Origin of the sequence: Acidiferrimicrobium sp. IK (genome assembly GCF_025499425.1) — a bacterium.
Taxonomy (GTDB): Bacteria; Actinomycetota; Acidimicrobiia; order Acidimicrobiales; family Palsa-688; genus Acidiferrimicrobium.
In genome coordinates, this window is sequence record NZ_JAIMCB010000002.1 from 283,514 (window position 1) to 341,184 (window position 57,671).

53 protein-coding genes and 1 pseudogene (2 of these 54 running past the window's edge) are annotated in these 57,671 nt (G+C 71.9%); 8 read left to right on the top strand and 46 right to left on the bottom strand.

Annotated features, from left to right (window positions below; all coding sequences use genetic code 11):
- The 6 genes from K6U06_RS04780 to K6U06_RS04805 form a co-directional block, all read right to left on the bottom strand.
- Positions 1-831, bottom strand: partial view of a branched-chain amino acid ABC transporter permease gene (locus tag K6U06_RS04780; RefSeq protein ID WP_262320761.1) — the 5' portion only. It extends 279 nt beyond the left edge of the window; 831 of the gene's 1,110 nt are visible here — the first part of the coding sequence; it begins with the start codon at positions 829-831; its stop codon lies off the left edge, out of view.
- Positions 828-1,769 (bottom strand): branched-chain amino acid ABC transporter permease, encoded by a 942-nt coding sequence (locus K6U06_RS04785; protein WP_262320762.1) that lies wholly within the window; start codon positions 1,767-1,769, stop codon positions 828-830. The genes K6U06_RS04780 and K6U06_RS04785 overlap by 4 nt, the downstream gene beginning before the upstream one ends.
- 108 nt (positions 1,770-1,877) lie before the next feature.
- Entirely contained in the window at positions 1,878-3,068 is a 1,191-nt protein-coding gene (locus K6U06_RS04790; RefSeq protein WP_262320763.1) for a branched-chain amino acid ABC transporter substrate-binding protein, read from the bottom strand.
- Between the two features lie 83 nt (positions 3,069-3,151).
- On the bottom strand, positions 3,152-4,165 hold the full coding sequence (locus K6U06_RS04795) for an RluA family pseudouridine synthase (RefSeq protein WP_262320764.1): 1,014 nt from the start codon (positions 4,163-4,165) through the stop codon (positions 3,152-3,154).
- Positions 4,158-4,733 carry a signal peptidase II gene (gene lspA / locus K6U06_RS04800; RefSeq protein WP_262320765.1) on the bottom strand — a complete coding sequence of 192 codons (576 nt, stop codon included), beginning with the start codon at positions 4,731-4,733 and terminating at the stop codon, positions 4,158-4,160. Before lspA ends, K6U06_RS04795 begins: the two co-directional genes overlap by 8 nt.
- On the bottom strand, positions 4,691-5,167 hold the full coding sequence (locus K6U06_RS04805) for a TraR/DksA family transcriptional regulator (RefSeq protein WP_262320766.1): 477 nt from the start codon (positions 5,165-5,167) through the stop codon (positions 4,691-4,693). The genes lspA and K6U06_RS04805 overlap by 43 nt, the downstream gene beginning before the upstream one ends.
- A 118-nt stretch (positions 5,168-5,285) precedes the next feature.
- On the opposite strand from K6U06_RS04805, the gene ileS reads away from it, so the two are divergent.
- Positions 5,286-8,558 (top strand): isoleucine--tRNA ligase, encoded by a 3,273-nt coding sequence (gene ileS / locus K6U06_RS04810; protein ID WP_262320767.1) that lies wholly within the window; start codon positions 5,286-5,288, stop codon positions 8,556-8,558.
- Here the strand turns inward: ileS and K6U06_RS04815 are convergent.
- From K6U06_RS04815 to K6U06_RS04930, 24 genes are all read right to left on the bottom strand, one after another.
- On the bottom strand, positions 8,514-9,935 hold the full coding sequence (locus K6U06_RS04815; protein WP_262320768.1) for a YndM family protein: 1,422 nt from the start codon (positions 9,933-9,935) through the stop codon (positions 8,514-8,516). The genes ileS and K6U06_RS04815 overlap by 45 nt on opposite strands.
- Positions 9,936-10,184: 249 nt before the next feature.
- Positions 10,185-11,129 (bottom strand): DivIVA domain-containing protein, encoded by a 945-nt coding sequence (locus K6U06_RS04820; RefSeq protein WP_262320769.1) that lies wholly within the window; start codon positions 11,127-11,129, stop codon positions 10,185-10,187.
- Between the two features lie 146 nt (positions 11,130-11,275).
- Positions 11,276-11,548, bottom strand: coding sequence for a YggT family protein (locus K6U06_RS04825; protein ID WP_262320770.1), 273 nt, complete (start codon positions 11,546-11,548; stop codon positions 11,276-11,278).
- Positions 11,549-11,551: 3 nt separating this feature from the next.
- Positions 11,552-12,073 (bottom strand): cell division protein SepF, encoded by a 522-nt coding sequence (locus tag K6U06_RS04830; protein ID WP_262320771.1) that lies wholly within the window; start codon positions 12,071-12,073, stop codon positions 11,552-11,554.
- 25 nt (positions 12,074-12,098) lie between these two features.
- The gene (locus K6U06_RS04835) at positions 12,099-12,764 is read right to left on the bottom strand and encodes a YggS family pyridoxal phosphate-dependent enzyme (RefSeq protein WP_262320772.1); all 666 of its coding nucleotides are present in this window, start codon (positions 12,762-12,764) and stop codon (positions 12,099-12,101) included.
- Positions 12,765-12,787: 23 nt separating this feature from the next.
- Positions 12,788-13,513, bottom strand: a complete 726-nt coding sequence (locus tag K6U06_RS04840) for a polyphenol oxidase family protein (protein WP_262320773.1) — start codon at positions 13,511-13,513, stop codon at positions 12,788-12,790.
- Positions 13,514-13,516: 3 nt separating this feature from the next.
- Positions 13,517-14,608 (bottom strand): cell division protein FtsZ, encoded by a 1,092-nt coding sequence (gene ftsZ, locus K6U06_RS04845; RefSeq protein ID WP_262320774.1) that lies wholly within the window; start codon positions 14,606-14,608, stop codon positions 13,517-13,519.
- A gap of 362 nt (positions 14,609-14,970) precedes the next feature.
- On the bottom strand, positions 14,971-15,753 hold the full coding sequence (locus tag K6U06_RS04850; protein ID WP_262320775.1) for a cell division protein FtsQ/DivIB: 783 nt from the start codon (positions 15,751-15,753) through the stop codon (positions 14,971-14,973).
- A gap of 128 nt (positions 15,754-15,881) precedes the next feature.
- The gene (gene murB, locus K6U06_RS04855) at positions 15,882-16,946 is read right to left on the bottom strand and encodes a UDP-N-acetylmuramate dehydrogenase (protein WP_262320776.1); all 1,065 of its coding nucleotides are present in this window, start codon (positions 16,944-16,946) and stop codon (positions 15,882-15,884) included.
- A complete protein-coding gene (gene murC / locus K6U06_RS04860; RefSeq protein ID WP_262320777.1) occupies positions 16,943-18,370 on the bottom strand; it encodes a UDP-N-acetylmuramate--L-alanine ligase in 1,428 nt (475 codons plus the stop codon). Before murC ends, murB begins: the two co-directional genes overlap by 4 nt.
- The gene (murG, locus tag K6U06_RS04865; RefSeq protein ID WP_262320778.1) at positions 18,363-19,460 is read right to left on the bottom strand and encodes an undecaprenyldiphospho-muramoylpentapeptide beta-N-acetylglucosaminyltransferase; all 1,098 of its coding nucleotides are present in this window, start codon (positions 19,458-19,460) and stop codon (positions 18,363-18,365) included. Before murG ends, murC begins: the two co-directional genes overlap by 8 nt.
- Before the next feature lie 46 nt (positions 19,461-19,506).
- Complete coding sequence (gene ftsW, locus K6U06_RS04870; RefSeq protein ID WP_262320779.1) at positions 19,507-20,775, bottom strand: putative lipid II flippase FtsW; 1,269 nt, start codon at positions 20,773-20,775, stop codon at positions 19,507-19,509.
- A complete protein-coding gene (gene murD, locus K6U06_RS04875) occupies positions 20,772-22,238 on the bottom strand; it encodes a UDP-N-acetylmuramoyl-L-alanine--D-glutamate ligase (RefSeq protein WP_262320780.1) in 1,467 nt (488 codons plus the stop codon). Before murD ends, ftsW begins: the two co-directional genes overlap by 4 nt.
- A gap of 113 nt (positions 22,239-22,351) precedes the next feature.
- The gene (mraY, locus tag K6U06_RS04880; protein ID WP_262320781.1) at positions 22,352-23,383 is read right to left on the bottom strand and encodes a phospho-N-acetylmuramoyl-pentapeptide-transferase; all 1,032 of its coding nucleotides are present in this window, start codon (positions 23,381-23,383) and stop codon (positions 22,352-22,354) included.
- Positions 23,380-24,837: a UDP-N-acetylmuramoyl-L-alanyl-D-glutamate--2,6-diaminopimelate ligase gene (locus tag K6U06_RS04885; protein ID WP_262320782.1), complete on the bottom strand. Its 1,458-nt coding sequence runs from the start codon at positions 24,835-24,837 to the stop codon at positions 23,380-23,382. The genes mraY and K6U06_RS04885 overlap by 4 nt, the downstream gene beginning before the upstream one ends.
- Before the next feature lie 6 nt (positions 24,838-24,843).
- Complete coding sequence (locus K6U06_RS04890) at positions 24,844-26,751, bottom strand: peptidoglycan D,D-transpeptidase FtsI family protein (RefSeq protein ID WP_262320783.1); 1,908 nt, start codon at positions 26,749-26,751, stop codon at positions 24,844-24,846.
- 239 nt (positions 26,752-26,990) lie between these two features.
- Positions 26,991-27,596: a hypothetical protein gene (locus K6U06_RS04895; RefSeq protein ID WP_262320784.1), complete on the bottom strand. Its 606-nt coding sequence runs from the start codon at positions 27,594-27,596 to the stop codon at positions 26,991-26,993.
- Positions 27,593-28,549: a 16S rRNA (cytosine(1402)-N(4))-methyltransferase RsmH gene (gene rsmH, locus K6U06_RS04900; RefSeq protein ID WP_262320785.1), complete on the bottom strand. Its 957-nt coding sequence runs from the start codon at positions 28,547-28,549 to the stop codon at positions 27,593-27,595. Before rsmH ends, K6U06_RS04895 begins: the two co-directional genes overlap by 4 nt.
- A gap of 191 nt (positions 28,550-28,740) precedes the next feature.
- Complete coding sequence (gene mraZ, locus K6U06_RS04905; RefSeq protein WP_262320786.1) at positions 28,741-29,199, bottom strand: division/cell wall cluster transcriptional repressor MraZ; 459 nt, start codon at positions 29,197-29,199, stop codon at positions 28,741-28,743.
- Between the two features lie 528 nt (positions 29,200-29,727).
- Positions 29,728-30,606 (bottom strand): SDR family oxidoreductase, encoded by an 879-nt coding sequence (locus K6U06_RS04910; protein ID WP_262320787.1) that lies wholly within the window; start codon positions 30,604-30,606, stop codon positions 29,728-29,730.
- 133 nt (positions 30,607-30,739) lie between these two features.
- Positions 30,740-31,558, bottom strand: coding sequence for a lipoyl protein ligase domain-containing protein (locus tag K6U06_RS04915; RefSeq protein ID WP_262320788.1), 819 nt, complete (start codon positions 31,556-31,558; stop codon positions 30,740-30,742).
- Positions 31,555-32,067, bottom strand: coding sequence for an HNH endonuclease (locus K6U06_RS04920; RefSeq protein WP_262320789.1), 513 nt, complete (start codon positions 32,065-32,067; stop codon positions 31,555-31,557). The genes K6U06_RS04915 and K6U06_RS04920 overlap by 4 nt, the downstream gene beginning before the upstream one ends.
- Before the next feature lie 127 nt (positions 32,068-32,194).
- Entirely contained in the window at positions 32,195-32,455 is a 261-nt protein-coding gene (locus K6U06_RS04925) for a hypothetical protein (protein ID WP_262320790.1), read from the bottom strand.
- Positions 32,452-33,369: an ROK family protein gene (locus K6U06_RS04930; RefSeq protein WP_262320791.1), complete on the bottom strand. Its 918-nt coding sequence runs from the start codon at positions 33,367-33,369 to the stop codon at positions 32,452-32,454. The genes K6U06_RS04925 and K6U06_RS04930 overlap by 4 nt, the downstream gene beginning before the upstream one ends.
- 92 nt (positions 33,370-33,461) lie before the next feature.
- Here K6U06_RS04930 and K6U06_RS04935 point away from each other — a divergent pair, with 92 nt between their 5' ends.
- The 3 genes from K6U06_RS04935 to K6U06_RS04945 are packed head-to-tail and all read left to right on the top strand — an operon-like array spanning position 33,462 to position 38,101.
- Positions 33,462-34,439: an AAA family ATPase gene (locus tag K6U06_RS04935; protein ID WP_262320792.1), complete on the top strand. Its 978-nt coding sequence runs from the start codon at positions 33,462-33,464 to the stop codon at positions 34,437-34,439.
- Positions 34,426-35,652 (top strand): DUF58 domain-containing protein, encoded by a 1,227-nt coding sequence (locus K6U06_RS04940; RefSeq protein WP_262320793.1) that lies wholly within the window; start codon positions 34,426-34,428, stop codon positions 35,650-35,652. The genes K6U06_RS04935 and K6U06_RS04940 overlap by 14 nt, the downstream gene beginning before the upstream one ends.
- Positions 35,645-38,101: a DUF3488 and DUF4129 domain-containing transglutaminase family protein gene (locus K6U06_RS04945; RefSeq protein WP_262320794.1), complete on the top strand. Its 2,457-nt coding sequence runs from the start codon at positions 35,645-35,647 to the stop codon at positions 38,099-38,101. The genes K6U06_RS04940 and K6U06_RS04945 overlap by 8 nt, the downstream gene beginning before the upstream one ends.
- Before the next feature lie 93 nt (positions 38,102-38,194).
- Here K6U06_RS04945 and K6U06_RS04950 read toward each other — a convergent pair whose 3' ends face one another.
- From K6U06_RS04950 to K6U06_RS04960, 3 genes are all read right to left on the bottom strand, one after another.
- Entirely contained in the window at positions 38,195-38,650 is a 456-nt protein-coding gene (locus tag K6U06_RS04950; protein WP_316044687.1) for a DUF3040 domain-containing protein, read from the bottom strand.
- Positions 38,628-39,965 carry a DNA polymerase IV gene (locus tag K6U06_RS04955; protein WP_262320796.1) on the bottom strand — a complete coding sequence of 446 codons (1,338 nt, stop codon included), beginning with the start codon at positions 39,963-39,965 and terminating at the stop codon, positions 38,628-38,630. The genes K6U06_RS04950 and K6U06_RS04955 overlap by 23 nt, the downstream gene beginning before the upstream one ends.
- A 115-nt stretch (positions 39,966-40,080) precedes the next feature.
- Entirely contained in the window at positions 40,081-40,788 is a 708-nt protein-coding gene (locus K6U06_RS04960; RefSeq protein WP_262320797.1) for a PIG-L deacetylase family protein, read from the bottom strand.
- A gap of 131 nt (positions 40,789-40,919) precedes the next feature.
- Here K6U06_RS04960 and K6U06_RS04965 point away from each other — a divergent pair, with 131 nt between their 5' ends.
- Together K6U06_RS04965 and K6U06_RS04970 are read left to right on the top strand one after the other, a co-directional pair.
- A complete protein-coding gene (locus K6U06_RS04965) occupies positions 40,920-42,494 on the top strand; it encodes an adenylate/guanylate cyclase domain-containing protein (protein ID WP_262320798.1) in 1,575 nt (524 codons plus the stop codon).
- A gap of 188 nt (positions 42,495-42,682) precedes the next feature.
- Complete coding sequence (locus K6U06_RS04970) at positions 42,683-43,474, top strand: inositol monophosphatase family protein (protein ID WP_410050988.1); 792 nt, start codon at positions 42,683-42,685, stop codon at positions 43,472-43,474.
- Positions 43,475-43,579: 105 nt separating this feature from the next.
- Here K6U06_RS04970 and K6U06_RS04975 read toward each other — a convergent pair whose 3' ends face one another.
- From K6U06_RS04975 to K6U06_RS04985, 3 genes are all read right to left on the bottom strand, one after another.
- Positions 43,580-44,611 (bottom strand): ATP-dependent 6-phosphofructokinase, encoded by a 1,032-nt coding sequence (locus tag K6U06_RS04975; protein ID WP_262320800.1) that lies wholly within the window; start codon positions 44,609-44,611, stop codon positions 43,580-43,582.
- Positions 44,612-44,728: 117 nt separating this feature from the next.
- On the bottom strand, positions 44,729-45,208 hold the full coding sequence (nrdR, locus tag K6U06_RS04980) for a transcriptional regulator NrdR (RefSeq protein WP_262320801.1): 480 nt from the start codon (positions 45,206-45,208) through the stop codon (positions 44,729-44,731).
- Positions 45,209-45,292: 84 nt separating this feature from the next.
- Entirely contained in the window at positions 45,293-45,670 is a 378-nt protein-coding gene (locus K6U06_RS04985; RefSeq protein WP_262320802.1) for a LysM peptidoglycan-binding domain-containing protein, read from the bottom strand.
- A gap of 284 nt (positions 45,671-45,954) precedes the next feature.
- Here K6U06_RS04985 and lexA point away from each other — a divergent pair, with 284 nt between their 5' ends.
- Positions 45,955-46,587: a transcriptional repressor LexA gene (lexA, locus tag K6U06_RS04990; protein ID WP_262320803.1), complete on the top strand. Its 633-nt coding sequence runs from the start codon at positions 45,955-45,957 to the stop codon at positions 46,585-46,587.
- Positions 46,588-46,675: 88 nt separating this feature from the next.
- Here lexA and dapE read toward each other — a convergent pair whose 3' ends face one another.
- Together dapE and K6U06_RS05000 are read right to left on the bottom strand one after the other, a co-directional pair.
- Positions 46,676-47,743 (bottom strand): succinyl-diaminopimelate desuccinylase, encoded by a 1,068-nt coding sequence (dapE, locus tag K6U06_RS04995; RefSeq protein WP_262320804.1) that lies wholly within the window; start codon positions 47,741-47,743, stop codon positions 46,676-46,678.
- 61 nt (positions 47,744-47,804) lie between these two features.
- The gene (locus K6U06_RS05000) at positions 47,805-48,629 is read right to left on the bottom strand and encodes a 2,3,4,5-tetrahydropyridine-2,6-dicarboxylate N-succinyltransferase (protein WP_262320805.1); all 825 of its coding nucleotides are present in this window, start codon (positions 48,627-48,629) and stop codon (positions 47,805-47,807) included.
- 203 nt (positions 48,630-48,832) lie between these two features.
- On the opposite strand from K6U06_RS05000, the gene K6U06_RS05005 reads away from it, so the two are divergent.
- Positions 48,833-49,750 (top strand): LLM class flavin-dependent oxidoreductase, encoded by a 918-nt coding sequence (locus K6U06_RS05005; protein ID WP_262320806.1) that lies wholly within the window; start codon positions 48,833-48,835, stop codon positions 49,748-49,750.
- A gap of 32 nt (positions 49,751-49,782) precedes the next feature.
- Here K6U06_RS05005 and K6U06_RS05010 read toward each other — a convergent pair whose 3' ends face one another.
- The 8 genes and pseudogenes from K6U06_RS05010 to recA all read right to left on the bottom strand — a co-directional run.
- Complete coding sequence (locus tag K6U06_RS05010; RefSeq protein ID WP_262320807.1) at positions 49,783-50,931, bottom strand: pyridoxal phosphate-dependent aminotransferase; 1,149 nt, start codon at positions 50,929-50,931, stop codon at positions 49,783-49,785.
- Positions 50,928-52,331 (bottom strand): GTPase HflX, encoded by a 1,404-nt coding sequence (hflX, locus tag K6U06_RS05015; RefSeq protein WP_262320808.1) that lies wholly within the window; start codon positions 52,329-52,331, stop codon positions 50,928-50,930. Before hflX ends, K6U06_RS05010 begins: the two co-directional genes overlap by 4 nt.
- 31 nt (positions 52,332-52,362) lie before the next feature.
- Entirely contained in the window at positions 52,363-53,193 is an 831-nt protein-coding gene (dapF, locus tag K6U06_RS05020; RefSeq protein ID WP_262320809.1) for a diaminopimelate epimerase, read from the bottom strand.
- Positions 53,190-54,035 (bottom strand): tRNA (adenosine(37)-N6)-dimethylallyltransferase MiaA, encoded by an 846-nt coding sequence (gene miaA, locus K6U06_RS05025; protein WP_410050980.1) that lies wholly within the window; start codon positions 54,033-54,035, stop codon positions 53,190-53,192. Before miaA ends, dapF begins: the two co-directional genes overlap by 4 nt.
- Before the next feature lie 77 nt (positions 54,036-54,112).
- A complete protein-coding gene (gene miaB, locus K6U06_RS05030) occupies positions 54,113-55,582 on the bottom strand; it encodes a tRNA (N6-isopentenyl adenosine(37)-C2)-methylthiotransferase MiaB (protein WP_262320810.1) in 1,470 nt (489 codons plus the stop codon).
- 20 nt (positions 55,583-55,602) lie between these two features.
- Positions 55,603-56,157: a flagellar protein FlgN gene (locus K6U06_RS05035; protein ID WP_262320811.1), complete on the bottom strand. Its 555-nt coding sequence runs from the start codon at positions 56,155-56,157 to the stop codon at positions 55,603-55,605.
- A 355-nt stretch (positions 56,158-56,512) separates the two neighbouring features.
- Positions 56,513-56,767 (bottom strand): annotated as a pseudogene (locus K6U06_RS05040) (stage V sporulation protein S); the annotation flags it as partial.
- A gap of 244 nt (positions 56,768-57,011) precedes the next feature.
- Positions 57,012-57,671, bottom strand: the 3' portion of a protein-coding gene (recA, locus tag K6U06_RS05045; protein ID WP_262320812.1) for a recombinase RecA. The gene runs 423 nt beyond the window's last position; the window shows 660 of its 1,083 coding nt (coding positions 424-1,083); its start codon lies off the right edge, out of view; it ends in the stop codon at positions 57,012-57,014.

The following is a 57,671-nucleotide window of genomic DNA, read 5'->3' on the forward strand; positions in this document are numbered from 1 at the left end:
GGCGTAGGTGAACTGCCCCGGGTTGATGAAGATCTGCTGCGAGGCGAAGAACACGCCGGTGAAGCCGCCGACGGATGCGCCGATGGCGAATGCCCACAGCCGGAACCGGTAGGTCGGCACACCCATCAGCTCCGCCGCGTCCTCGTCCTCCCGGATCGCCACCCAGGCCCGTCCCACCCGGGAGTTCTTCAATCGGGAGATCAGGAACACCACGAGGAAGATGGCGGCGAGGATCAGGTAGTAGTAGGGCCGGTCGTGCCCGATTTGGTAGGTGAAAATCGACAGGTGACCGATGTCGGGCGGGTGGGGGATGCTGGAGATGCCCTGCGGTCCGCCGGTCCAGCCGACGTTGTTGACGGCCTGGTCGATGATCTGCCCGAAGCCGAGCGTGACGATGGCCAGGTAGTCACCCCGCAAGCGCAGTGTCGGGGCGCCGAGGATGAGCCCGGAGGCCGCCGCCAGGATGATGCCGCCGGGGACGATCACCCAGAAGTTCCAGTGCTGCTTGGTGGCGAGGAGAGCCATGGCATAGCCACCGACCGCGAAGAACGCGACGTATCCCAGGTCGAGCATGCCGGCCTCGCCGACGACCACGTTGAGCCCGAGGGCCAGGAGGACGTAGCAGCCGATCGGGTAAAAGAGGACCAGCGGCCAAGAGCTCTGCGGCGCCATCACCTTGGCCACCGCGGCGGACGGCAGCAGTATGGCCAGGGCGAAGAACAGGAGCAGGACGCCGAGCAGCTGCAGGAAGGGAGGCTGGGCCCGCCAGAACCGGCGAACGCGTCCGCCGAAACCGCCGAGAGGGGCCATGCCCCGCGAGATGGCGGTCATGCCCGGGCCCTCGCCAGCGACTCGCCGAGCAGGCCGCTCGGGCGGAACAGCAGCACGAGGACCAGAACCACGAAAACAGTGGTGTCTCGCCATTGCGATCCGAAGACGCTGGCGCCGTACAGCTCCAGCAGCCCGATGATCAAGCCGCCGAGCAGCGCGCCGCGGATGTTACCGATGCCGCCGAGCACCGCTGCGGTGAAAGCCTTGATGCCCGGCAGGAAGCCGATGTCGAAACGGGTCTGCTCGAAGCGAACGTTCCATAGGACCGCGGCCACGCCGGCCATGATGCCGCCGAGGAGGAACGTGTACATGATCGTCCGGTCGATGTTGACGCCCATCAGGGTGGCGGTCTCGGGGTCTTGGGCCACGGCCCGGATCCCACGTCCGAGCTTGGTCAGCGCGACGGTCCGCTCCAGCGCCACCATCATCACCACCGCCGCGACGACGATGAGCACCCGGTCGGTGGTGATCTGCGCCGAACCAATGTTGAACAGTGTGCTGTGCTTGAACAGCCTCGGGAAGTTGCTGTACTGGTTGGAGTAGTACACCTCGAACACCTGCTGCAGCACGAACGACGCGCCGATGGCCGAGATCAGCGCCGCCAGCCGGCTGGCCCCCCGCCGGCGCAGGGGCCGGTAGGCGACTCGCTCGAGGGCCAGCGCGGTCGCCGCCGATCCTCCCATCGAAAATAAGGCGGCGAGAAGCAGCGCGCCCACCAGCGCAAAGCCGCTCTGAATGGCCGAGATATTGAGGAAATGCATGATCCACATGGCCGACATGGTCCCGACCATGAACACTTCGCTGTGCGCGAAGTTGATCAGCTTGAGGACGCCGTAGACCAGCGTGTAGCCGAGAGCGAAGAGGGCGTAGATCGACCCGAGGGTGACCCCGTCGACCGTCGATGGCCAGAACTGTGTGACGAAGCTGTGCAGGTGCACCCGGCCTCCGGTGGCTGTGATGGGGTGGACGGACAGTGCCGATCAGAGGGACAGCGGGGCCGGCCCTCCGACGGGCCGGCCCCTGTCACAGCTCGGACTGCGTGGTGCTCAGGAAGGCGTGGTGCCGATCTGGGTGATCTTGCCGTTCTTGACCTGGTAGACGTACACGGTCCCGCCGACGAGGTCACCGTCGCTTTGGAACTTGAGTGTCTTGGTGATGCCGGTCCAACTGTTGGTCTTCAGGTAGTTGTTGATCGCCGAGGGGGTCGTGTTGCCGGCCTTGATCGCCGCCAGCAGGAAGTTGGTGACGTCGTAGCCCTCACCTGAGTAGATGGCCGGGGGCGTGCCGTACGCCGCCTGGTAGGCGGTGTTGAACGTGGCCGCGCTGGGAGCGGCCGACGTGTCCTCGCACGCGCAGCTCAAGTAGGCACCTTCGGCGGCGGTGGCGCCGGCGTCGGTGATGAAGTGCGGGTCCTCCGAGCCGTCACCGGACATGAACGCCCCGGTGTACCCCTTGTCCTTCAGCTGCTTGATCAGCCGGCCGGCGGCGTCGTAGTACCCGCCGTAGAAGACCGCGGCCGGCTTGGCCGCCACGATCTTGTTGACCGTGGAGGAGTAGTCCTGGCCGTTGGGATCCACGTGGTCGTCGACCACGTCGGTGGCACCGTCGGTCTTGATCTGGCTGCGGACGTAGTCGGCCAGGCCCTGCCCGTAGGAGCTCTTGTCGTCGATCACCGCGATGGTCTTGGCCCCGAGGGTCTTCACCAGGTAGTTGGCGTCGCCGGGACCCTGCGCGCTGTCATCGGCCAAACCCCGGTAGAAGAACTTGTCGCCGCTTTGGGCCAACGCCACGTTGGTCGCCGAGGCGGTGATGTGGGGGATACCCGCCTGCGCGAAGTACGGGTTGGCGGCCTTGGACTCACCGGAGAAGGCGGGGCCGACAACGGCCACCACCTTGTCGCCGATCAGCTTCTGGGCGCCGTTGTTGGCCTGGCTGGGGTCGCCCTGACTGTCGAAGCTGTCCACGGTCACCGCGACCTTGGGGTGGCCCGCCATGTACTGGCTGATCGCGAGCTTCTCGCCGTTGAGGATATTGATCCCGAGGGCGGCGTTGGCGCCGCTAAGGGCGCCGAAGAACCCGATCTTCACCGCGGACGTCGAAGAACCGCCCCCGCCGGAGGCGGTCGTGGCCGACGATCCGGTGTTGCTCGATTTCGAGCTGCCGCAGGCGCCGAGACCCAGGGCGGCCACTCCGACCACAGCGGCCGCCTTCATCACTGCAGGCCGTGACTTCTTCATCCGTGTACCTCCGAATAAGGCGGGGTTGCCCTCTGGCGGCCACACAATAGACGTACCGATCCGGCCGCCGACGGATTCACGCGTTACGACTCTGGTACGAACCGCTCCACGACCGCGGACAGCTCGGCTGGGAGGGGGGACGAAAAGGACACCTGCCGGCCATCTGCTGGATGCTTGAACGACAGCCCGGCGGCATGCAGCCACGGGCGCCCCGTGGGAATGCCTGGCACCGCCTGCACCGCCCTGCTCCCGTAGCGGTCGTCGCCGACGACGGGATGGCCGATGGCCATGACGTGGACCCTGATCTGATGGGTGCGCCCCGTCTCCAGCCGGCACTCGAGCAGCGTGGCGGGCACCGGCGCCGCGAAGCGGGCCTCCACCCGGTAGCGGGTCCTGGCCTCTTTCCCGTCGGTGCGCACCACGATGCGCGTCGGGTCCCGGTCAGCTCGTCCGAGCGGCGCGTCGATGAGCCCGTCGTCGGCCTCGACGCGCCCGTATACCAGCGCCAGGTAGCGCCGCTCGACGGAACGTTCGGCCAGCTGTGCGACCAGCGCCGCTCGAGCCTCGGCGGTGCGGGCCACGACCAGCAACCCCGACGTGCCTCGGTCGAGGCGGTGCACGATGCCAGGACGGCCGCGAGCACCGGGCTCGACGGCCAGGGCCGCCAGGTCCGGGTACCGGGCCAGGAGGCCTTGCACCATCGTGCCCCGGTCATGCCCGGCGCCGGGGTGGACCACCATCCCGGCTGGCTTGTCGACGACGATGACCTGCTCGTCGGCCCAGATCACCGGCACGTCGACGCTCGGGTCGGGGGCGTCGGCGAGCAGCGCCGCCTCGGGGGGGACGCTCACCTCGAGCAGCTCCCCGGTGTGCAGCTTGCGGCTGCGGTTGGTGGTCACCCGACCGCCGATGCGCACCCGACCGTCAGCGACCAGGCTGTCCACCTCGCTTCTCGGCCGGCCGGTGACCATCGCCACCACCCGGTCCACCCGCTGGCCCTCGAGGGCCGTGGGGACCGTCTCGACCACCTCCCGGTCGTCGTCGACGACGTCCAGGTCTTCAGGGATCAGGTCTTCAGGGATGGCGTCGTCAGGCACGGTCGGCTCGCTCCTCGTCGCGCCCGGCCTGGTCCTTGCGGGAATAGGCGAGCACCAGGGTCAGGGCACCGACGACGATCGCGGCGTCGGCCACGTTGAACACCGGCCACAGGTCCCGGTGCCCGATCCGCAATATGTCGATGAAGTCTACGACCGCTCCCCCGTTGTGGCGGAACACTCGGTCCACCAGGTTGCCGGCGGCACCGCCGAGCAGGAGCGCGATGCCAAGGGCGACGGGGATGGTGGCGGTTCGCGCCGCGCGCCGGCCGAAGAACAGCAGGCCGACGACCAGCACCACGACGATGGTCTCCACGACCGGGGTCACCCCGCGCCCGAGGCTGAACGCGGCTCCGGAGTTGAACGTCAGATCGAGGTACAGGCTCCCGACGACGTGGCGCGGCTGGCCGGCGGCCAGATGGCGCTCGGCCAGCGACTTGGTCACCTGGTCGACGGCTACCACCGCGGCCGCGATGACCCCGATCAGCGCAGGTCGCCCCCGCCGGCCGGGAGCGTTCGCCTCGCGGCTCAGCGGCGAGACGACAGGCCGCCGCTCTTGCACGCGACGCACAGCGCAGCGTGGGGCAGGGCCTCTAGCCGAGCCTCGGGGATGTCGTTGCCGCACTGCTCGCAGCGGCCGTAAGTACCCGCGTCGATCTTAAGCAGGGCCCGGTCGATCTCCTCGATCGCGGCCCGAGCCTGACCGGAGAGCACCAAGTCCAGCTCCCGGTCGACGTTGGAGGTGCCTCCCTCGCCGCCCTCCTCGTCGAACTGGACGTCGCCCGGCTCGTGCTCGAGGGCCAGGGAATCAGCCTGGGCTTTCAGCTCCTCGGCCTGGCGCAGGTAGGTGGCCCGCTCCTCGAGCAGCAGGGCCCGCTGCGACGCGAGGAACCCGCCCCCGCCCTTCTTGGCTGCCGTCTTGCCCGTGGCAGCCTTCGCCGGCGCCTTCTTGGCGGCGGCCTTGGCCGGTGTGTCGGTACTGGTCGACTTGCTCGCTCTCGGCATTTTGCGCGATCCGTTTCCCATGTCTCGCGGGGCGGGCAAAATACCACGCCCAGCCCCGGCAGTGGTGACCGTCCGATAACGCCGGAGGGGGTGGGGGCATTCCCCGTACTCTGGTGGGATGTCTGACGCCCCCCACTCCGGTCCTCCGGGCCGCTACCCCGATGTTGCCGCGTCACCGCGCTTCCCCGACATCGAGGAGCGGATCCTGGCCCGCTGGGCCAAGGAGGGGACCTTCAAGGCGTCCGTCGAGCAGCGGCCCGCCGGGCTCGACGGCGCCAACGAGTACGTGTTCTACGACGGGCCCCCTTTCGCCAACGGGCTCCCCCACTACGGGCATCTCCTGACCGGCTACGTAAAAGACGCCGTCCCGCGCTATCAGACCATGAAGGGGCATCGCGTCGAGCGGCGCTTCGGCTGGGACACCCACGGCCTCCCGGCAGAGACCGAAGCGGAGAAGGAGCTCGGTGTGTCCGGGCGAGGGCCGATCACCGAGTTCGGCATCGACAAGTTCAACGAGTACTGCAAGTCCTCGGTGCTCCGCTACACCAAGGAGTGGGAGCGCTACGTCACCCGCCAGGCCCGGTGGGTCGACTTCGACAACGACTACAAGACCATGGACCTCACCTACATGGAGAGCGTCATGTGGGCCATAAAGACCCTGTGGGACAAGGGCCTGCTCTACGAAGGGTTCCGGGTGCTCCCCTACTGCTGGGAGTGCGAGACGCCGCTGTCGAACTTCGAGACCCGCCAGGACAACTCGTATCGCGACCGCCAGGACCCGGCCGTGACGGTGGCCTTCACGCTGCTGCCCGACGCTGGCGCCCCCGAGGCGGTCCGGGGCGACGCCGACTTGTGGGCGTGGACCACCACGCCTTGGACGTTGCCGTCCAACTTGGCGGTGGCGGTCAACCCCGACGTCGAGTACGGGGTCTACGAGCACGAGGGTCGGCGGGTCGTGGTCGCCACCGCCCTGGCCGGTGGTTACGAGGCCCAGCTGCAGGGTGCCGAGCCGATCGCCACGCTGCCCGGCTCCGCGCTGGTCGGCCGCCGCTACCGGCCCCTTTTCCCCTACTTCTCTTCGACACCCAATGCCTTTGTGGTCCTCGGCGCCGACTTCGTGACCGTCGAGGACGGCACCGGCGTGGTGCAGATGGCTCCTGGTTTCGGCGAGGACGACCAGTTGGCGTGCGCCGCGGCCGGCATCGACGTGATCTGCCCGGTCGACGACCGCACCCGCTTCACCTCGGAGGTTCCCGACTTCGAGGGGCTGCAGGTCTTCGAAGCCAACCAACCCGTCATCCGGGCGCTGCGGGCCGATGGGAGCCTCGTCCGCTCGGACTCGTACGTTCACAGCTACCCGCACTGCTGGCGGACCGACACGCCGCTGGTCTACCGCGCCGTCAGCTCGTGGTTCGTCAAGGTGACCGACATCAAGGAGCGGATGCTGGCCAACAACGCCGACATCACCTGGGTGCCTGGGCACGTGAAGGACGGCGCGTTCGGCAAGTGGCTGGAGGGGGCCCGGGACTGGTCGATCTCCCGCAACCGGTTCTGGGGGTCCCCGATCCCGGTGTGGAAGAGCGACGACCCGCGCTACCCCCGCGTCGACGTCTACGGGAGCCTCGACGAGCTGGAGGCCGACTTCGGGGAACGCCCCCCGGACCTCCACCGGCCGTACATCGACCAGCTCACTCGACCCAACCCCGACGACCCGACCGGCCGCTCGACCATGCGGCGGGTGACCGATGTCCTCGACTGCTGGTTCGAGTCGGGGTCGATGCCCTTCGCCCAGGTCCACTATCCCTTCGAGAACGCCGACTGGTTCGATCACCACTTCCCGGGCGATTTCATCGTCGAGTACATCGGCCAGACCCGCGGCTGGTTCTACACCCTGCACGTGCTGGCGACGGCGCTGTTCGACCGGCCTGCGTTCTCGACGTGCCTGGTGCACGGGGTGATCCTCGGCAACGACGGCCAGAAGGCCTCCAAGCGCCTTCGGAACTACACCAGCCCGGAGGAGGCGTTCGCCACCCAGGGCGCCGACGCGGTCCGCTGGGCGCTCCTGTCGTCGCCGGTGCTGCGCGGCGGTGACGCCATCTTCGGCGACAAGGCCGTCGGCGACGCCATCCGGGCTGCGCTGCTGCCACTGTGGAACGCCTGGTCGTTCTTCTCCCTGTACGCCAACGCGGACGGCCGTCAGGCGAACCCGACCCTCGATCGCTCCGCTGCGTCCGGCAACGTCTTGGATCGCTACATCCTGGCCAAGCTGGCCACGCTGGTGAGCGAGGTAGAGACCGCGATGGACCTCTACGACCTCTCGGGCGCCTGCGCGGCGGTCAGCGGCTTCCTCGACGCCCTGACCAACTGGTACATCCGCCGCAGCCGCGACCGGTTCTGGGGCACGGCGTCTGGGGCGGGCGCCGCCGTCGGGGCCGGTCCTGGCGACGACACCGCGGCGGCGTTCGACACGCTCGCCACCGTCCTAGAGGTCCTGTGCCGCTGCGCGGCCCCGCTGCTGCCGATGGTCACCGAGGAGGTGTGGTCGGGGCTGCGTGCGGGCACTCCCGCCGGGGTCGTCGCTGGCCACCCGGACCGCTTCCCGTCCTCGGTTCATCTGACCGACTGGCCTGACGCCGCGTCGCTTCCCGCCGACCCCGACCTGGTCGCGTCCATGGACACGGTGCGCGACATCTGCTCGGCGGCCCACTCGGTGCGCAAGGCGCAGCACCTCCGGGCCCGCCTGCCGCTCGCCGCGGTGACCGTGGCCGGGCCCGGCGTCGGCGCGCTGGCTGCGTTCAAGGACCTGATCGCGGACGAGGTGAACGTGAAAGACGTCGTGCTGTCTGACACTGTCGAGCGTTACGCGTCGGCCAACCTGACCGTCGCGTTCAAGGTGGCGGCGCCTCGGCTCGGCGCCGCCACCCCGAAAGTCGCGGCCGCAGCGAAGGCCGGCGACTGGAACCTCCTCGGCGACGGGCGGGCACGCGTCGGTGGGACCGAGTTGGATCCCTCCGAGTTCGAGATGCGCCTCGTCCCCCTCGACGAGGCCACCACCCGGGTTCTCGATGGGTCGATCGTGGTCGTCGTCGACACCGAGACCGACGAAGCCCTCGAGGCGGAGGGCGTGGCCCGAGACGTGGTCCGCCAGGTCCAGGTGGCCCGGCGCGACGCCGGTCTCCAGGTCAGCGACCGCATCGCCCTGGCTGTCGCCGGACCCGAGCCGGTCGTCGCGGCCCTCTCCGCCCATCAGGCCTATCTCGGCGAGCAGGTCCTAGCGGTCTCGGTCGATCTGCTCGCCGACGCCAGCGGCGTAGCGCCGGCTGGCTCGGGCTGGGTCGCGGTGGCGCTACCCGACGGAACCCCCGTCTGGATCAGCATCACCCGAGTCTGACCCGGCGGTCCCGGAGCCGGAGGGGGCGACCGCCGGCATCCCCGGATCCGGAGGAGCCAACGGCGCGCCAAGCAGGCCCGGTTCGATGTCGGGCGCGCCGGCGTCGCTCGAGGAGGGCGCCGGCGAGCCGGGGTCGGCGGCGTCCCTGTCCGTCGGGGTGGTCCTGTCCGTCGGGGTGGTCCTCTCCGTCGGGGTGGTCCTTGCCGCCGGGGCTTTCTTCGCGGTCGGCACCTTCTTGGCTGCCGGTGCCTTCTTGGCGGCCGCCCTCTTGCCTGCCGGCGCCTTCGCTGCCTGAGCAGCTCCGTCGGCGGCGGGAGGCGCCGCCTTGGCCGGGGCTTTTCTGGCCGGCGCGGCCTTGGCCGGGGCCGCCTTCTTGGTGCCGGCGCTCTTCGCGGCGGCCTTCGCCGGCGGGGCCGCGGGCCTAGCCGGGCCCGACCCCGTCGGCGGGCCTTCGACGGTGGCTCGCGCCTTGGCCGCCGCCGCGGCTCGGCGCGATGGGGCGGCGTCGGGGGGGACCGCCGCCGGGGGCGCGGGGGCTGCTGCTTGCAGGCGGGAGATGCGGCTCAGCACCGTCGTCCGGTTGGCGCCGGCGCGCTCCGCGGCCGCGACCGCGTCCAGCTGCTCAGCGTTGAGGCCGCCAAGCAACGGCAGGATCTCGGTGGCGCGCATCGAGGCGTATCCAGGGATCGGCTCGCCACCATCGGGGCGGGCCGGGGCGGACGCGCCGGAAGGCGCGGGCTCGCGAGGCGGTTCAACGCCCAGCTCGCTGAGCGCTGCGTCGATGCGGCGCAGCACTGTCCCCCGGGCGCGGGTGGACGCCTCGCGGGCTCGGACCTCGAGCAGCTCGTCGGGCTCCAGCTCGCCGATGAGCGGAAGGATCTCCGACACCCGCAACTCGTCGTAGTCCTCGATCGGGAAGATCGGCTCGTCGTCCCAGTTACCTTCGTCCCAACCCTCGAGCTCGTCTGGGCCCTCGTCATCGCCGGCGGCGGCGGCGGCGGCGGTCGCCATCGCGGGCTGTGGTGTCCACTCGACCCGGTCCTCGGGGGTGTCCACCCCCGCGGCCACGCCGGGCAGAGGCCCGCCCCGGCTCGAGACGGGCGCAGTCGGGTAGGAGGCGGTGGGATCGGGCGGCCCGCCGCGGGACCTCTCGGCGCCCGCGGCAGCGAACCCCGGCTCGCCAACCGGCCCCCGTGTCGCGCCGGCCAGGCGCAGCGCCCGGCGATGACTCAACCGGCTGAACAAGATCAGGGCCAAGCCGGCCACCGCGGCACAGATGATCGCCGCGTAGATGTAGCCCAGCGAATTGTCCGCGAAGCCGACCACGAGCAGAACGATCCCGGCCACGACGAGGCCGACAGTCACTATCAGCAACACACCATCATCCTTCCCCGGCATCCACGATGGATCGACAGCACCCTAGTGGGCGATGCCGCCACGGCAGAAGTGCCCACCGAGCAGCGGCAGCTCTCCTGCTTGTCACGGTTTGTCGGGAACGCTTCGAGAGCTGCCCGGATGAGACTGGAGGGCTGCCGAGCCGTGGCGGGGCCGGTGGGGGCAGGCCCGGTCGCGTCAGGGAACCGGTCGCCGCGGCGGGTCAGCGGAACGACCGGTCGCCGCGGCAGGTCAGCGCCGGCGGCGGAGGCGGCCGCCGAAGCGGCGGTCGTCGGCGTACTCGCCGTCCTCGAAGAAGTCGTCGAGGGCCTGCTCATCGTGGTCGAGGCGATCGTCAGCGCGCCTGGGTCCCTCGACGTCGATGACCGCCTTGCGAGCGGGAACCGCCGCCACCTCGCCGGTCGGCTCCGAGAAGTCGCCCGGAGCGGGGGTCCACATGGCCGTGTCGGGCCCGGGCTGGTCGCCGGCCGATGAAGGCGACGCGGACGGCTGAGTCGGTCCCGGCTGCGGGCGCGGCGCCTGGCCCTGCGCCGCCTGGCCCTGCGCCGCCTGGGGCTGGGACGCCGCCTGGGGCTGGGAAGCGGCGGGCGGCCCGGCGGCCGGACGGGGCACCTCGAGGGGCGTGCTCGTAGGCGGCGGGGAGACGGCGCCGGCTCGCTCCACCGCGGACAGGGCGTCTTTGAGGCTGGCGGTCAGATGTACCCGATGGTCATCGATCCAGCGGTGCATCGCGTCGATCTCCGCCTGGGCCCGCTGCCGGGACGACTCGAGGGTCGCCAGCTCGGCGCGGATGGAGCTGAGCGCCTCGTCGTGGGTGCGCCGAGCCCGCTCCTCTGTGTCGGCCAGCAGGCTCTGCGCCTGCTGCTCTGCCCCGGCGAGGATCCTCGACGCCTGCTCTCGGGCCTCCTGCACAGCCATGTCAGCGGTGCGCTGCGCCAGCACCAAGGTGCGCCGCAGCGTCTCGTCGTTGGCGATTCCTGCCCCGGATGAGTCGGCCGCAGCCGCGGCGGCCGCCTCCGCTCGCTGGGCTCGCTCCACGGCTTGGCGCAACCGGTCTTGGAGGACCTCGAGACCGGCCGCCACCTGCTCGAGGAACTGGTCGACATCCTCGGGGTGGTACCCCCGCATCTTCTCCCGGAACTCGACCTCGCGCAGGGTCTTCGGCGACACGTCCATGCCGGTGATGCTAGTTGGGGTCTGTGCCCCCGAGGGCGGACCCGCCTGCGGGACTGCTCCGGACCCAGCACCCGCCGCGCCGGGACCGACGGCGAGGCCAACGCTCATCTCGCGCTCGGTGCCTGCCGCGTCTGTTGCGCCCTGTGTCAGAAGCGGGCGAACACCTGGCTGACTATCACCTCGACGACGATGATGGCGACCAGGAACGAAATGTCGAACATCCCGATCGGCGGGATCAGGCGCCGGAACGGGGCCAGTACCGGCTCGGTGAGAGTGAACACCACCCGGCGGACGCCGTTGAGCGGCGAGTCCCCCGAGTACGGGAACCAGCTGAGCACGGCCCGGGCGAGCAGGACGAAAACATAAAGGTTGCCGAGGTCGACGAGAACCCGGCCGACTTGACTGGTGGCGAGGAGCACGTCCTAGGACCGGTACAAGCCGCGCTCTTCGAGGCGACGCTTCTCCTCGGCGGAGACCTCGACATTTGACGGCGTGAGCAAGAACACCTGATCGGCGACCTTGTCCATGCTCCCCGCGAGGGCGTAGGTGACACCCGAGCAAAAGTCGATCATCCGACGCGACAGCTGCGGCTCGGCGTTTTGCAGGTTGACGATGACCGGCTGGCTGTTTTTGAACCGGTCCCCGACCTCCTGAGCGTCGGCGAAGCGCACCGGCGCCACCACGTGAACCTTGGCGCTTTGCACCGGCGTAATCGACCGCACGACTTGCGGCCGCGGCGTGACCGTCACGCCGTTGCTCGGATCGGCCCCGGTGTCACGCGCCATCGGCCGCACGACCGACACCGGCGCCTCTTGGGGTTCGGGCATGGGCCGGCGGGGCTGCTGCAGCCCGACGGGAGGTCCCTCGTCATAGCCGCCGTAGTCCTCGTAGTCGTCTGTGAGCCCCAGGTACACCATCGCCCTGTGCATGATTCCTGATGCCATCTGCAGCCTCCAAGTGGTCCCGAGCCTATCGTCGCAAAGCCGCCGGTCCCCGCCGGGGACCGAACAAAACCCGGCCGAGACGGACCATTGTCGCCCCCTCGGCCACGGCCAGATCGAAATCGTCGCTCATCCCCATCGACAACTCGGTCAGGCCCAGCTGGCCTGCCATTGTTGCCAATGACGAGAAGCATCGTCGCGCCACCGAGCGGTCGGCGGGCGCCAAGGTCATGAGCCCCCGCACGTCGAGCCCCGCGTCACGCCCGCGTGCCACCAGTTCCGGGGCCTCCGCCGGCTGACAGCCATGCTTGGCTTCCTCCCCGCCGACGTTGACCTCGATGAGGATCGCCGCGCCGGGCCGACGGGCAGCCAAGGCGTCGAGGACCTGGCGGCGGTCGATGCCGTGCCACAGCGCGACGAGCGGCGCCAGCGACGCCAGCTTGTTGCGCTGCGGCGAGCCGAGGAAGTGCCAGCGAACGCCTTCGGGCGCGTGCTCAGACTTGCCGCGCAGCTCCTGGGCGTAGTTCTCGCCGAGATCGTGCAGACCGGCGTGCACGGCCTGAGCGACGGCATCGTCGCCGAAACCCTTGGTCACGGCCACCACCGTGACTTCCTCGGGGTCACCGCCTGCGGCCGCGATGCGGTCGCGCACCCCAGCCAGGCGCGCCGCGAACCGGTCGTCGTCGCTCGCCACCGGGGCCTGCGCCGCTCCCGCCATCACCCTCGCGCCCCGTCGGCGCCGGCTCGCCACACGACGGTGGCCTGGCGGGCCAGATCCTGCGCCGCCCGCCAGGACCAGTGCTCCGCCGAACAGGCGGTACACGTCGGACTGATCTCCTCGACCACCGCGCCGGCTCGGTGCAAAGCGGCGCTAACGCCGCCGGGCAGGTCCAGCGCCGGGCGGCCGCGTCGGTCGAGACCGCGCAGCGCCTCCCCTCCGGCGGCGACCGCCGCGTCAAGGTCGGCCGGGCCGAACTCGTAGCACTCGGCGTGGATGCACGGCCCGACGACAGCGTGCACGGCGGTCGCGCCCATGTCGCGCATCGTCGCGACGGTGGCATCGAGAACCCCAGCCACCAGCCCTCGCCACCCGGCGTGGGCCACCCCGATGACCCCCTCCGGGCTGGAGAACGCTACCGGGGCGCAGTCGGCGGTCAGCACGGCCAGCGCCACGTCGTCCTGGCGCGTCACCAACGCGTCGGCGTCGACCCCGCAACCGTCCCCCGGGTGGCGAACCTCGATGACGGTGTTGCCGTGCACCTGCCGCGGGCGGCTCCACCGCCGAGCGACGACCCGCTGCTGGCGGGCCGCCACGGCGGCGACGTCGACGTCGGCGAAGTCACCATCGACCCGGCCGGTGCACACGACCCTGGCGTCGCCGACCATCGACCGGACCCGGCCCGAGACGGCGGGCGGCGCCCCCTGCGCCGGCACGGAAACCACTCGCTACTTGAGGAAATCGGGGACGTCGAAGTCGTCGTCCCCGAGCCCCAGCTCGCCCTCGTCCTCCAGGCCGCGCTCGGTCTCGACCAGCCCCAGGCCGCCGTTCCCGCTGCGCTCGCGTCCGGTCGGCTCGGGATTGCCCTGGGCCCAGCCGTCGAAGCCGGCGGCGATCACGGTGACTCGAACCTCGTCGCCCATGGAGTCGTCGATCACCTGACCGAAGATGATGTTGGCGTCGGGGTGGGCCACACCATGGATGATCTCGGCCGCCTCGTTCACCTCGAACAGTCCGAGGTCGCTGCCGCCGGCGATGTTGAGCAGGATGCCTCGAGCCCCGTCGATGGACGCCTCGAGCAGCGGCGAGGTGATGGCCAGCTTGGCAGCGGTGAGCGCCCGACCCTCACCGGACGCGGTCCCGATGCCCATGATGGCTGTCCCGGCGTTGGCCATGATCATCTTCACGTCGGCGAAGTCGGTGTTGATCAGGCCGGGCGTGGTGATCAAGTCGGTGATCCCCTGTACGCCTTGTAGGAGGACCTCGTCGGCCATCTTGAACGCGTTCACCATGGAGGTCTTGTCGTTGGAGACGGTGAGCAGCCGGTCGTTGGGAATGACGATCAGCGTGTCGACCTTCTCCTTCAAGGTCTGGATCCCGGCCTCGGCCTGAACGGAGCGGCGCCGCCCCTCGAAGGCGAACGGCCGGGTCACCACGCCGATGGTGAGCGCGCCGAGGCCCTTGGCGATCTCGGCCACGACCGGTGCGCCGCCGGTGCCGGTGCCACCGCCCTTGCCCGCGGTGATGAAGACCATGTCAGCCCCCTTGAGGACCTCCTCGATCTCTTCGCGGTGCTCTTCTGCGGCCTCGCGGCCGACGTCGGGGTCCGAGCCGGCGCCGAGGCCGCGGGTGAGCTGACGGCCGATGTCGAGCTTGACATCAGCGTCGCTCATCAGCAGCGCCTGGGCGTCGGTGTTGACGGCGATGAATTCGACACCTTTGAGGCCGGCGTCGATCATCCGGTTGACGGCGTTGACGCCCCCTCCGCCGATGCCGACCACCTTGATGACGGCGATGTAGTTCTGGGCTGCACCGGCCATGAAGTCCTCCCGGGCACGGCAACAGGCCGGCGTCTTGCCGGACCTGGGGCACTGGTCGTTGGTCTAAATCGTGGTTCGGGGGGTTCCCCGTACCTGTGGATACGGACAAGCGTGGCACGTGGAGAGCCGCACACCGTGGATGCAACACAAGCAGCCGGGGCGCCCGGGTCAGCTCCACGCAGGTTTCGGATCGGACGCTCAAACGAGCCGCACCGCCCGAAACCCGTTGCGCAGGTAGATCTAAGCCTTAACTCTCGATCTAAAGCACATATCAAGACCGAGGTCAACCTCGTGCTTTGGTCGAGGACCGTAGTCGCATCTACCCCTTTGGTCAAGAGCGGGCGGCCGCGGCCCGCTGTGGCTCAGCCCCCTGACCCGCCGGTCGCGGCCGCCGACGGGGCGGGCCCCGACAGCGCCGGGCGATCGGGCACCCGCAGGTCGATGCGGGTCACGCCGACCAGCGGACCGTGGGCCACCACCGCCGCCAGGCCGCGGATCTTCGCGGCCAGTTGCGAGGCGTCACCGAACACCACCGCGGTAGTCCCCACGGTGGCGACCAGGCCGTCCGCGGCCGTTACCGAGATGGCCTGCACGTCGCTGCGCACGGCCGGACCGAGGGCCGCTGCGAGGGACAGCTCCCCGGCGAGGGGGTGGGACGGGTCGACCACGGCCGGCGCCGGGGCCCCGGGCGCGGTGGCGGCCAGCGCAGCCGGCCCCGGACCGGGGCTTCCGGGCAGCCATTGTCCCGCTGCGACGGTCCCGACCTGGGCGTTTATGGCGGGCAGGCCGGCTCCCACGGCCGGCCCGACGGCGAGGACCCGACCGGTGCGGTCGACCACGGCCCGGCCCAGGCCGACGCCGGTCACGGCCACGCCGTCTCTGGTGGTGAGGTTGATGCGCACCGTTCCCGGCCACTGGCGAGTAACCGTCGCGATGGCCACCAGCGGCAGGCTCTCCAGGCGCCGGGTGTCGGAGGAGGTGCTCACGTCGACCATCAGGGCCTGATGATCGAGCCCTGCGGCGTGAAGGACGACGCCTGCGGGGACTGCGGCGCCGGCCCCGGCGACGCGGACGTGGCGGACCTTCAAAAGCGGGGTGTGGACGACGCCGAGAGCGGCGGCGACCACGCCGACTGCGACGCTCACGCCGACAAGGATGTGCAGCCGGCGACGGCCTTCTTGTCTGCGGACCTCGACCAGCCGCTGGCGGATCCGAGGGTCGATCGGTATGTGCGGCCGGGTCGGCGCATCTTGGTCGATGACGGATGAAAACACTAACCCTCCTGTAGACGTTGAGACTCGAGATCTGCGGGTGTGACCGGGTCGGCGGTGGAAGAGGCCTCGAACCCGATCCGCCGGATCTCTGTGGTGAGCGTTACGCCGAAGGCTGAAGCCACCGAGCGCCGGACCTCCTCGATCAGGGCGTTGACGTCGTCGGCAGATCCGCCTGGGTCCGCCTGGATGAAGTTGGCGTGCTTGGCGGACACCTCCGCGCTTCCGTGGCGGGCGCCTTTGAGGCCCGCCGCCTCCACCAGCCATCCCGCTGACCGGGCTGGTCCCGGGCCGGGCGGGTTGGTGAACACCGACCCGGCGTTCTGGCCGCCCGGCTGATGCTCGCGCCGCCACCGGACGATGGCGCGGATGGTCTCGCCTCCTGCCGCGGCGTCGCCCTTGCTGAGAGCCAGTTCGATCTCGACCACGATCTGGGTGGCCCGCAGGGACGACCGCCGGTAGCCATAGCCCAGCTCGGCGAGCTCGATTCGTTGGAGCACCGCTCGCCCGTCGCGGTCGGGGGCGCAGGCCATGTCGGCGACTGTGACCGCTGCGACGCTGCGGGCCATGTCGGAACCGTGGCCGCCGGCGTTCATCCGGGCCGCTCCACCCGCCGAGCCGGGGACACCTACGGCCCACTCGAAGCCGGTGAGCCCGGCGTCGACGCTGCGCCTGGCCAGCGTCGGGAGGGGTACTGCCGCGCCGCAGCGAACCTGCGACCCCTCGAAGTGGACGGCGCCGAAGGCCGTCTCGGCCGGATCCAGGATGACTGCGATGCCGGGATACCCGCGGTCGGCGACGAGGAGGTTGGAACCCCGCCCGACTGCGAGCACCTCGAGCCCAGTCGCCCGGTGTGCCCGGGCGACCGCGCCTAGGTCTTCCAGGCTGGAGGCGACCACCAGGACCGCCGCGGGACCCCCCACCCGGTAGGTGGTGCGGGTACCGAGGGGGGCGCCGATCTGGGCGAGGGGGCCGAGGATCTCGCTGGCTTCCTCGATGCGGCGCGGGTCGGGGGTCGGCTCTGGCCCGGGGGGAGAGCCCGACCCAAGGCCGCGGGAGTCGGTCACCTCGGCCGCTCCCCTGCCACCAGCCGGTCGACTGCGAGGGTCAAGTCGCCGGCTCCGAGGGTCAAGCACAAGTCCCCTGGCAGGAGGATGGCCTCGAGGGATGCTGGCAGGTCCTCGAGCCGGGGCACGTAGTGGACGGGGCCGGCGTGGGCGCCCCTGACCGCGTCGGCCACCAGCTCCCCGCTGACCCCGGGCCGGGGGGCCTCACCGCTCGGATAGATGTCGGTGATCACCACCACGTCGGCGTCCCCGAAAGCGTCGGCGAACGACGCCCACAGAGCCTCGGTGCGCGAGTACCGGTGGGGCTGGAACACCGCCACCACCCGGGACCAGTCGCCGTCGCGGGCAGCGCCGAGAGCGGCGCGCACCTCGCCCGGCAGGTGGCCGTAGTCGTCGATGTAGGTGACCCCGCCGCGTTCGCCTCGGCGCTCGAAGCGACGGCCGACGCCCCGGAACGCACCGAGGCCGGCCGCGGCGGCCGCGGGGGCGACGCCGACGGCTACCGCCGCGGCCAGCGCAGCGGCGGCGTTGCGGGCGTTGTGGAGGCCCGGGACCTGAAGGTCAACCTCGACGGCTGTCGCCTCGTGCGTGGCCTGGAACCGGAACGAGCCTCGTCCCGGGCGGGTGTCTGCGATGTGCCATCCCGCTCCCGGATCGGTCCCGAACGTGACGACCCCGGCCGGCGGGCCGCCGGCGGCGCGACCTACCGCGGCCGCCGCCGGGTCGTCGGCGCTGACGATCTTGGCGCCGGGAGTCGCGGCCAGGAAACCCTCGAACGCGAGGCGCAGCGCGTCGAGGGAGCCGAAGTGCTCCAAGTGATCGGGTTCGATGCTGGTCACCACTGCCACCTCCGCCCCGAGTTGGAGGAAGGTGCCGTCGCTCTCGTCGGCCTCGACGACCATCCACTGGCCGCTCCCCCAGCGGGCGCCGGGGCCGAGGCCGGCGATGTCCCCGCCGATGACGTAGGACGGGTCCTCGCCGGCGTGGTCCAGCAGCACCGCCAGCATTGACGAGGTGGTGGTCTTGCCGTGGGTGCCGGCCACCGCGATGACCCTGCGCTGGCGGCAGATGGCCGCCAGGATGGCGGCGCGCGACAGGACCGGGATGCCGAGGCGGCGGGCCTCGGCCACCTCGGGGTCGTCGGCAGGGACCGCCGTCGACGCAGTCACCATGTCGGCGCCGGTGACCAGCGCCGGGTCGTGACCTGCGACCGTTCTGATCCCGGCGCCGGCCAGGCGTTCGAGGACCGGCGAGTCGCGAAGGTCGCTGCCCGTGACGGTGTGGCCCATGCTGGCGAGCACCGTCGCGATGCCGCTCATCCCTGCGCCGCCGGCACCGACCACGTGGATCCGCCGCGGCTGGTCGAGGGCCGGCGGCCCACCCAGGCCGGCCCCGGGCGGGGGCGGCGACGGCTGGTTAGCCACGGGCGTGACGCTCCGCGAGTTGTGCCACCGCATCGGCGGCCCCCGGACGCCCGAGCGTGGAGGCCGCGGCGGCCATCGCCGCCAGCGCGCTGCGGTCGGCCGCCAGCCGGTCCAGCTCGGCTTCGAGGCGCCCGGCGTCCAGTTCGGCGTCGGGCACCACCACTGCGGCCCCCGCGTCGGCCAGGCGGCGGGCGTTGGCCGTCTGGTGGTCGCCGGGGGCTCCGGGCAGGGGGACCAGCACGGCGGGGACGCCCGCCACGGTCAGCTCGGCCACGGTGGACGCACCGGCCCGGTGGACGGCGATGTCAGTGGCGGCGTAGACCACCTCCATGCGGTCCTCGAAGCGGACCTGTTCGTAGCGGAGGCCGCCGGGGACCGGCTCGGGGGCCTCGGCCTGCATCTGCTCCCAGTCCCGCTCCCCGACCACATGTCGCACCGCCCAGCCCGACCGCCCTGCCCAGTCAGCGGCCAGCGCGACCACTGCGTCGTTGATCCGCCGGGCGCCGAGCGAGCCTCCGGCGACGGCCACCATCACCGCGTCTGGGTCCACTCCCAGCTCGGCCCGGGCCTGGGCCCGCCCGGCCGGGCTGCGGTCCACCGCGAGCATCTCTCGCCGCACGGGGTTGCCGGTCACCTCTGCTCTGGGCAGCGCGGTGCCGGGGAACGACACCGCCGCGGCGCGCGCCACCCGCGCGGCCATACGGTTGGCCAGTCCGGGCACCGCGTTCTGCTCGGCGACGACGAGGGGCACCCGCCACACCGCCGCCGCCACCACGCACGCCACGCTGGCGTAGCCGCCGACGGTCACCACCACCGCTGGGCGACGCCGGCCGACGAGGACGACGGCCATCACCACCGCGGCGAGTAGCCCGGCGATGGCTCCAATGTTGGCCGGCGTGAGCCGCCGGGCCACTCCCCGCCCGGGAAGCAGGGTCAGCGAGAACCCCGCCGCCGGCACCATCCGCCGCTCCATTCCCCGCGAGGACCCGACGTAGTGGATGGATTCGGCGGGGTGGCCTCGAGCGACGAGCGCCTGCCCGATCGCTATGGCGGGCAGCACATGGCCGCCGGTGCCACCACCTGCGATCATCGCCCATGTGCTCCGGCTCGGGGCACTCACGCCAGGACCTGCGCCTTCACGGCTGGCGAGCGGCGTGGGCCACCACGCCGACCCCGAAGAGGGCGATCACCATGGACGAACCGCCGAAGGACACGAACGGCAGCGGCACGCCGGTCACCGGCAGCAGGCCTACGACCGCTCCGATGTTGATGACCGCCTGCGACACCAGCCAGGCGGTGACACCGGCGACGATCAGGGCGGAGTACCGGTCCTGGCACCGGCAGGCGATGCGGGTGCCGACGAGGGCCAGGGCCGCGAAGAGGGCCACGATTGCCACCGACCCGACGACGCCGAGCTCCTCGCCGATGACCGCGAAGATGAAGTCGGTCTGGGCGTTGGGGAGGTAGCCCCAGCTGGCGATGCTCGACCCGAGGCCGCTTCCGAGCCAACGTCCGTTGCCGAGCGCGGCGAGACCCTGGGCGGCCTGCCACCCGGTGTTGCTCATGTCCTTCAAGGGGTGCAGGAACGACGTCAGCCTCCGGACCCGGTAGGGAGCAGCGATGGCCATCACACCGAACATCGCGGCGCCGCTACCGAGGATGCCGGCAAGGGGTTTCCCCGGCATCCCGGCGGTGAACACCATGGCCAGGGCGATACAGGTGAGGACCATGGTGGTGCCCATGTCCGGCTGCAGCATCACCAGGCCGATGAGGCTTCCGAGGACGACGACCACGGGCATCATCTGGTACTTCCAGTCACCCCGGTCAGCCCGCCGGTCCATGACGTCGGCCGCGAAGAAGATCAACCCCAGCTTGGCCATCTCGGATGGCTGGATCTGCACTGAGGAGGTGCCTACCCATCGCGAAGCGCCCGCGACCTTGACCCCGACGCCGGGGACCAGTACGGCCATGAGAAGGCCGACCGCACCGATCATGGCGACCGGCGCCAGGCGTCGCCATCGCGCCGCCCCGGTCCTCCACGCCAGAGCGAACGCACCGGACCCGAGGACAAGCCACAGCAGCTGACGTTCGAAGAAGTGCCACGGCGACCCGTACTGGCGCAGGCTCTGGATCGACGACGCGGACAGCACCATCACCAGGCCGACCATGCACAAGATGCCGACCAGGAGCAGCAGCACCGGGTAGGCCGACGTGGGTCGGGGCACCCGGTGGGCCGCCACGGTCCCACCCCGCCTCAGGTTCGCGGCGCCAGGCGCCCCCGCCCGGCCCCCGCCGGTACGGGCCGCGCCGCCCGTCCAGCCGTCACGGCCGTCACGGCGTGCAGCGGGACGGGCAGTGGCCGTCCGGGCGGCGGCCGGTGTCGGCGGCAGGTCGAAAGTCGTCACCGGGGTTCCTCCATGGGTATCGGGTCAGCCGCGAGCGTCAAGTCAGTCTCAGGTATCGGGCCACCCGGGGTGCTCGCAGGGGGCGCGCCCGCCGGTCGCCCCTCGGCTTCGGCAGTCATCCCCAGGTGGGCTCGGACGCGCCCGGCGAAGTCGTCACCGCGCGCCGCGTACGACGTGTACCAGTCGAAGCTGGCGCAACCCGGCGACAGCACAACCGCGTCCCCCGGGTGGGCCAGAGCGGCAGCGGTCGTCACCGCCGAGGCCATGTCATCGGCGACCCGGACGTCAGCGACTCCGGCGAGGGCGTCCGCCACCTCCGCGGCCGCCTCGCCAATCGCCACCACCGCGTGCACCGGAGGGACGGTCGCCCGCAGCGGCGTGAGATCCAGGCCTTTGTTGCGTCCCCCAGCGATGAGCACCACCGACTCCATGCCGGCCGTGGCGGCCAGCACGGACGCCGGCGTCGTCGCCTTCGAATCGTCGTACCAGCGGATGCCGTCGCGCTCGGCGACCAGCTCGACCCGGTGCGGGAGGAGCGCCGCTCCGGTCAACCCGGCCGCCACCCCAGCGGCCGTCGCGCCGGCGGCCGTCGCCACCGCAGCGGCCGCGAGGGCGTTGGACCGGTCGTGGGGCAACGCCCGTGGGAGCCGACCGCCGTCGAGGAGATCCCGGCCGCCCGGGTCCCTAAGCACCGCCCGTCCATCCCTGTCAGGACCGAGGTCGCGCCACATCGCCCCGTCGGCGGCGCCGAAGGTGACCCGCTCGACGCCGGCGGGGATCTCTTCCGCCGCGGCCATCACCGCCGGGTCGTCGGCGTTGATCACCGCGGTGTCCCCCGGCCCCTGCCGCCGCCAGATGCGGGCTTTGGCCGCCGCGTAATGAGCCATGTCCGGGTGCCAGTCGAGATGGTCCTCGGACAGGTTGAGCCAGCAGCTCACCGCCGGGTGCCATCCCTCGGTGTGTTGCAGCTGAAACGACGACACCTCGGCCACCACCACATCGACATCTGCGTCCACCGCGTCGACCAGCGGGACACCGATGTTGCCGCCGGCGACCGCCCGCAGCCCCGACGCGGCGAGGATCGCCGTGGCCAGGGTGGTGACCGTGGTCTTGCCATTAGTTCCCGTGATCGCCACGAGGATCGGGCGCGGCGCCGGACGCGCCTGCAGCCGGGCCCACGCCAGCTCGATCTCCGAGCGCACCGGCACGCCGGCTGCGGCCGCCAGAGCGAACACCGGGTGGCCCGCCGGCACCCCGGGGCTGGGCACGACCATCGCTGCGCCGGTCACCACTCCCGCCAGCTCGTCTTCCGCAGGGGACGAGACGATGCTGAGCCCGAGAGCGTCGGCCGCCGCCCGCGCCGCGTCGCTCGGACGGTCGTCGACGACGGTCACCGAATCGCCGGCGCCGAGCAGCAGCGCAGCCACCGACTGGCCGGTAACCCCGAACCCGACGACCACCACGCGTCGAGCGGCGCTCAGCCCCGCATCGTCCGCACCGCGAGCGGCGCTCAGCCCCGCATCGTTCGCACCGCGAGCGGCGCTCAGCCCCGCATCGTTCGCACCGCGAGCGGCGCTCACCCGGTCCCTCCGACGGAGATGAAGTCGGCGTAGAACGCGCCGAGAGCCAGGGCAGTGAAGAGCCCGGCGAGGATCCAAAACCGGATGATCACCGTCGTCTCCGGCCACCCGAGCAGCTCGAAGTGGTGGTGGATGGGCGCCATCCTGAACACTCGCCGCTGGTGGAACAGCCGGAAGCTGGCGACCTGGATGATCACCGACAGCGTCTCGACGACGAACAGGCCGCCGACGATCGGGAGCAGCAGGTCGACGTTCTCCAGCAGGGCCAGAACGGCGATCGCCGCGCCGATACCTAGAGACCCGGTGTCGCCCATGAATATCCGCGCCGGCGCGGCGTTCCACCAGAGGAAGCCGGCGCACGCACCGATCAAGGCCGCGGCGAGCACGGCCTCATCGAGCGGCGCCGGGTTGCCGTAGATCGCGAAGTGGCGGTACTGGTAGTAGCCGATCACCATGAACGCGACGAAGGTGAAGCTCGACGACCCGGCAGCCAAGCCGTCCAGGCCGTCGGTGAGGTTGACCGCGTTGGTGAACCCGACGAACAGCAGCACCGCCAGGATGACCCAGCCGACCTTCCCGAGGTTGATGCCCAGGGAGCTGTAGCGGGTGAACGACAGGTGGGTGTCGACCTTCAGCCAGGTGACGCACACCACCGCGAAAGCCACCGCCACCGCCAGCTGACCGCCGGCCTTGGCCCGCTTGTTGAGGCCGAGGCTGCGCTGCCGGGTCACCTTGATCCAGTCGTCGGCGAACCCGACCAGCGCCGCGCCGCACACCGCCAGCAAGCCGACGATGCCGCGGGTGGTGAACGTGGCGTCGATGTGGGCGACCAGATATCCGGCGACGGCCGCGCCGATGATCGCCACCCCGCCCATGGTCGGGGTCCCCGCCTTGGAGATGTGCCGCTGGGGGCCGTCCTCGCGGATCTGCTGGCCGATGCCCCGAGCCCGCAGCTGCTTGATCAGCAGCGGCGTGCCGAGGATCGCCACGAGCAGGGCGACACCCCCCGCGATGAGGAGGTCGGTCACGAGGGAGCCGTCCCGCTCCCCCGGCCCGAGCGCGATCGCAGCACCCGCTCGAGGGCGTCGCGGGCCTCCGCCGCGTCGTCGAACGGTTCGGTGCGGTCGCCGAAGTCCTGGCCAGTCTCGTGGCCCTTGCCGGCGATGACCACGACGTCGCCGGGCTCGGCCAGCGCGATCGCCGAGCTGATGGCGCTCCGCCGGTCTCGGTCGTCGGTGAGCCGGCCTCGAGTCGCCCCCGCTCCGGCCAGAACCTGGTCGATGATGGACTGTGGGTCCTCGTGGCGGGGGTTGTCCGACGTGACTATGGCCAAGTCGGCGCGCTCGGCGACCACCTGCCCCATCAGCGGGCGCTTGTCGCGGTCCCGGTCGCCGCCGGCTCCGAACACAACGATCAGCCGGCCGGCGGTCACCTCCCGGGCAGCGTCGAGCGCCACCGCAAGCCCGTCGGGGGTGTGCGCGTAGTCGACTATGACGCTGAAAGCCTGGCCGGCGTCGACGGCTTGAAAGCGGCCGGGGACGCCTACCACCGCGCCGAGCCCGGAGGCGATTGTCGCGGGGGGGATCCCGAGCGCCCGGGCACAGGCCGCAGCCCCGAGGGCGTTGGCGATGTTGAACCGGCCGGCGAGGGGCAGACGCACCTCTTGACCAGCCCAGCGAAAGCGGCTCCCGGCCGGGGTCATGCGAACGTCGGTGGCGTCGTCCGCGCCGAAAGTGACCGCCTCCACCGGGCCTCCGGCCAGGCGGTCCAGGAGCCGCCGCCCCCACGGGTCGTCGCGGTTGATGACTGCGACACCTACCCTCCCGGGCGCGAACAGGCTGGCCTTGGCCTCGAAGTAGGCCTCCATGGTGTGGTGAAAGTCGAGGTGGTCCTGGGTCACGTTGGTGAGCACACCGGCGACGAAACGGATGGCGTCGGTCCGGTGCTGGGCCAAGGCGTGAGAGGACACCTCCATGGCCACGGCGTCGGTACCGGCGTCTCGCATCTGCGCCAGCCGGCCCTGCAGTTCGGGGGCTTCGGGTGTCGTCCGTACCTGGGTGAGCGTGCCGAGCCTGCCGGTCGCCCATCCGTGGGCCTCGAAGATACCCGCCAGCAAGGCGACCGTGGTGGTCTTCCCGTTGGTGCCCGTGACCCCCGTCACCCGCAGCTGCCGGGACGGGTGACCGAAGAACGCATCGGAAAGCGGCCCGAGCGCCAGCCGGGTGGACGGCACGAGGAGCTGCGTCGCCGCTACGTCGAGGGGCCGCTCCACCACGAGTGCCGTCGCACCGAGCGACACCGCGGTGGCCGCGTAGTCGTGGCCGTCGACGCTCGCACCGGGCACGCAGGCAAAGAGGGTGCCCGGGCCGGCGGAGCGAGAATCCATCGTGACCCCGCTGATCTCGGGATCGTCGCCCGTCGGCCCCGGCAGGACGCTGGCGTCGTGCAGGCCGGCGTCCCTGAGAAGGGACCGCAGTCGCACGGCGGTCTAGCCGGCCTGGGACGCAGCGGTGGTCGGTGTGGTCCGCTGCCGCTGCGGGACGGTTGCGCTCGTGGTCGGGGCGATGGCGCCCTTCGACCCAGGGGTGGTCGGTACCGTCGCCGCGACGTTGGCTGCCGGGGAGAGCCCCGGAAGCGGCGTGCCGGCCACCTCACCGGCACCGGTCGCGGTGGCCGTGGTCGCCAGCGGCACGCCCGGCGCCGGCGGCAGCGGGGCATGCGGCGGGATCTTGCGTTGCTGAAGCGCGTCGCGAGCGATCGTCGCGAAAGTCGGCGCCGACGCCGCCGCGCCGTAGTCGAGAGTGTCGTTGATCACGACCATGGCGGTGATCGAAGGGTCTTCCGAAGGCACGAAGCCCGCGAAGCTGGCCACGTAATGGCCCGCTTCGTAGTGGCCGGCCAGGGGAACCAGCGCGGTTCCGGTCTTCCCGGCAACCGTGTAGGGGCTCAGGTTGGCGGCGGTGCCGGTCCCGACCCGGACCACCTCGTCGAGCATGGTCGTCATCTCCGCGGCGACCTTCGGTGACACGACCCGGTGGCCTGGCGTGATCGGCGTGGTGTGCTCGACCCCATCGCTGCCGATCGTGCCGGCCACCAGGCGGGGCGCCACGTAGACGCCGCCGTTGGCGATGGTGTTGTAGGCGGCGAGCATCTGCACCGCGGTCACTCCGATCCCTTGCCCGATCGGCACGTCGGCGATCGACGTCCCCGACCAGTAGCTGGGCAGCAGGCCGCGGGACTCACCGGGGAAGTCGATGTCGGTCTTCTTGCCTTCGCCGTAGTCACCTATGTATTTCAGCAGCTGCGTCTTGCCTAGCCGCTGGGCTATCTGGGTGGTTCCGATGTTGGAGGAGTTGGCCAGGATATCGGTGACGTTCCAGTGCTCGGTGGCGTGGGGTTCGGCGTCGTGGAAGGTGGTCCCGGCGACGTCGTAGGTGTTGGGGATGGTGAAGATGTCGCTGGGCTTGATCACACCCTGCTGCAGCGCAGCTGAGATGGTGATCAGCTTGTTGACCGAGCCGGGCTCATAGACCTGGGTGAACGCGCTCGCCGACGCGGCCTCGACCGGCTGCACCTGAGGGGTCGGAGTGGTCGAGGCCGAACCGCTGGACACGCTGGAGGGAGCCGGGATGCTGATCGGCACCGCAGGGATGGTGCTCGGGATCCCCGGACCGGGCATCGTCAAGTTGGCGTCGGCCAGGATGTCCCCGGTCTTCGTGTCCATCAACATGGCTATGCCGCTCTTGGCCCCGGCTGCGACGATGGCTTTGGCCAGAGCCTGCTCCGCGTCGTACTGGAGGGACTCGTCGATGGTGAGGACCAGGTCCTGGCCGCTGACCGGGGCCTTGTACTCTTGGAGGCCGCCTGGCAGCTGCCGACCCTGCGGGTCGGTTTGCTCGATGAGCTTGCCGGGCTTGCCCTGCAGTATCGAGTTGTACTTGGACTCGAGGCCCCCGAGTCCGGTTCCGTCGGTGCCGACCAGACCGATGATCGGCTGGGCCAGCTGACCCGCCGGGTAGAACCGTTTGGGCTCTTGCATGGAGTACACGCCGGCCAGGTTGAGCTTGGCCACCTTGGCCGCGGTGGCGTCGTCAACGGTGCGAGCCAAGTACACGAACCCGGCGCTCTCGGTGAGCTTCGACACGAGGCCGGTCACCGACTGGCCGAGGGCCGGGGCCAGCTGCGCGGCCTCCCCCTTCGGGTCGGACACCTGGTGGGGATCGGCGTAGATCGTCGTCTGGGGGATGGACATCGCCAGCTCGTCGCCGTTGGCGTCGAGGATCGACCCGCGGGTCCCGGCCAGGGTCACCGTGTGGGTCCACTCTGACTGCCCGACCGCCAGGTACCGACCAGCGCCCGGGCCCTGGATCCACACGACCCGGGCCGCGATAGCCACGAACGCCAGGATCATCGCCACCAAGAGGCCGAACGCCCGTCGCCGGCTGCTGGTTGACAGGCCGCGCCGCGGGGCGCGATGCGCGGGCCGGTGGCGGCCTGACGCGTGCTGGGCCGCGGTCCCCCGCGGCGAGCGAGGCGCCGCGGCTCGGCGAGAATGGCCGGGATGCTCAGGCGATCGCCGAGCGCCGCCCGGTGTGCTTCCCCGTCGGTCGGGGTGGAGTCGGTCGTCGGGCCCGCTCACGGCCGACCCGCCAACTCGGCCTTGATGCGGGGCCAGTCGGCGTCGCCTGCGGGAGCCGCCACCGTGCCGGGCGGCGTATGACCGGAAGCGGCCGCGTCCGGCGTGCTGCGACCCCCGACCCGGCCCTGAGAGCTCCCGGCACCAGCAGAGGCCGCGCCGGCCGAGGTCGCGCCGGCCGAGGTCGCGCCGGCAGAAGTCGCGCCGGCCGCGGTCGCCCACGCCGGCGGGGCCACATAGGTGACGGCCGCAGGTTGGCGCATGCCCAGCTTGCCCTCCGCGGTGGAGATGATCTGCTGGGGCGACTCGAGCTTGGCCACCTTCAGGCGCAAGGCCTGGTACTGGCTCTGGCGGGTGCTGGCCAGCGAACTCATCTTGTCCAGCTCGATCTGACGCTGAGCCATGACCACATGCAGGTAGACCAGCGAGAACATCACCACCACCGCAGCAGCGATCCCGCTCACCAGGATCATCCGGGCTCGGCGCTGCCGCTGGGCCGGGCTGCGCTCGCTGCGGTCGACGACGCGCAGATGGCGCGGGACCTCGGGTGCCGGGCGGCGGGGCGCGGCCTCGGGCCGGCGCAGATGACGGGCCGGCTGGTTCATCGGGTACCGCCCGTTCCCGGCTCGACGGCCTGGAGCACCCGCATCCGGGCGCTCTCGGCTCGGCGGTTGGCCTCGACCTCGGCGGCGCTCGGGCGGCGGGCCTTGCGGGTCACGGCGACGGCGCGGGGCTGGGCGCCGCACACGCAGGGCAGGCCGGGCGGGCAGGTGCACCCGCCGGTGATGGCGTAGCGGAAGCGGTCCTTCACGATGCGGTCCTCGCCCGAGTGATACGACAGCACGGCGACCCGACCATCAGGGCGAAGCCGGGCGATGGCCGCGTCAAGGGTCCCGGGGAGGATGTCGAGCTCTTGGTTGACCGCGATGCGCAGTGCCTGGAACACCCGTTTTGCGGGGTGGCCGCCCGTGCGGCGCGCCGGGGCGGGGATGGCGTCGCGGACGATCTCCGCCAGCGCTCCGGTGGACACGATCGGACGGGCCGCGATGATGGCCCGGGCGATGCGGCCGGCGAAACGTCCTTCGCCGTTGTCGGCGAAGAGGCTGGCTAGGTCGCGAACCGTGGCGGTGTTGACCACGTCGGCGGCGGTGAGCGGGCCGTCGGGGTCCATCCGCATGTCGAGCGGAGCGTCCGCCCGGTAGCTGAACCCTCTCCCAGCCCGATCCAGCTGAGGTGAGCTGACGCCGAGATCGAACAGCGCCCCCGACAGCACGGGAATGGCCAGCTCGTCGAGCACCGCATCGAGGCGGTCGAAGCGGGCCCGTACGACGGCGGCCCGGTCCCCGAATGCCCCGAGCGCGTCGCGGGCAGCCCCGACCGCGTCGGGGTCCTGGTCGAGACCGACGACGCGTAGATGGGGATGGGCAGCCAGGATCGCCGCCGCGTGCCCGCCGCCGCCGACGGTGGCGTCGAGGACCACGCCGGGCGGTACCGGCGCGAACGCATCGACGATCTCGTCGAGCATCACAGGGCGGTGGGAAAACGGGGCCGAGCTCATCCGCAGCCCTTCGACCAACGTGCCGTCGGGATGTCTCCCCGATCGGACCGAGTGGAAGCGGGCGGAGAAGGGGACTCCCACCCTGCTGGTCGAAGGGCTGCGCATGAGCGCAGCCGTACGCGAAGCGCCGCGCTGGGGCGCGGCGTGGGGTGCCTGGCGGCACCGGGGCACATAGCGACGAGCGGTGACACTCACTGCTCCGTCAGATCGGGGTCCGCTGCGGGCATGTCGAGCAGCGCAGAGTCGGCCAGAGCGGTCTCCGCGGGGGCCACCCTGGCCTGATACTCCTCTGGGTTCCACAGCTCGACGCGATCCAGCGCGCCGTTGACCAGCACCTGCCCCTCGAGGCGGGCGAACTCCCGCAGATAGGCAGGCAGGGCGACCCGGCCCTGGCGGTCGAGCTCGATTTCGGCCAGCCCCGACGACCACACCCGGGCCAGGTTGCGATCGGCGGCACTGCGGTTCTGCAGAGCCTCCATCTTGGCCAGCTGCTTCTCGAACTCCTCGGGCGTCCAGAGCGCCAGGCACCGGTCGTTGTGCTGTGAGACAAACGCCTGGGTGTCGAAGTTGGCGCGGAAGCGAGCGGGCAGGGTGATCCTGCCCTTCGCATCCAGGGAGTGCTCGTACCTCCCAAAGAACCGCGCCGCCACTTTTCACTCTCTCCGTCCTCGGTGGATCCAGGGCCCCTCCCCTTCAAACCACTGTCCCCCACTCTAAGCCCCTTTTCCCCACCCGGTCAACCACCGCCCCCACCCTGGCCCCCAATCGCGCGCAAAAGCCGACGGCGGGCGCGCCGAGCCGCCCGAGGCCGCCGGAGGGGCGCCCGGCTCGGGCGGAGTGTCGGAGTTCCCGTCAAGCAGCGGACCGGGCGAGAGCAGATGTCGCTGACCCGCGCTGGAGCGCGGGTTTGGGGCATCTGCTCTTCGGGTGCAGTGTCGAGCGCGCCAAAACCCGCCAACCACGCTGAAACACGCCACAAAGCCCCCAAGCACTCCGACGGGCGCCACGGCGCCCGGGGCTGGCGGGCTCACGACATCGCGCCGAGGACGGGCGCAGCCCACCTCCATGTACAGCCGAGGCTGGGCGCAGCCCATCCCCGGGTGCGGCCCACCCCGGGCGGCGGCGCAGACCGCTCGCCGGCGAGAGAGCCCCGGACCGGCACGGCCCAGGGCGGCTTGCTACTCGAGCACCCGGGGCATCTGCTCAGCCAGTTCCTCGGCACTCCAGCGGTGCGGTCCCTCGAGGCCAGGAGCGCGGCTCCAGCCGACCATCGGCTGGACGTCCCCACCGAAGACGTAGAAGACCCGGCCGCTGACGGGGGTGGTCTCCGCGGCGAGCCACGCGACGACCGGCGCGACGTTGGCCGGATCCCATTCGTCGAAGCGGACTTCGTCGGCCGGCGGGGCGATCATGTCGCCGAGGCCGGGCGTCGACTCAGTGAGGCGGGTGCGCGCTGCGGGGGCGATGGCGTTGACCCGAACCCCGTAACGGCCCAGCTCCTGGGCGGCGATCACCGTCAACGCGGCGATGCCGGCCTTCGCCGCCCCGTAGTTGGCTTGACCTGGGTTGCCGTTCAGCCCAGACGTCGACGAGGTGTTGATCACCGACGCCCCGGCCGGCCCGTGCTGCTTGGACAGCTCCCGCCAGTATGCGGCGGCGTGGCGCAGCGGCACGAAGTGGCCTTTCAGGTGGACCTGGATGACCGAGTCCCACTCCTCCTCGGACATGTTGACGAGGAGGCGATCCCTGAGGATCCCGGCGTTGTTGACCAGCACGTGCAAGCCGCCGAAGGTCTCGACGGCGGCGCGGACGAGACGCTGGCCCCCTTTCCAGTCGGCGACGTCGTCGTTGTTGGCCACCGCCTCCCCGCCCGTAGCGCGGATCTCCGCCGCGACCGCCTCGGCCAGCGCGGGGTCCCCCCCGGTGCCGTCCATATCCGATCCGCGGTCGTTGACCACGACCTTCGCCCCCTCGGCGGCCAGAAGCTTGGCGTACTCGCGCCCGAGCCCCCGGCCGGCGCCGGTGACGATCGCGACCCTTCCGTCCAAACTTGTCATCGGCGTCCTTTCCTCGGAGGGAGATGATGGCACCCCACGCCCGTCGGGCCCGGGACCTTCCCCGCCCGGCCCTCCGTCGGCCCCCGCCGCGGCGCCGTCGCCGGGCCCGGCGCCGGCCCGCGGGTGGCGGCGGTCAGCGCCCTGCGAGCCCCGCGACCAGCCCTTCCATGACCGCCGCGGCCACCTCGTTGCCTACGCCGGCAGCCGCCCCGGCCAGATCACCGACGGCGCGGGAGCGATCCTCGTCTCCTAGCGCCATGACGTCGAGGAGCTCCTCGGGCGCCCACCTGAGCAAGAGCGCGCACTGGAAAAGGGCCCCCGCCCGGGTCCGCCGCTGCGACAGACCGAGCACCTTGCGCCCCCTGACGGTCACCTCGCCTGGCCCGAGCCCGGCGAAGCACACCTGGCCCGACCACTCCGTGCGGACCAGGCTGCCGCGCCATGCCTGAACCCCGCGGCATCCTGCACCCCGCAGGGCGTCGGCCCACAGGTCGCCGATCCACCAGCCGGCACGCCCCACGTCGGGCACCCACAGCGGGTCACCGGCAGGCACCACGATGTCGACCCAGAGGACCTCGCCCGGCCCGACCATCACCGCCGCTCCGCCGCTGCGCCGACGGGTCCAGCCGAGGCCGGATCTGGCCAGCCGGCCGGCGTCGAGCGCGCTGTCGGGTTGGGTGCTGCCGAGCACCACGCACCGATCGGTCGCCTCGAGGATCCGCACCGAGCGCGACGCTCCGGGCGTGCCGACCAGGCTGGCCGAGCCGGCGTGAAGCGCCCCCGCATCCCCGCTCTGCGTGGACAGCGACCAGCTCCCTGCAGTGGTGATATCGGAACCCGGTGTCACCCCACCATCCTCCACGCCGCCAGCCTCCACCCCGCCAGCCTCCACGCTGCCAGCCTCCACCCGGTCGGCGGTCCCCTGGTCGCTTGTCACGCGCTCGGCCGTCACGCCGACAGGCTGGCGGAGATCCTCCCGAGGTACGGCTCCCAGTCGGGCCGGACGGTCCCGCTGGCGGCCAGGATCCAGGTCCGCTCCCGGGGCACCGACGGGGTTCGGCGCAGCTTCATGCCGCTGTCTTCGAGCATCCGGTCGCGCTTGGCGGTGTTGCAGGGCCGGCACGCGGCGACGACGTTGTCCCATGCGTGAGGGCCGCCCTTCGAGCGGGGGATGACGTGGTCGATGTTTTCGGCGGTAGCGCCGCAGTACTGGCACCGGTGGCCGTCGCGGGCGAACACCGCTCGCCGGTTGAGGGCGATGCGCGCCTGGTAGGGCACCTTGACGTAGTAGGTCAGGCGGACGACCGACGGCTCCGAGAAGCTGACCCGCTCGGCCCGGAACACCCGGTCGGTGGCATGCACCATCTCAGCCTTCGCATCGAGGACCAGTAGCAGGGCCCGTCGAGTGGACACGACGCAGAGCGGCTCGAAGGTGGCATTGAGCACGAGCGCCTGCGACATGACCGGGTGCTACCGCCTGGCCATCCGCGCCCGGCGGCCCCATGGCGCGCCGCGATGAGGTCGCCGGTACGTCGCCGGCCCCCGCCCGCCGAGCCCTGATGGTGGGGCCGCTCGCACGCCGCAAACGTTACCTCGCCCGGCCTGGCAGGCGGCGACACCATTCCAGGTAGCCCACCAGGTCCTCACCGCTCATCACCGCAGGCGCGCCGCTCGAGCCGTACATCGTCTCCATCCTGAAGCGCAGGTAGCCGGCGTCGGGCCACGGGCGCGGCGGCCACCGCCGCCACCATCCGGGCCGGGCCAGGCGCAGCCCGACGCGAGCAGCGGTCACCCACAGGTCGGGACGGCGCACCAAGGCCGCCGCGGCAGCCCCGCCGACGGGCGTCACGCGGCGCCCTCAGCAGCCGGGCCGGTGACAAAGCACGCGCTCCCGCCGACGGCGCCCAGCCGTCCCGCTCCCCGCCAACCGACGGCCGCCGCGCCGACGAGGGGGCCGTCCGTCCCGAGACCGCTGGCCTCGATGCGGCATCCGGCCGAGAACGACAGGCGGGCCCGGCGGTCGATCTCCTCCTGGGCGGCGTCGAGGAACTCCCTGCCGTATCCGAGCGCGACGGAGCCAGCAACCGTGGCCAGGCGCAGGTCGAGGAGGTTGGCGACCGAAGCGACCGCCCGCCCCACCATGGTTCCGGTCCGCCGGCGGATGTCGGGGCCGGCCACCGCAGCGGGCGCGCCGGTCATCGCCGCGATGCTGGTGCCCGACGCCTCGGCTTCCAGGCACCCCGCAGCGCCGCACGGGCAGGGCCGGCCGCCCGGCTCGACGATCACGTGGCCGATGTGCCCGGCGTTGCCGGCGGCGCCGTCGAGCAGACGCCCCTCGAGCACGATGCCCCCGCCCACCCCCGTGGACACGACCATGGAGAGAAAATTGGCCTCGCCGGCGGCTGCGCCTCTCCAACCCTCGGCCAGCGCCAGCGCCTTGGCGTCGTTGTCGACCCAGGTCGGCAACCCGGTGAGGCTCGCCACCCGAGCGCGCAGCGGGAACTCCCGCCAGCCGGCGATGTTCAAGGGCGACACCGTCTCCCCACCTCGGGCCATGGGGCCGCCGCAACCGACACCACAGAGCTCCGAGCCACCAGGCGCCCGGGTCAGCAGCCCGGCCAGGACTTCCCACACCTCCTCGGCGGGGGCGCCCTGAGGGGTGGCGGCCCGCTCTGACCACCCGATGCGCCCCTCGGTGTCCACGATCGCGACGGCCATCTTGGTCCCGCCGATGTCGACAGCCAGCGCGCTCGGCGATGCCATGGCCCGGAACCGTAGCGCCGCCGCCAGGCCGACCGGTCAAGAAGGATGCGACCGCTACGCTACGAGCCAGGCGTTCCCCGGGAGGGCTTTGCGTGGCGACACAACAGACGACGGGTGATGCCGCAATCGGTCGTTTCGCGACGCTCTTCGACGCGGTGGTCGCCAACGTCGCGCAGGTGATCCAGGGCAAGGAGGAAGCGACCAGGCTGGCGCTGGTCGCCATCGCCTCGGAGGGCCACCTACTGCTCGAGGATGTGCCCGGCGTCGGCAAGACCACCCTGGCCAAGGCGCTGGCCCGCTCCTTCGGGCTCGAATGGCGCCGGATCCAGTTCACGCCCGACCTGCTCCCCTCCGACGTCACCGGCGCCAGCGTGTGGGACCGCAACAGCGGCACCTTCACCTTCCGCCCCGGGGGCATCTTCGCCAACGTGGTGCTCGGCGACGAGATCAACCGGGCGTCCCCGAAAACCCAAGCCGCGCTGCTCGAGGCGATGGAGGAGCGCCAGGTCACCGTCGACGCGACGACCTACAAGCTTCCGGTGCCGTTCCTAGTGATCGCGACCCAGAACCCCGCCGAGCACGAAGGCACCTATCCGCTCCCGGAGAGCCAACTCGACCGCTTCTTGCTGCGGGTCAGGATGGGATATCCGGACCGGGGCGCGGAGATCGCCATGCTCGACCACCAGGCGCACGGCGTCAGCGTGGACGACTTGGAGCCCGTCGTCGCCCCCGACGCCGTGCCGACGATGGTGGCCCTGGCCAACCGCATCCATGTCGCGGCCCCGCTCAAGGGGTACATCGTCGATCTGGCCGCCGCGACCCGACGCCACCCGAGCCTGTCGCTTGGCATGTCGCCTCGAGCCGCGCTGGCCCTGCAGCGCGCCACCCGAGCCCTGGCCGCGTCGTCGGGGCGGGACTACGCCACACCCGACGACATCAAAAGCCTCATCGGCCCGGTCCTCGCCCACCGGATGGTGCTCTCACCAGACGCTGCGATCTCCGGCGCCCGGATGTCCGACATCCTCGCCGAAGTGCTCCGCTCGGTACCGGTCCCGAGTGGCCGGAGCTAGCAGCTCTCCGCTCACCAGGCGGGGCTGGGCGCTGATCGGCTGCTCGGTCCTGCTCATCGCCGTCGCCGCCCTTGTCGGCGTGCAGGAGCTCTACGCTCTGGCGGTAGCCGGGCTGGTCCTCGTGGCCGTGGCCGCCGCGTGGGTCCACGGGCGAACTTGGGACCTCACCACCGAGCGGGAACTGCACCCGTCGCGGGTGGCCGCCGGCGAGGTGGCACGAGTCGAGTTGATGGTCCGTAACCGGCTCCGGCAACGCTCGCCGGTCATCGCGGCGCGCGACCCCTTCGACGGTGGACGGCGAGCGGCCAGCTTCCTCGTGGCCCCTCTCGGTGCGGGCCACGCCGACCGAGCGGCCTACCGGCTCCCGACCGCCCAGCGCGGGGTGTTCACCCTCGGCCCGTTGGAGCTGGCGCTGAGCGACCCCTTCGGACTGGTGAGCCGGAGCCGGGCCGGGGCGCCCGCCTCGACGCTGACGGTGCATCCTCGAATCGACCGCGTCCGGACGCCGCCGGTGACCGCCGGCGCCGACCGGCGGGCCGGGGACGGGCGGGCTGTGCTCGGCATGCAAGGTGACGAGTTCTACGCGCTGCGCGACTACCGCACCGGCGACGACCTGCGCCGAGTCCACTGGGCGGCCACCGCCAAGGCCGACCAGCTGATGATCCGCCAAGACGAGAGCGCCAATCGGGGTCGCGTCACCGTGGCCGTCGACCTGCGGGCCGGGGCGTGGCAGCCCGCGGCGCTCGAGGTGGCGCTGTCCGCCGCGGCCAGCGTCGCCGCCGCTGCGTCGCGCGCCGGCATCGACGTGCGTCTGGTGCACACCGGGGGCGTCGACACCGGATTCGCCTCGCCGAAGCGCCGGGGCGCCATACTCGACGAGCTGGCCATCGCCTCCACCCACCGCGACAGCGGCGAGCCTCTGGCCCTGCAACTGCGGAGGCTGGGACTCGGCACCGACGCGGGGACCGTCGTCGCGTTCACCTCCGACGCTGCCAGCGACGCCGAACTGTCTGCCCTGGCCCGCACCGCAGGGCGTGGTCACCTCCTCAGTTTGGTCGTGGTCGAGCGCTACGTCCGCCGCTCGGGCCCCGCGCCGGTGCCGGCGATCGGACGGTCCGGGGTGTCGTTGGTCTGGGTGGCGGCGGGCACGCCGTTCGCTCCGGCCTGGGACCGGGCGCTTGGATCGACCAGGTCGGAGTGGTCGGGTGTCTGATCCGGCCCGCTGGCCGACCCAGGCCGCCGGCGCTCCCGGCGACGTGGCCACCCTGCCCCGGCCGCACCCGCTCGGGGCGGCCCCGCCTCCGGGACCGCCCGGACCCGGTTCCGGGCGGCCGCCGGGCTGGGCGTCGACGGCCGCGGGCGCGCCGGCGGCGACGCTGGCGCTGCTCGTGCTTACCCTGTCGGCGGCGGCCGGCTTCGGCCGGGTCTTCGCCGGGCGCGGCTGGCTGGCCCCGGTGCTGGTCACCGCGGTCGGCACCCATCTGGTGTGCTGGTCGACCCGGCGCAGCCGTCTGCGCCCCGCCGCCGCGGCGGTGGTCGACCTCGCGGCGCTGATCCTGCTCACGGTGTGGACCGTCATCCCTGCCTCCACCACCGTCGGCCTTCCCCTCGCCGGCACCTGGAGGGCGGCCAATCACGCGTTGACGCAGATGGAGAGCACCTTCACCGCCACCGTCGCGCCGGTGCCGACGTCCAAGGGGTTCCTCCTGTTGGCGGTCGCCGGCACCGGCCTGATGGCGGTCCTCGGCGACTGGCTGGCGCTGCGGGTCCGATCCGCCTTGGAGGGTGCAGCGCCGGCGGTCGCCCTCTTCGTCGTGTGCAGCGTCGTGGGCACCGCCCGGGGGCGGACGTGGGCGGTGGCGCTGATCGTAGCGGCGGTCCTCGTGTACCTCTTGGTGCACCGGGCGACGATCGGGCGCTCTGGCGCGGTGTGGTTCGGCAACCGCTCGGCGGGCGTCGCCGGCTGGACCCTGGCGGTCGGGGCTGGCGCAGCCCTCGCCGCGGTGGTCGCCACCCTCGTCGTTACCCCGGTCCTCCCCCACGCCAACGGGCACGGGCTGCTCGGTTGGAAGGGGGAAGGCCCCGGGTCGGGCAGCAGCAACCGTGAGGTGCCCAGCCCGATCGTGGACCTCCAGACCCGGCTGCTCCAGAAATCCGCCACCCCGGTGTTCACCGTGACCAGCCCGGTCCCCTCCTACTGGCGACTGACGTCCCTGGACGAGTTCAACGGGGTCCAGTGGCAGTCGACCGACTCCTACGTCGGCGTCGGCCACCAACTTCCCGGCGTCCAGCCGCCCACCCCCGCGACCCGGGCGGTCGACGAGGACTTCCACATCCAGAACCTCGACTCGATCTGGATGCCGACGGGCTTTACGCCCGAGGCGATCACCGGTGGTGGCCAGGTCAGCTGGGACCCGATCTCGGGCAGCCTCCTCGCGTCCAAGGCCACCTCCGACGGGCTGAGCTATCACCTCACGTCGCTGCAGTACCTCTCCACCATCACCGCGGCCCGCCTGTCAGACGCGCCGGTTCCGCCGCCCGACACCCTCACCCAGCACTACCTGCAGCTGCCTTCCAGCGTGCCGGCGACGGTCCGGGCGCTGGCGCTGTCCATCACCAGCAAGGCGACCAACGAGTACGCCAAGGCGCTGGCCCTGCAGAACTACTTCATCGACGACCCGGCGTTCAGCTACACCCTGGGACCGCCGAGCGACGGTTACGGGATAGACGCTTTGACGACGTTCCTGTTCGACACCAAGCAGGGTTACTGCCAGCAGTTCGCCGGCGCGTACGCAGTCATGGCCCGGGCGATCGGCCTGCCGACCAGGCTGGCAGTCGGGTTCACGACGGGGGATGCCATCGGACCCGACAGCTATCAGGTCCGCGACGCCGACGCCCACACATGGCCCGAGGTGTACTTCGGCAAGGCCATCGGCTGGCTTCCCTTCGAGCCCACCAAGGGCGGCGGGTTCGCCATCCCCGGGGCGACCGGCTACACCGGCGACACCGCCCGGGTCGATGTCGTGGCGCCTGGTGTCACCCCGACCACCGCGCCATCGCCGGCCGCCACCAGCGCTCCGCGTCCCGCCGGTCGAGCCCTCCCTCGCGACCTGTCCGCTCCCTCCACCACCGTTGCGGTGGCCCACCATGGATCGGCGGCGCCGATCCTGATCGGGATCGGCGCGGCGGTGGTCGCGGTCGCCGCCTGGATGGGGGTCAACGCGTTGGGCCGCCGGCTGCGTTGGCGGCGACGGCGGCGGGCTTCGGGGGCTGACCGGGTCCTGGCTGCATGGGCCGAGGCGTGCGAGCTGCTCGCCTGGTGGGGTTGCCGGCGACGGGCCGATGAGACCCCGGTCGAGTTCGCCCGCCGAGCCGGCCGGCAGCTGCGTCCGGTGCTCGGGGACCACTCCGCCCTCGCCCGTCTGCGGGATCTGGCCGGGCGGGCCAGCGCTGCGTCCTACAGCGTCGCCGAGCCCGGCGCCGAGGCGGTCGACGCGGCCGTCGAAGACGAGCGAGTAGTTCAGGAGCTGCTGGAGCTCGCCGCCCCCCGCTCGCGCCACATCGAGCGCCTGCTCGATCCCCGCCTGGCGTGGAGGGGGGCGCCGATCGACCCGGCGCCGTCGGTCGGCAGCCCGCCGGGTGTCGCCTACGACAGCTACTGACCAGCGAAGACAGCTACCGATCAGCGCCCCACAGCTACCGATCAGCGCCGACAGCTACCGACCGCGATCGATGGCGGTGGACCTGCTGGCCGGTCAGCGGCCGTCGTCACCGAAGCGGCGTCGCAGCCGCCGGCGGGTGTCCTCGAGGGACTCGCCCAGGTTGCGGGCCTTGATCGACTTGGACAGCTGCTCCCACCCGTGGCGGCTCATGCGCCGCAGGTTCTGGGTGAACCACACCGCGCTGGCCAGCATGATCGCGAAGCCGAAAACGGCCAGCACCCAGCTGGTGGCGAACGACGCCAGGAGGATGGCCAAGCCGAGCACGAAGCCGAGCGACGCCCAGCGCAGGTTGCCGGCCAGGTACCGAGGCAACGTCGTCGACCCGATCCGGCGTGCTGACTCAGGGTCCTGGGCGTAGAAACCCTGCTCCATCTGCCGAAGGATGCGCTGTTCGTCTTCAGAAAGCGGCACGGCTGAAACCCTCGCTTGTGTCTCCCGGTCGGTGGGTCCTCGTCCCGGTCCCAGACTACGGCAACGCGTCACGCTCACGCCGCCGCCCTCCGCTGCCCGGCCCGCCGTCCGCTCCGGGAGCGGCAGGTCCCCACTGCGTGTCGCCCTGCCGCTTGACCCGCAGGCCGCCGGGGCCGATGAGGGCGGCCGAGCCGACGCTGCGGGCGCCGAAGCGGCGGCGGACCTCGTCGACGGCGTCGGCCGCGGCGGCCCAACCGGCGCTGCGCTCGGCTTCGGGCCGCTCCGCCGGCGCGTCGAGGCGGAGCGTCAGCTGCTCCGCACTGGGAGCGCCGACCGGTCGCAGCGCCGATACCGAGACGCCGAGGAGACGCACGCCGGGACTGACATCTACGGCGTCGAGCAGCGCCGACGCGGCGCGCGCGACGTCGCGGCTGGCGTCGAGATCGTCGGGGCCGGTCCGGCTCCTCGTGATGGTCCGGAAGTCGCCGTAGCGGACCTTGACCGTCACGGTGCGCCCGGCGACCCCGGCGTCTCGCAGCCGGGCCGCGACCGCGTCGGACATGCGCAGCACCTCGGTGTGCAGCACGGCCGGGTCGAAGCGGTCGGTGGCATAGGTCTCCTCGTGACCGACCGATTTGACCGTCCGGTCGGGCTCCACCGGCCGGTCGTCGATGGCGTGGGCCAGGCGGTGAAGGTGGCGGCCGTGGGACCGTCCGACGGCGCCCTCGAGGGTTGCCAGCGGCACCGCCGCCAGCGATCCGACGGTGGAAAGTCCGAGCCGCCGCAGCCGGGCGGCGGTGGCCGGCCCGACGCCCCACAGAGCCTCGATCGGCAAAGGCTGGAGGAACGCCAGCTCTTGACCCTCCTCGATGACCACCACACCGGCGCCGGGCCGGGTACCCCCGTCGCTGACCACCGGCTTGGCTGCCTCCGAGGCCAGCTTGGCCAGGAACTTGGAGGGCGCCACCCCCACCGACGAGCTGAGCCCCAGCTCCGCGGTGATCCGGGCCCGCAGGTCGGCGGCGATCGACGGCGCCGGCCCGAACAGCGCCTCCGCGCCGCGGACGTCGAGGAACGCCTCGTCGAGGGCGATGCCCTCCACGAGGGGCGTCACGTCCGACAAGATGGCGTGAAGCCCCTCGCTAACCTCCCGGTAGCGGTCGAAGCGGCCGGGCAGGAACGTGGCGTGAGGGCACAGTGAGCGGGCCCGGGCGGTGGGCATCGCGGAGCGGATCCCGTAGACCCGAGCCTCGTAGCTGCAGGCCGCGACCACGCCCCGGGCGCCGGTGCCGCCGACGATCAGCGGGCGCCCGGCGAGGCTGGGATCGTCGAGGACTTCGACAGCCGCGTAGAAGGCGTCCATGTCCACGTGGATGATCGTGGGCCGGGCCACCGCGCCAGTGTGCCAGAGGGTTGCGACATTCCCGGCGGTCACCGTCTCGCCGACCGGTTGCCCAGCGGCGCGCTCACCCGCTCACAGCAGGATCGCGCTCAGAGCAGGTTTGCGCTCAGAGCAGGTCCACCCGCCGGAAGCTCTCGGCGTGGGTCACGCCGGCTTGGCGCCCCGCCTCCTCGGCTCGCTCGCCGACAACGGTGCGCAGCCACTCTCCCGGCTCGCCGGTCTGGCTGACATGGCAGCCGACGGCTTCGGCCTTGCGGTCCACGGTGGCGGAAATGTCGACCCACACGTCGGGGTGCAAGGTGCCCGACAACCAAAGCGAAGTGACCGCGTGGGCCGGCCCCGACCCGGGGAAGTAGTGCGGGTTGGCGGCCGCCGGCGCCACCGCGTCCAAAAGCGCCCACCCGACGGCCCGGTGGTCTCGATGGTTGACGTAGCTGGCGCCGAAGAACACCGCAGTCGGGTCGGGTCCCACCACCAGGTCGGGTCGGACCCGGCGGACCAGCTCGACCAGGCGGCCTCGCAGCTCTGGACCGTCGTCGAGCTCCCCGTCCAGGAACCCCAGCCAGTGGTGCTCCGCCACCCCGAGGACCCGCCCGGCGGCCGCCACCTCCTCGCGGCGGCGGACGACCAGCTCGGCGGGGTCGGTGGCCGGATCGGTCGAGCCCTTGTCCCCCTCGGCGCAGATGCACACCTCGATGCGGGCGCCCGCCGCGGCCCACGCCGCCAGCGTCCCGCCGGCGGACACGTCGGGGTCGTCGGGGTGGGCGTAGACCGCCAGGACCGTCGCCGGTACGGTGTGCTCGACGACAGGCATCGGTTGATCGTAGAGCGCCGACCGCTGGCCACGCCCCGCTCCCCCGCCGCAGTCGAGGTTCGGGCGGCGTTGGCCAAGTACCATTCGGCGCGTGCCGGACCCGACGCCTCGCTAGCGAACGACCGCTCACAGTGCGCGCCCCTGGGCTCCAGCGGATCCCGGGAGCCGCCGCGATCGACCGCGTGCTGCGCGATGTCGGAGCGCAGCGACGGCCGGCGGTGATCCTCAACCTGGTTCAGGTCGTGGTCAACGCGGTGCCCGGAGGGGCGCTGTTTTTTTATCTGCAGTTCCTCGACCCGGGCGTGAAGGGCGTACCGGACCCGGGGCGGGCCGGGGCGATCGTGGTGCGGGCGTTCCTGGCCATGCTGATCGTCGGCATCCCTCTAGGCGCCGGGCTCACCGCCCGCGCCCTTCGGCCGGTGACCGGGTGGCTGGGCACCGGGCGCTTGCCGACGCCCGAGGAGCGCCGAGCGGTGCTGGCCGAACCGGTGCGCAGCGCCGTCCAGTCCCTCGCCACCTGGCTGTCCGCGGCGGTGCTCTTCGGCGGTCTCGAGACCGCTCTCGGTTACCCCGGACGGCGGATCGTGCTGATCGTGAGCAGCGTCGCCTTGGCTGGCTTCGCGGCCTCCTCGCTCGGTGCTCTGGTCACCGAGCGGGTCCTGCGCCCGGTGACCGCCCGAGCCCTCGCCGGGCATCTTCCGCCCGGGTGGCGGGGAATCGGAGTGCTCCCGAGGGTCCTCCTGTCGTGGGCGTTCGGGTCGGGGGTCCCCCTCGTCAGCCTGCTCTTGGCGCCCGTCGACCAGCCGCACCGGACGCTGGCTTCGTTCGCCGCGCCGCTGGCGATGCTGACCGGTGCCGGTCTGCTGAGCGGCTTTTTGATCATCTCGGGAGCGGCGCGAGCAGTATCGGAGCCGCTGCAGTCCATCAGACAGGCTCTCCGCCGCGTTGAGGCCGGCGACCTCGACGTCGAGGTGCGGGTGGACGACAGCGGCGAGATCGGGCAGGTGCAGGCCGGGATCAACCAGATGGTCGCCGGGCTGCGCCAGCGCCGGCGGGTCGAGGACCTCTTCGGGCGCTACGTCGGCACCGAGGTCGCGGCGCACGCCCTCGCACAGGACCTGGAGCTGACCGGGGCCCGCACCGAGGCCAGCGTCGTGTTCGTGGACCTCGTCGGTTCGACGGCGATGGCCGCGACCATGCCCCCCGAGGAGGTAGTCCGGACCCTCAACGTGTACTTCACCGCGGTGGTTGGAGCGGTGGCCAGCGAGGGCGGCTGGGTCAACAAGTTCGAGGGGGACGGCGCGCTCTGCGTGTTCGGCCCCCCGGGCGGCGGAAGCGATCACGCGGCCCGGGCGCTGCGAGCCGCCTGCGGGATCGCCGCCGAGGTCGCCGCCGAGGCGGAGCGCCACCCCGGTCTGGTGGCGGCGATCGGCATCTCGTCGGGCACCGTCGTGGCCGGCAACATCGGCTCCCCGGAACGCTTCGAGTACACCGTCATCGGGGACCCGGTCAACGAGGCAGCCCGCCTCACCGACCTGGCCAAGCACCGGCCCACCCGGATGCTGGCCAGCCGCTCGGTGGTCGAGGCTGCGGGGGCCACCGGAGCCGGGTGGGTGGCGGCCGGGTCCCAGATCCTCCGGGGGCGCCCGACCCCGACCCATCTCTGCGAGCCGGCGTTTCCTGTCGGGCGGACCCACAGCAGCTGACCTGACCCGCCCAGCCTCGCTGCGCCGGCCTGGCAGCCGGCCTGGCAGCCGATGCGGCCAGCCGATGCCGGCAGCCGAGGCGGGCGGTCGTCGGCTACAACGGTGCGGTGGCCTCCCCCCAGCCCCCCACCGATGTCGACCGCCTCTTCGGCGCCGCCCCCGAAGGCGGGGATCCCCTCCTCGGCGAGCTGGCCGGCGTGGCGCTCGAAGCCGCGACGGCGGCCGCCTCGGTGCTCACCGCGTCGGTGGGCCGCCGGCTCCATCACGTAGACACCAAGTCCTCCGGGACCGACATGGTCTCGGAGGTCGACCGGGGCGCCGAGGCCGCGGTGTCCGCGGTACTGGGCCGCCTCCGACCTGACGACGGCCTACTTGCCGAGGAGGGGACCAGCCGGGACGGGTCAACCGGCGTCCGATGGGTGGTCGACCCGTTGGACGGCACCACCAACTACCTCTTCGGCATCCCGCAGTTCTGCGTGTCGATCGCCGCCGAGGTGGCCGGCGAACCGGTGGTCGGTATCGTCGTCGACCCGTCCCGCGACGAGACGTGGACCGCCGTCGCGGACCGCCAGTCGCGTTGCAACGGAGTGCCCTGCCACGTGGCAGACGGCCGTTCCACCCTGCCCAGCGCGCTGGTGTCCACCGGATTCGGTTACGCCGCGGCCCGACGGGCCTGGCAGGCCGGCGTTGCCGCCGCGATCATTCCCCAGGTGCGGGACCTCCGCCGGTTCGGGTCAGCGGCCCTCGACCTGTGCTGGGTGGCCGGCGGCCGGGTAGACGCCTACTACGAGTGGGGCCTCAATCCTTGGGACCTTTCGGCCGGGCGGATCATCTGCACGCAGGCCGGAGGACGGGTCGGCATCTTGGAGGGCCGGACCATCGTGGCGTCGGTCCCGGCTCTCTTCGATCCGCTTGTCGCCCTCCTCGACGCCGCCGGCGGCTTGGCCCCACCCGAGGGCAACGAACCCAAGCACTGGTAGACCCCGACCGGCCCGAACCGTTCGGCGCCGGCGGCTGAGCCGTGACCCCGGCTACGGCCGGGTCACGATCGGGGCGAGGAGGGATCCTCAGGCGAAGAAGGCTCCTCAGGCGAAGAAGGCTCCCGCCACGTCGTGGAGGAGGGAGGGGTCGACGGTCTTCAGCTTTGTCACCGCGTCGGACAAGCCGACACGGACGATCTCACCGGCTTGGAGCGCCACCATCTGGTCGAACGCCCCGTCGTGGACCGCGTCGATGGCAGCGATCCCGAACCGGGTGGCCAGCACCCGGTCGAACGCGGTCGGCGTGCCGCCCCGCTGCACGTGCCCGAGGATGGTGACCCGGGTCTCGAAGCCGGTGCGGGCTTCGATCTCGGGGGCGATCCTCGATGCGATGCCGCCGAGACGGGGATGGCCGAACTGGTCGAGCTCGGCCGCCGCCACTTCTAGCGTTCCCTCCTTGGGCATCGCGCCCTCCGCTACCACCACGATGGAGGCAAATCGGCCCTTGGCGTGGCGAGCGATCAGGGACCGGCAGATCTCCTCGATGTCGAAGCGCTCCTCGGGGACGAGGATCTCGGCCGCGCCGCCCGCGATGCCGGCGTAGGTCGCGATCCATCCGGCGTGGCGCCCCATCACTTCGCAGACGATCACCCGGTCGTGGGACTCCGCGGTGGTGTGGAGCCGGTCGATGGCCTCGGTGGCGATCTGCACCGCGGTGTGGAAACCGAAGGTCACCTCGGTGGCAGACAGATCGTTGTCGATCGTCTTCGGCACCCCGACCACCCGAACCCCGGCGCCGGCCAGCCGGTGGGCGACGCCGAGGGTGTCCTCGCCGCCGATGGCGACTAGCGCGTCGAGTTTGTGGGCCTCGATGGTCTCTACTGCCCGCTGCTCGCCGCGTTCGACCTTGTAGGGGTTGGTGCGCGACGTGCCGAGCACCGTGCCTCCCCTCGGCAGCAGCCCGCGACACCGTTCCACGTCGAGCACCATCGAGCGGTCCTCGATGACCCCCCGCCACCCGTCGAGGAAGCCGACGAACTCGTCGCCGAAGTGCACCTCGCCTTTGCGGACGACCGCCCGGATGACCGCGTTCAAGCCCGGGCAGTCACCGCCACCAGTCAAGACTCCAACGCGCATGGGGCTCCCCTTTCGGCGATTCGGCCTCTCCCCGCACCATAGCGACGCCTCCGGCGGCCCTCGCAATCGGCGCAGCCCCGCCAGGGCGAAGTGGACCCAACTGGCCAGGAGTGTCCCCTACGAATGGCCGCCCGGTGGCTTGGGACTGGTCGCTTTGTTGAGGAGCCCGACCTCTCGACGGAAATCGTTGGCGTCGGCGAAACCCTTGTAGACGCTCGCGAAGCGCAAGTACGCGACCTCGTCGGCGGCTCGCAACCCGTCCAGGACCGCCCTACCGACCCGCTCGCTGGTGACGTCGGTACCCTCCATTCGCACCCGCTCCTCGACCTCGAGCGCCAGGGATTCCATGCGGGCCAGGTCGAGCGGCCGGTTCTTGGCGGCCGATCGGATGCCCTCCACCACCTTGGCCCGGTCGAAAGGCTCGCGGGCGCCCGAACGTTTCACGACCATGAGCGGCACCTCCTCGAGACGCTCGTAGGTGGTGAACCGGCGCCCGCACGCCAGGCACTCTCGCCGGCGGCGGATGGCCGCGCCCTCCTCGGCCGTGCGCGAATCGACCACCTTGTCCTCTGGGTTGGAGCAATGGGGGCAGCGCACCACCGCCGACCCTACCGGGCGCCCACCCCGAACCATCGCAGGCCGCCACGCCGCCGCAGGCCGCCGGCGCCTTTCGCCGGAGGCTTAGGGGAGCAGGATCCGCTCCCCCACCTGGAGGGGCTGGCCGCCGGTCTCCTCGGCCAGCCGGTCGACCACCGGACGGATATCGCCGCGGGCACCGGATCGAAGGGCGATCGACCAGAGGGTGTCGCCGGGTCGGACCACCCACACCTTGGCCGCGGCGGGAGTGCCGACGGCGGCACCGGTGGCGGTGAGGGGACCGCCACCGGTGCCGCCGAGGGCCGCCTGCAGGGCGAACCAGAAACCGATGAGGAGCAAGGCCGTCCCAGCCAGCGCGACTCCTCTCCTCCGGCGGTAGACCACCGATGTCGGCACCCCGCACTCGGGGACGTCAGAACGGGCGCCGCCATAAGGCCGTCGTGCAACCTGCGCTGCAACCATGCTCGTCTCCTCCTCGGCTTCGGGTGGCGGCCGCTCCGGGCGCCGCTGACGGGTGGCTCCCTCCAGGGGAACACGTGTTCGTCATTTGACCAGAACGTGCGTTCGGTGTCAACCCCTCGTGGCAAACACACGTTCGCTCGATCCGTCGCCGTCGCCATCGAACACCTGTTTGGCTACTCCGGCTACAGTGTCCTACCGTGAAATCGCGTGGGGAGTCACCAGAGGTTCGGGAGAGCCTCGATCGGGACGCCTGACCGCACGGGCTACGGGACGAAAGGCACGCCATGACCGACACCGAGCTGACCGGCAAGCGCAGGGAGATCCTCGACTTCATCGCGGCGCAGATCCGAGAGCGCGGTTTCCCTCCCTCGGTCCGGGAGATCGGCGAGGCGGTCGGACTGACGTCTTCGTCGACGGTCCACACCCACCTGACCACCCTGCAAAAGCAGGGCTTCTTGCGCCGGGACCCCACCAAGCCCCGGGCCATCGAGGTCCGCTACGACACCAACTCCGGCGCGGCCATCGAGCGCCGCCCGACCCGTCACATCCCCCTCGTCGGCGAGGTGGCGGCCGGCACCGACGTGCTGGCCCAGCAAAACGTGGAGGAGTTGCTCCCGATGCCGGAGGACTTCACCGGGGACGGCCCGGTGTTCATGCTCAAGGTGAGGGGCGACTCGATGATCGAGGCGGGGATCCTCGACGGGGACTTCGTCGTCGTCCGCCAGCAGGCCGAGGCGTCCAAGGGTGACGTCGTGGTCGCTGGGATTCCCGGCGAGGAGGCGACCGTGAAGTTCTACGGCCGCAAGGGGGCCAAGGTCGTCCTCACGCCGGCCAACGCCCGTCTCCAGCCGATGGTGTTCGACCCCTCGGAGGTCACGCTGTTCGGCAAGGTGGTCACCGTGCTGCGCCGCCTCTGAGCGCCGGGCCGCTACCGCTAGCCGGGCCGCTGCCGCTACCGGTGCAGCGCCGCGGTCGCGCCCGTGCAGCCCGGCCGGGCGGGTGGGTTCAAGCGCCGCCGACCAGCACCCGGCGCAGGGAGCGGTGGGCGGCATCAAGGTCGGCGCGCTCGACGCGCTCTTGGGGGGTGTGGGCCAGCTCCGGGTCACCGGGACCGAAGTTCACTGCGGGCGTGCCTCGCCCGGCGAAGAAGGCCACGTCGGTCCACCCCAGCTTGGCTCGGGGCGGGCCGTCGGTGGTGGCCTGGAGGGCCTGCAGCACCGGATGGTCGAGGCCGGGCGGCGCGGCGGGGGCCACGTCGACGATCTCCACCTCGTCGCCCAGTCCGGCGTCGAGGTGGGGGGCTAGTAGCTGGCGGAGCCAGGCCTCGGCCTCGGCCTCGGTGCGGTCGGGAGCGAAGCGATGGCTGATCACGACCGACGCCCGGTCGGGTACGACGTTGCCGGCCACCCCGCCCTCGACGCTGACAGCGGAGAGCGCCTCCCGGTAAGTGCAGCCGTCGAGGACCGGCTGGCGCAGCGAGGCGCCGGCGACGGCGGCCAGCAGCGGAGACAGGCGGTGGAGGGCGTTGACCCCCATCCACGGGCGGGCGGTGTGAGCGCGGCGACCGCCGAGGGTGACTCGGGCCTTGAGCACTCCCTGGCACCCGGCCTCGATGACCGCCCCGGTCGGTTCGCCGAGGATGGCCACGTCGGCGGCTAGGAGGTCGGGGCGGGCCGCGTCGATGGCTAGCAGCCCATTGTCGGCTCGGGCCACCTCCTCGGCGGCGTAGAACACATAGGTCACCGGCCTAGCCGTGACGTCGAGCGTCTCGGCCAGCTCGAGCATGACCGCCAGGCCGCCTTTCATGTCGGCGCTGCCGAGGCCGCGGAGGACGTCGCCCTCCACGACAGGGTCGGCGTTGCCGTTGGCAGGGACGGTGTCGAGGTGGCCGGCGAGCAGGGTGCGGGGCCCGTCGCCGGCGCTGCGGGCGACGACGTTGTCGCCGACCCGGTCGACCTGCAACCACGGAACCGCCCGCAGGCGACCCTCCACGTGGTCGGCGATGGCCGTCTCGTGGTGGCTCTCGCTGGCGATGGCGACCAGCGCGGCGGTTGCCGCCAGGAGGTCGGTCACCGGGCGCCGCCGGTTGCCGGGAGGGACGCCGCCAGCCGGCGGCGGGCTGCCTTCGATGTCATCAGATGGCGACGCCGTGCTCGCGGAGCATGTCGTTGAGCTGGGCGCTGTCGTGGCGCTGACCTTCGGTCAGCCGACGGATGATCAGGATGCAGGGCAGCCCGAACGTGCCGCCAGGGAACTCGCGGGCGCGACTGGCCATGATCCCGACCGACCAGTCGGGGACGTGGCCCCGGCTCAGCTCTTTGCCGGTCTCTGCGTCGATCACCGGGATACCCGGGTTGAGGACGCAGCCCTCGCCGAGGACCGCGCCCCGCCCGACCCGGGCCCCCTGGGTGATCATGCACCGGCTGCCGATGAGCGCCTCGTCCTCGATGACCACCGGCGCGGCCTGCGGCGGCTCCAGCACTCCTCCGATGCCTACACCGCCGGAGAGGTGGACGTCCCGACCGATCTGGGCGCAGCTACCGACGGTGGCCCAGGTGTCCACCATCGTGCCGCTGCCGACGCGGGCCCCGATGTTGACGTAGCTCGGCATCATGACGACGCCGGGCTCGAGGTAGCTACCCCACCGGGCCGACGCCCCGGGCACCACCCGGACGCCGGCCGCGGCCAGGTCGTGCTTGAGGGGAAGTTTGTCGACGTATTCGAACGGCGCCGACTCGATGGTCTCCATCGCCGAGACCCGGAAGAGCAGCAGGATGGCCCGCTTCAGCCATTGGTGGACGACTATCTGGCCCTCGGCGCCGATCTCGGCCACCCGCGCCTGGCCCGAGTCGAGCAACCCGACCGCCTCGCGGACAGTCGATGCGGCGTCGCCATCAGCGGGGCTCAGCTCCGCCCGCAGGTCCCAAAGGTGGTCGATCTGTGCCGCGAGGTCAGCCATGGCCCAGACGCTACCGGCAGCGACCGGTGGGCTCGCGCTCCCCGCCGGCGCGCCCGACGCCGCTGGGCCGGCCAGCCGGCGCGGCGTTCGGCCGCGGCGGGGGCCATCCCGGGTAGGGTCCGCGACGGTCCGGGGCGACGGCGCCCGGCCTCCCGCCGCGGCTGCCACGCAGGGGACGAGCATGTATGGAGGAGCCAGCCCTGATGAAGGTACGAATCGGAGTCGGGGTCAGCGGTGACGTGGCCGGTCCCAATCCCCGCGCCGGCGGGCTCGGTGCCGTGGTCGACGCTCTGGCCGACCTGCGCTTCGACTCGATCTGGCTGCCGGAGATCCTCACCGCGTCCACCCCGGACCCGGCGGTGGCCTTGGCGTGGGCCGCGGCCCGGACGCCGAAGCTCAAGCTGGGGACGACCTGCCTGGTCCCTGGGCGCAACGTCATCCGCCTGGCGAAGTCCCTCGCGACCCTCGACGCCTTGTCGGAGGGCCGGCTGCTGCTGACCTTCGTGCCCGGCCTGGCGGTGGCCCCCGAGCGCGCCGCCATCGGCCCCGAGCCGAAGGTCCGGGGTGCGCTGATCGACGAGGCGCTGCCGCTGCTGCGCCGCTTGTGGGCCGGCGAGGAGGTGTCCCACCACGGCGCGGTCGGAGACTTCGACGGCGTCCGCTTGGCGCCGCTGCCGTTGCAACAGCCGCTCGAGCCGTGGCTGGGCGGCATGGCCCCCGAGGCCCTGCGCCGCTGCGGGGAGCTCGCGGACGGTTGGCTCCCAGCGCTGTGCACGCCGGAGGAGGCCGCTGCAGGACGGGAGGTGATCGACCGGGCGGCCGCCGCGGCGGGCCGGTCGATCGACCCGGAGCACTTCGGGGTCAGCGTCGGGTACGCCACCGCGCCGCTGTCCGACGCCGCCCTGGCGGCGCTGGCCCGCCGCAGCCGGGGCCATGACCCAGCGGAGCTGGTTCCGGTCGGTCACGCCGCGCTGCGCGCCACGCTGGAGGCGTTCGTAGCTGTCGGCTTCACCAAGTTCGTCCTCCGCCCGACCGGCCAGCCCGGAGACTGGGTCGAGGAGCTCAAGGCGCTCGCCGAGGGGGTGCTCGACCTCCAGACGGGCGGCTCCAAGCCGGGCTGACCTCCCCACAGCGCGGGCAGGGCCGCCCCGGCTCAGCAGCCCAGGCGCTCCGCCAGCAGATCCAGTTTGGCCATCGGCGCCACCATGGCCAGGCGCACGTAGCGCGACCCGGCCTCGCCGTAGAACTCGCCGGGAGACACCAGCACGCCGGCTTCCTTGGCCAGGCGGCCGGCGAGAGCCCACGCGTCTCCGTCCGGCGCCTCCACCCAAAGGTAGAAGCCGCCGGCGGGCAGGGCGCATGACAGGCCCAGGCCGTCGGCGAGGATGTCGCGGGCCCGCTCCAGGCGGGCCAGGTACAAGCGGCGCTGGGTGGCGACGTGGGACGAGTCGCCGAGCGCGGCCACGCCCGCCGCTTGGGCCGGCCCGGGGACCATCAGCCCGGCATGCTTGCGGACCTCGCGCAAGAAGCCGACCACGCCGGCGTCGCCGCTGTACCAGCCGACCCGGAGGCCGGCCAGGTTGGAGCGCTTGGACAGCGAGTGCAGGGCTACCACGCCGTCGGTGCCCGATGGGCCGCTGCCGTGGCCGAGGATAGTCCTGGGCGGGCCGTCCCACGTGAAGGGCGCGTAGCACTCGTCGCTGAAGACCAGCACGTCGTGGTCCCGGCCCCAAGCGGCGGCGGCCTCCAGGTCGTCGAGGCCGCCCGCCGGGTTGCCGGGGGTGTTGACCCACAGCGCCAGGGCCCGGGCGGCGTCGCTATCCGAGATCGTTGACAGGTCGATGCGCCACTGCTCGTCGACGGGCACGGGTACCGCCCGCAGCCCGGCCAGCTCGGCGCCCATGGCGTAGCTCGGGTAGGAGACCGCGGGGTAGAGCACGGTGTCGCGGCCGGGTCGGTGCAGCTTCAGCCACCCGGGGAGCGTGACGACGAACTCCTTGGTCCCGACGCACGCGCCGATCCGGTCCGGGTCGACCGCCGCCGCAGGCCCGAAGGTGGAGGTCATCCACGCCGCGGCCGCGCCGCGCAGCGCGGCGGTACCGACCGACGGCGGGTAGCCCCGTAGCGCCGACCCCCGGTCGGCGTCCGCCAGAGCGGCAAGCACCGGGGGCGGCGGCGGGTCGGTCGGGGTGCCGACCGACAGGTCGACCACCCCGCCGGGGAGCGCCTCGGCGGCCGCTAGGAGCGGGGCCAGGCGGTCGTAGGGGTAAGCGGGCGGCTGCCACCCGGCCCCGGCGCTCACGACTTCCCCGCCGGAGGCCCGGCGGAGACGCTCGGCGCAGTGGGCGGACCCGGCACGGAAGCAGGGGGGCCCGGCAAGGAAGCGGCGGGACCCGGGCCAGCATCGGCGGGACCCGTTGAGGGCGGGACTGGGGAGCGCAGGGCCGGCACCGCGAAGTCCCGGAACCGGGCCGCCCCGGCGCCGTCGACCCGGACCTCCAGGTAGGTGGAGTCGTCTTCGTGGGTCTCGATGAGCACCTCTCCCTCCCGGTGCACCGCGGCGAGGACGTCGCCGCGGTCGTAGGGCACCCGCAGGGCCACCACCTCCATCAGGGCCCGCAGCCGGTCGCCGACCGCGGTGAGCAAGTCGTCGATGCCCTCACCGGTCAGCGCGGAGATCATCACGCTGCCGGGGTAGCGCTCCGCGAGGCGCTTGGCCTCCCGGGAGACGTCCGCCTTGTTGAACGCCAGCAGCTCCGGCACCCCGCCCGCGCCGATCTCGCCCAGCACGGAGCGCACCGCCTCGATCTGCTCCTCGGGGTCAGGGGCCGCGCAGTCCACGACGTGCACGAGCAGGTCGGACTCGGTGACCACCTCGAGGGTCGAACGGAACGCCTCGACCAGCTGGTGGGGCAGCTTGCGCACGAAGCCCACGGTGTCCGACAGCAGCACCGACTCCCCGCCGGGCAGGGCCAGGCGGCGGGTCCTCGGGTCGAGGGTGGCGAAGAGCCGGTCCTCGACGAGCACCCCGGCGTCGGTCAGGCGGTTGAGCAGCGTCGACTTGCCGGCGTTGGTGTACCCGACGAGGGAGACGTTGGCCAGGCGGCTGCGCCGGCGGCCCTTGCGCTGCAGGCGGCGCTGGTCGGTCAGCTCCCGCAGTTCCGATTCCAGCTTGGTCATCCGCCGGACCAGGCGGCGGCGGTCCACCTCGAGCTGGGTCTCGCCCGGGCCCCTGGTGCCGATGCCGCCGGCTTGCTGCGACAGCGCCTTCCCCCGGCCGCGCAGGCGCGGCAGGCGGTAACGCAACTGGGCCAGCTCCACCTGGGCCTTGCCCTCCATGGTGCGGGCGTTCTGGGCGAATATGTCGAGGATGACCGCGGTGCGGTCGATGGCCGTGCGTCCCAGGATCTTCTCCAGGTTGCGGGACTGCGCGGGGCTCAGCTCGTCGTCGAACACGACGGTGTCGGCGTCGACTACCAGCGACAGGTCCCGCAGCTCCTCGGCCTTGCCCTTGCCGATGTAGGTGGCCGGATCCGGGTGGTCCCGCCGCTGGAGGACCCGGGCCTTCTCGTCGGCGCCGGCGGTGTCGACCAGCAGCGACAGCTCGTCGAGGTGGCGCTCGGTGTCCTCGTCGCTTCCCGGCGGGACGGTGACGCCGACGAGGATGATCTTCTCCCGAAACGACCGTTCGATGAGGCTCACAGCCGACCGCTTCCTGTCACAGAAAGAGCCATCACGAGAGGCTGCAGCGCCCGATGCGCCGGCTCGGTCCGGACAGCACCACGGTGCCGTCCGGACGCCATTCGACGGCTACCGACCCGCCGGGCTGGTGCACGGTGACCGCCCGCCCGACCCGCCCCCAGTGATGGAACGCCACCGCCGCCGCGCACGACCCGGTCCCGCACGCCTGGGTCTCGCCCACGCCGCGCTCCCACACCCGCATGGTGACCTCGTCGGGTCCCGGTCCGAGGGTGGCGAACTCCACGTTGAGGCCGCCGGGCTCGCTGGCCTCCAGCATCGCCCCGAGACCCGCCACGTCAACGCCGGCGGGATCGGGGCCGGCGACGACGAGGTGGGGGTTGCCCATGTTGACGAGGAGCTGGCCGTGCCCGACGTTGCAGCGGTCGGCGGAGCCGATGACCTTGGGCTGGCCCATGTCGACCCGGGCCCAGGTGGTGCCGGGCGCGGCCGTCGGGCTGATCGTCACCGACCGCCGGCCGGCGGGGGTCAGGACCCCGAACGCGACCCCGGCCTCCACCATCCCGGCGTCGAGGGCGGCGTGGGCCATGCAGCGCATGCCGTTGCCGCTCATCTCGGCCTCGGAACCGTCCGCGTTCCACAGCTCGAAGACCAGCACCGCGTCGGTGCCCTCCGGGGCCCGCCGGGCCCGGATGAGGCCGTCGGCGCCGAAACCGAGATGGCGGTCGCACGCGGCGCGGGCCAGGTCGGGGCCGGCGCTGATGTCGGTGCCGTCCGGGTCGAGCAGCACGAGGAAGTCGTTGCCGACGCCCTCGAGCTTGACCAGCTCGGGGGTGGGCGGGCGGGGGGTGGGTTCGGGGTTCATCGCTTCCTCCAGTCTCCCAGGAGCGGGGCCACAACGGCGAGGGGATTCCCTCTGGTGCCGTACCAGGCGATGCGGGGGTCGCGCCGCCACCACATCCGCTGCCGGCGGGCGAAGGCCCGGGTCCGGTTCACCGCCTGGTCCAGCGCCTCGGGGAACGCCACCCCGTCCTCGAGGTGGGCCAGCACCTCCCGGTATCCGAGGGCCTGGCGGGCGGTGCGCGACAGGCCACCGGCGCGAAGCGCTTGGACCTCCTCCACCAGCCCGGCGTCGACCATCGCCGCCATCCGGGCCGCGATCCGCTTCGCGCCGGCCACTCTCGGCATCCACAGCCCGGCGATCCTCCACGGGGTGGCGGGGAAGGCGTCCAGTCCCGGTCCGAAGGTGGAGAAAGGACGCCCGGACCCGACGGTCACCTCGAGGGCGCGCACCACCCGCCGGCGGTTGGCGGGCTCCATCCGTGACGCGGCCAACGGGTCGAGAACCTGCAGCCGCCGGTGCAGCCCGAGGGTGTCGGGGTCCGAGTCGAGGCCGGCGCGCACCTCCGGCCAGGTCCCGGGCGGGACCAACCCGTCGACCACCGCCTGGAAGTACAGGCCGGTCCCCCCCACTAGAAGCGCTCGCCGGCCCCGGCCCTCGATCCCGGCGATGGCCGCCCGGGCCGCTTCGGCGTAGCGGGCGACGTGGTACTCCTCGGACGGGTCGGCGACGTCGAGCAGATGGTGGGGCACCCCGGCTCGTTCGGCGATCGTCGGCGTGGCGGTGCCGATGTCCATTCCCCGGTACACCTGCATCGAGTCGACGGTGACGATCTCGACGTCGCCGAGCGCCGCGGCGACCTCCACCGCGACCGCCGATTTCCCCGACGCGGTCGGCCCGACGAGAGCCAGGTGACCGGCGCCGGCCGGTTCCAGCCCAGCGCTCAGAGGACCGCGACCGGGATGCGGGTCCGGTGCCGGGGCGGCGCGGTGACCTCGAGCAGGCGGCCTTCCAGGAAGTGGGGGGCGCCCCTCGTGATCTCCACCATCGCCAGCGCGCCGGTCGGAGCGGGGCCGGTGAAATGGACCAGCTTGTTTTGACGGGTGCGGCCGCTCAACACGTTCGGGTCACGCTTGGAGGGCCCCTCGACCAGGACCTCGTCGACGCGTCCCTCGCGGGCCATGTTGGAAGCCAGGGCCGAGCGTTCGACCACCACTCGCAGCGCCTCGAAACGCGCCGCGACAACCGCCGGGTCTACGAACGCAGCGGTCATGGCCGCCGCCTCGGTCCCGGTGCGAGGTGAGTAGATGAACGTGTACGCGCTGTCGTAGGCCGCCTCGGCCGCCACCGCCAAGGTGGCGTCGAAGTCGTCGTCGGTCTCGCCGGGGAACCCCACGATGATGTCGGTGCTGACCGCCAGGTCGGGGATCCCGGCTCGGGCCGCGGCCAGCTTCTCCAGGTACCGTGCGGAGCTGTACCCGCGGTGCATGGCGGCCAGGATCCGGTCGCTGCCCGACTGCAGCGGCAGGTGGAGGTGCTCGCAGACGGCGGGCTCCTCGGCCATGGCCGCGATGGTCTCGGGGCGGAGGTCCTTAGGGTGGGGACTGGTGTAGCGAACCCGGCCGATGCCCTCCACCCGGGCCACGGCCCGCAGCAGGTCGGCGAAAAGGGGACGGGCCCGGGGCCGTTCGGCCGCGGTCCACTCGGCGCCGACCAGCGCAGCGGCGTCGCGCCAGTCGGGAGCGGTGCGCATCCTGGTGGTGAGGTCCCGGCCGTAGGAGTTGACGTTTTGGCCGAGGAGAGTCACCTCGAGGGTGCCGGCGGCCGCCAGCTGCTCGACCTCGGCGACGACGGAGCCGAAGGGCCGGCTGGCCTCAGGGCCGCGCACGGAAGGCACGATGCAAAAGGCGCAGTTGTTGTCGCAGCCGACCTGGATGGTCACCCACGCCGCCCACGCCTGGTCCCGCCGGGTCGGAAGCGCCGACGCGAACGCCGGGTCGTCGCCCTCATCGGCCTCGATGATCTCGGTCACCGGGCCGAACGTCGACTCCGACTCGCGTAGCAGGTCGGCGGCCCGGGAGATGTTGTGGGTGCCCCACACGGCGTCCACCCACGGAGCCTTGCGGGCCACCAGGTCCCGGTCCTTTTGGGCCAGGCACCCGCCGACCGCGATCTGCATGCCGGGTCGGCGGTCCTTGACCGATTTGAGGTGCCCGAGGGTGCCGTAGAGCTTGTTGTCGGCGTTCTCCCTGATGCAGCAGGTGTTGAGGACTACGACGTCGGCGTCTTCCACGCCCTCGGCGGCCACCAAACCGTCGGCTTCCAGCACGCCGGCCAGGCGCTCAGAGTCGTGCTCGTTCATCTGGCACCCGAAGGTGCGGATGAAGTAGCTGCGGGGCGCGGGTTGCGGCACGCCCAGAGCTTACGGGACCCTCAGGCCAGGAACTCGGCCAGGGACGGCTGGAGCACCTCGACGCTGACCGCCATCGCCCCGCGGGTCGCCACCTGGTGAGCCACCAGGTGCAACGCCAGCTCGGCGGGCTGCTGGTCCAAGTCGAGGGCCATGGAGGCGTCGAGGTCCTCGAGCGCGGCGGCTACCAGGTTGCTGTCGAGGGCCAGCAGGGACCGGGTCTCCTCGGCCAGGCGGCCGAGCTCCGCGGTTTGCGCCGCCAGCGCCCGGCGGTGGGCCCGGAAGATGTCGGGCCACGGATCGTTGAGCCGGTCGATGAGCTCGCGTAGGGGAGGCAGGTCGGCGACGCCCAGCTCGCGGGCCAGGGCGGCGAACGCCACCGCTCGGGACAGCTCGGCCGAGCGGATCTCGTCGAGCACCGCGGCGACCTCGTCGGAGGCGCGAGACAGCCAGCGAACCTGGCCCGACCGCAGCACCAGCTGCTCGGCGATGAGCTTGAACTCCAGGCGGTCCAGCACCTGCCGCTCGCACCAGAGCAAGCTCGACAGCTCCTGGAGGGCGATGTCGATGCCGGCCATATCCATCACACCTAACCCTTCGGCACCGACCGGCGCCACGTGAGGTTCTGCGCAGCGCAGAATGCGGCTTATTGCGCCGCCTGACTGGCCCATCTGGGGGAGCCCGCCGGCATCTTTATCTGGAGCTGGGAGCCGGCACCGCGGGTTGGGCGCCGCCCGGCGCTGGGGGGGCGGGGTCGGTGGCGAGGGGCGGGGCCACCTGATGCGCGCCGACCTGATGCGCGCCGACCTGATGCGCGCCGACCCGATCCGGGCCGACCTGGCCCGGATCGACCGGATCCGCGGCAGTCAGATCCACGCCGGGCACGTCCACGCCGGTCAGGTCAAGAGGGGCTCGGTCTTCCACCCGATCGGTCTCGACGAGCAGGCGGATGGCGGTCCGGCTCTGCCCGTCGATCTCGATGTCGGCGAACGTCGGGCGGCAGTGGAGGTCCAACCCCGACGGAGCGACGTAGCCACGAGCGATCGCCACGGCCTTGATCGCCTGATTGAGGGCGCCGGCTCCGACCACCTGGACCTCCGCGACGCCATGGTTGCGGACCATCCCGGCCAGCGCCCCGGCCACGGCGTTGGGCGTTGACCTGCTCGAGACCTTCAGGATCTCCGTCACGCGACGACGGCTTCGATCATGAGGCTCCTCGGCGACAAGGGACAACGGACACGCCGGGCCGATGACCCACAGAACCGGACGTACCGGAAGGTTCGACGCCTGTCACGGATGTTCCTTCTGCCCCGCTCACCACTCCCACCACCGTCGACGCCGCGCAAGGTGGCGGGTTTACAGCGCCTGGTCACCGGTTGCCCGCCGGCGCAGAAGCTGGCTGGCGGGGGCGGCGGTGCCGCCCCCGCCAGCGTCAATCCTTGAGGGAGATCGGCTCGTCGTCTTCCGGGCGGGCACCGAGTTGGTCGTCGAGCGGCGGGCCGTCGCCTATACCGGTCTCCTGGCGGACCCGCTCGGAGATCTCGATCATGAGTTCCAGGTTCTCGACCAGGAAGTTCTTGGCGTTCTCCCGGCCCTGGCCCAGCTGCTCGCCTTCGTAGGTGTACCAGGCACCCGACTTCTTGACGATGTTGAGATCAACCGCGATGTCGATGAGCGACCCCTCGCGGCTGATTCCCTTGCCGTACATGATGTCGAACTCGGCCTGACGGAACGGGGGCGCCACCTTGTTTTTGACGACCTTCACCCGGGTGCGGTTGCCGACCACCTCGGCGCCGTCCTTGATGGACTCGATGCGCCGGATGTCGAGGCGGACCGAGGAGTAGAACTTGAGGGCCCGGCCGCCCGGAGTGGTCTCCGGCGAGCCGAACATCACCCCGATCTTCTCCCGCAGCTGGTTGATGAAGATGCAGATGGTGTTGGACCGGCTCAAGGTGGCGGTCAGCTTGCGCAGCGCCTGGGACATCAACCGGGCCTGCAGGCCGACGTGGGAGTCGCCCATGTCACCTTCGATCTCCGCCCGGGGGGTCAGGGCGGCCACCGAGTCGATGACCACGACGTCGAGCGCCCCGGA

What these genes read in the sequence shown, in the direction of transcription:
- K6U06_RS04790 (WP_262320763.1), bottom strand. Translation starts at nt 3,068, where the DNA reads ATGAAGAAGTCACGGCCTGCAGTGATGAAGGCGGCCGCTGTGGTCGGA.
- K6U06_RS04805 (WP_262320766.1), bottom strand. Translation starts at nt 5,167, where the DNA reads ATGCCGAGAGCGAGCAAGTCGACCAGTACCGACACACCGGCCAAGGCC.
- ileS (WP_262320767.1), top strand. Translation starts at nt 5,286, where the DNA reads ATGTCTGACGCCCCCCACTCCGGTCCTCCGGGCCGCTACCCCGATGTT.
- K6U06_RS04820 (WP_262320769.1), bottom strand. Translation starts at nt 11,129, where the DNA reads ATGGACGTGTCGCCGAAGACCCTGCGCGAGGTCGAGTTCCGGGAGAAG.
- K6U06_RS04830 (WP_262320771.1), bottom strand. Translation starts at nt 12,073, where the DNA reads ATGGCATCAGGAATCATGCACAGGGCGATGGTGTACCTGGGGCTCACA.
- ftsZ (WP_262320774.1), bottom strand. Translation starts at nt 14,608, where the DNA reads ATGGCCGGTGCAGCCCAGAACTACATCGCCGTCATCAAGGTGGTCGGC.
- murG (WP_262320778.1), bottom strand. Translation starts at nt 19,460, where the DNA reads ATGATCGCAGGTGGTGGCACCGGCGGCCATGTGCTGCCCGCCATAGCG.
- K6U06_RS04895 (WP_262320784.1), bottom strand. Translation starts at nt 27,596, where the DNA reads ATGAACCAGCCGGCCCGTCATCTGCGCCGGCCCGAGGCCGCGCCCCGC.
- rsmH (WP_262320785.1), bottom strand. Translation starts at nt 28,549, where the DNA reads ATGAGCTCGGCCCCGTTTTCCCACCGCCCTGTGATGCTCGACGAGATC.
- K6U06_RS04910 (WP_262320787.1), bottom strand. Translation starts at nt 30,606, where the DNA reads ATGACAAGTTTGGACGGAAGGGTCGCGATCGTCACCGGCGCCGGCCGG.
- K6U06_RS04920 (WP_262320789.1), bottom strand. Translation starts at nt 32,067, where the DNA reads ATGTCGCAGGCGCTCGTGCTCAATGCCACCTTCGAGCCGCTCTGCGTC.
- K6U06_RS04930 (WP_262320791.1), bottom strand. Translation starts at nt 33,369, where the DNA reads ATGGCATCGCCGAGCGCGCTGGCTGTCGACATCGGCGGGACCAAGATG.
- K6U06_RS04960 (WP_262320797.1), bottom strand. Translation starts at nt 40,788, where the DNA reads ATGCCTGTCGTCGAGCACACCGTACCGGCGACGGTCCTGGCGGTCTAC.
- K6U06_RS04975 (WP_262320800.1), bottom strand. Translation starts at nt 44,611, where the DNA reads ATGCGCGTTGGAGTCTTGACTGGTGGCGGTGACTGCCCGGGCTTGAAC.
- K6U06_RS04985 (WP_262320802.1), bottom strand. Translation starts at nt 45,670, where the DNA reads ATGGTTGCAGCGCAGGTTGCACGACGGCCTTATGGCGGCGCCCGTTCT.
- lexA (WP_262320803.1), top strand. Translation starts at nt 45,955, where the DNA reads ATGACCGACACCGAGCTGACCGGCAAGCGCAGGGAGATCCTCGACTTC.
- K6U06_RS05000 (WP_262320805.1), bottom strand. Translation starts at nt 48,629, where the DNA reads ATGGCTGACCTCGCGGCACAGATCGACCACCTTTGGGACCTGCGGGCG.
- K6U06_RS05005 (WP_262320806.1), top strand. Translation starts at nt 48,833, where the DNA reads ATGAAGGTACGAATCGGAGTCGGGGTCAGCGGTGACGTGGCCGGTCCC.
- dapF (WP_262320809.1), bottom strand. Translation starts at nt 53,193, where the DNA reads ATGAACCCCGAACCCACCCCCCGCCCGCCCACCCCCGAGCTGGTCAAG.
- K6U06_RS05035 (WP_262320811.1), bottom strand. Translation starts at nt 56,157, where the DNA reads ATGGCCGGCATCGACATCGCCCTCCAGGAGCTGTCGAGCTTGCTCTGG.